Annotated in this window: 37 protein-coding genes and 2 pseudogenes (2 of these 39 cut by a window edge); 11 read left to right on the forward strand and 28 right to left on the reverse strand. The window is 70.2% G+C overall.

All coding sequences use genetic code 11. The annotated features are described in order from the left end of the window. Together ON38_RS03445 and ON38_RS38140 are read right to left on the reverse strand one after the other, a co-directional pair. Window positions 1-55 carry the 5' portion of a metal-sensitive transcriptional regulator gene (locus tag ON38_RS03445; protein WP_039822268.1) on the reverse strand. Its footprint begins 212 nt before the window's first position, so the window shows 55 of its 267 coding nt (coding positions 1-55); it begins with the start codon at window positions 53-55; its stop codon lies off the left edge, out of view. Window positions 56-84: 29 nt separating this feature from the next. Continuing rightward, window positions 85-471: a hypothetical protein gene (locus ON38_RS38140; protein ID WP_039822269.1), complete on the reverse strand. Its 387-nt coding sequence runs from the start codon at window positions 469-471 to the stop codon at window positions 85-87. 111 nt (window positions 472-582) lie between these two features. Between ON38_RS38140 and ON38_RS03455 the strand changes: the two genes are divergently transcribed. Continuing rightward, window positions 583-1,185, forward strand: a complete 603-nt coding sequence (locus tag ON38_RS03455) for a mycothiol-dependent nitroreductase Rv2466c family protein (protein WP_039822270.1) — start codon at window positions 583-585, stop codon at window positions 1,183-1,185. On the opposite strand, the gene ON38_RS03460 is transcribed toward ON38_RS03455, so the two are convergent. Genes ON38_RS03460 through ON38_RS03485 form a run of 6 tightly spaced genes read right to left on the reverse strand, consistent with a single transcriptional unit; the run spans window position 1,182 to window position 6,181 of the window. Then, window positions 1,182-1,670: a hydrogenase maturation protease gene (locus tag ON38_RS03460; RefSeq protein ID WP_039822272.1), complete on the reverse strand. Its 489-nt coding sequence runs from the start codon at window positions 1,668-1,670 to the stop codon at window positions 1,182-1,184. The genes ON38_RS03455 and ON38_RS03460 overlap by 4 nt on opposite strands. Then, a complete protein-coding gene (locus ON38_RS03465) occupies window positions 1,667-2,959 on the reverse strand; it encodes a Ni/Fe hydrogenase subunit alpha (RefSeq protein ID WP_039822378.1) in 1,293 nt (430 codons plus the stop codon). Before ON38_RS03465 ends, ON38_RS03460 begins: the two co-directional genes overlap by 4 nt. Further along, window positions 2,943-3,716: an NADH-quinone oxidoreductase subunit B family protein gene (locus ON38_RS03470; protein WP_039822273.1), complete on the reverse strand. Its 774-nt coding sequence runs from the start codon at window positions 3,714-3,716 to the stop codon at window positions 2,943-2,945. Before ON38_RS03470 ends, ON38_RS03465 begins: the two co-directional genes overlap by 17 nt. Further along, window positions 3,713-4,558: an FAD/NAD(P)-binding protein gene (locus tag ON38_RS03475; protein ID WP_039822380.1), complete on the reverse strand. Its 846-nt coding sequence runs from the start codon at window positions 4,556-4,558 to the stop codon at window positions 3,713-3,715. The genes ON38_RS03470 and ON38_RS03475 overlap by 4 nt, the downstream gene beginning before the upstream one ends. An 8-nt stretch (window positions 4,559-4,566) precedes the next feature. After that, window positions 4,567-5,058, reverse strand: coding sequence for a cyclic nucleotide-binding domain-containing protein (locus ON38_RS03480; RefSeq protein ID WP_083872197.1), 492 nt, complete (start codon window positions 5,056-5,058; stop codon window positions 4,567-4,569). Next, window positions 5,045-6,181 (reverse strand): 4Fe-4S dicluster domain-containing protein, encoded by a 1,137-nt coding sequence (locus ON38_RS03485; protein WP_373281188.1) that lies wholly within the window; start codon window positions 6,179-6,181, stop codon window positions 5,045-5,047. The genes ON38_RS03480 and ON38_RS03485 overlap by 14 nt, the downstream gene beginning before the upstream one ends. 674 nt (window positions 6,182-6,855) lie before the next feature. Between ON38_RS03485 and ON38_RS03495 the strand changes: the two genes are divergently transcribed. Next, window positions 6,856-7,728, forward strand: a complete 873-nt coding sequence (locus ON38_RS03495) for a universal stress protein (RefSeq protein ID WP_039822277.1) — start codon at window positions 6,856-6,858, stop codon at window positions 7,726-7,728. Window positions 7,729-7,893: 165 nt separating this feature from the next. Here the strand turns inward: ON38_RS03495 and ON38_RS03500 are convergent, their stop codons facing one another. The 4 genes from ON38_RS03500 to ON38_RS03520 form a co-directional block, all read right to left on the reverse strand. After that, on the reverse strand, window positions 7,894-8,799 hold the full coding sequence (locus tag ON38_RS03500) for a universal stress protein (RefSeq protein ID WP_039822279.1): 906 nt from the start codon (window positions 8,797-8,799) through the stop codon (window positions 7,894-7,896). Next, on the reverse strand, window positions 8,796-9,191 hold the full coding sequence (locus ON38_RS03505) for a hypothetical protein (protein WP_157181645.1): 396 nt from the start codon (window positions 9,189-9,191) through the stop codon (window positions 8,796-8,798). The genes ON38_RS03500 and ON38_RS03505 overlap by 4 nt, the downstream gene beginning before the upstream one ends. Before the next feature lie 438 nt (window positions 9,192-9,629). Further along, window positions 9,630-11,993, reverse strand: coding sequence for a heavy metal translocating P-type ATPase (locus ON38_RS03515; protein ID WP_085995334.1), 2,364 nt, complete (start codon window positions 11,991-11,993; stop codon window positions 9,630-9,632). Window positions 11,994-12,045: 52 nt separating this feature from the next. Then, window positions 12,046-12,276: an SHOCT domain-containing protein gene (locus ON38_RS03520; protein WP_245563894.1), complete on the reverse strand. Its 231-nt coding sequence runs from the start codon at window positions 12,274-12,276 to the stop codon at window positions 12,046-12,048. 446 nt (window positions 12,277-12,722) lie between these two features. Between ON38_RS03520 and ON38_RS03525 the strand changes: the two genes are divergently transcribed. Continuing rightward, the gene (locus ON38_RS03525) at window positions 12,723-13,307 is read left to right on the forward strand and encodes a GNAT family N-acetyltransferase (RefSeq protein ID WP_039822285.1); all 585 of its coding nucleotides are present in this window, start codon (window positions 12,723-12,725) and stop codon (window positions 13,305-13,307) included. An 81-nt stretch (window positions 13,308-13,388) separates the two neighbouring features. Here ON38_RS03525 and ON38_RS03530 read toward each other — a convergent pair. Beyond that, window positions 13,389-13,805, reverse strand: a pseudogene (locus ON38_RS03530) (DUF7144 family membrane protein). Window positions 13,806-14,078: 273 nt separating this feature from the next. On the opposite strand from ON38_RS03530, the gene ON38_RS03535 reads away from it, so the two are divergent. The 4 genes from ON38_RS03535 (at window position 14,079) to poxB (ending at window position 18,263) form a co-directional block, all read left to right on the forward strand. Then, complete coding sequence (locus ON38_RS03535) at window positions 14,079-14,756, forward strand: class I SAM-dependent methyltransferase (RefSeq protein ID WP_245563895.1); 678 nt, start codon at window positions 14,079-14,081, stop codon at window positions 14,754-14,756. A gap of 620 nt (window positions 14,757-15,376) precedes the next feature. Further along, window positions 15,377-15,715: a glycine zipper domain-containing protein gene (locus ON38_RS03545; RefSeq protein WP_039822288.1), complete on the forward strand. Its 339-nt coding sequence runs from the start codon at window positions 15,377-15,379 to the stop codon at window positions 15,713-15,715. 86 nt (window positions 15,716-15,801) lie between these two features. Next, the gene (locus ON38_RS03550; protein ID WP_083872199.1) at window positions 15,802-16,344 is read left to right on the forward strand and encodes a DUF4232 domain-containing protein; all 543 of its coding nucleotides are present in this window, start codon (window positions 15,802-15,804) and stop codon (window positions 16,342-16,344) included. A gap of 182 nt (window positions 16,345-16,526) precedes the next feature. Continuing rightward, entirely contained in the window at window positions 16,527-18,263 is a 1,737-nt protein-coding gene (gene poxB, locus ON38_RS03555) for a ubiquinone-dependent pyruvate dehydrogenase (protein ID WP_039822293.1), read from the forward strand. A 60-nt stretch (window positions 18,264-18,323) separates the two neighbouring features. Here the strand turns inward: poxB and ON38_RS03560 are convergent, their stop codons facing one another. From ON38_RS03560 to ON38_RS03570, 3 genes are all read right to left on the reverse strand, one after another. Then, a complete protein-coding gene (locus tag ON38_RS03560) occupies window positions 18,324-19,997 on the reverse strand; it encodes a bifunctional 3'-5' exonuclease/DNA polymerase (RefSeq protein ID WP_039822296.1) in 1,674 nt (557 codons plus the stop codon). Window positions 19,998-20,121: 124 nt separating this feature from the next. Continuing rightward, the gene (locus ON38_RS33905) at window positions 20,122-20,670 is read right to left on the reverse strand and encodes a hypothetical protein (RefSeq protein ID WP_157181647.1); all 549 of its coding nucleotides are present in this window, start codon (window positions 20,668-20,670) and stop codon (window positions 20,122-20,124) included. A 107-nt stretch (window positions 20,671-20,777) separates the two neighbouring features. Continuing rightward, a complete protein-coding gene (locus ON38_RS03570) occupies window positions 20,778-21,218 on the reverse strand; it encodes an SPW repeat domain-containing protein (RefSeq protein ID WP_083872202.1) in 441 nt (146 codons plus the stop codon). A gap of 99 nt (window positions 21,219-21,317) precedes the next feature. Between ON38_RS03570 and ON38_RS03575 the strand changes: the two genes are divergently transcribed. From ON38_RS03575 to ON38_RS03590, 3 genes are all read left to right on the forward strand, one after another. Next, window positions 21,318-21,881 (forward strand): TetR/AcrR family transcriptional regulator, encoded by a 564-nt coding sequence (locus ON38_RS03575; protein ID WP_051164326.1) that lies wholly within the window; start codon window positions 21,318-21,320, stop codon window positions 21,879-21,881. A gap of 818 nt (window positions 21,882-22,699) precedes the next feature. Further along, window positions 22,700-39,913 (forward strand): non-ribosomal peptide synthetase, encoded by a 17,214-nt coding sequence (locus ON38_RS03585; protein WP_051164327.1) that lies wholly within the window; start codon window positions 22,700-22,702, stop codon window positions 39,911-39,913. Next, window positions 39,903-40,625, forward strand: a complete 723-nt coding sequence (locus tag ON38_RS03590) for a DUF6875 domain-containing protein (RefSeq protein WP_157181648.1) — start codon at window positions 39,903-39,905, stop codon at window positions 40,623-40,625. The genes ON38_RS03585 and ON38_RS03590 overlap by 11 nt, the downstream gene beginning before the upstream one ends. 48 nt (window positions 40,626-40,673) lie before the next feature. Here ON38_RS03590 and ON38_RS03595 read toward each other — a convergent pair whose 3' ends face one another. The 11 genes and pseudogenes from ON38_RS03595 to ON38_RS03645 all read right to left on the reverse strand — a co-directional run bounded on the left by ON38_RS03595 (window position 40,674) and on the right by ON38_RS03645 (window position 54,982). Then, entirely contained in the window at window positions 40,674-41,570 is an 897-nt protein-coding gene (locus ON38_RS03595; protein WP_039822299.1) for an SAM-dependent methyltransferase, read from the reverse strand. A gap of 214 nt (window positions 41,571-41,784) precedes the next feature. Further along, a complete protein-coding gene (locus tag ON38_RS33910) occupies window positions 41,785-42,750 on the reverse strand; it encodes an AraC family transcriptional regulator (protein WP_051164329.1) in 966 nt (321 codons plus the stop codon). A gap of 52 nt (window positions 42,751-42,802) precedes the next feature. Then, the gene (locus ON38_RS03605; protein WP_051164330.1) at window positions 42,803-44,023 is read right to left on the reverse strand and encodes a cytochrome P450 family protein; all 1,221 of its coding nucleotides are present in this window, start codon (window positions 44,021-44,023) and stop codon (window positions 42,803-42,805) included. Between the two features lie 472 nt (window positions 44,024-44,495). After that, on the reverse strand, window positions 44,496-44,834 hold the full coding sequence (locus ON38_RS03610) for a hypothetical protein (RefSeq protein WP_157181649.1): 339 nt from the start codon (window positions 44,832-44,834) through the stop codon (window positions 44,496-44,498). Between the two features lie 52 nt (window positions 44,835-44,886). After that, complete coding sequence (locus ON38_RS03615; protein WP_039822301.1) at window positions 44,887-45,267, reverse strand: hypothetical protein; 381 nt, start codon at window positions 45,265-45,267, stop codon at window positions 44,887-44,889. Between the two features lie 83 nt (window positions 45,268-45,350). Then, window positions 45,351-50,065, reverse strand: a pseudogene (locus ON38_RS03620) (cation-translocating P-type ATPase). Window positions 50,066-50,243: 178 nt separating this feature from the next. Continuing rightward, window positions 50,244-51,518, reverse strand: a complete 1,275-nt coding sequence (locus ON38_RS03625; protein ID WP_039822303.1) for a cytochrome P450 — start codon at window positions 51,516-51,518, stop codon at window positions 50,244-50,246. Window positions 51,519-51,520: 2 nt separating this feature from the next. Then, window positions 51,521-52,924, reverse strand: coding sequence for an NAD(P)/FAD-dependent oxidoreductase (locus tag ON38_RS03630; RefSeq protein WP_039822306.1), 1,404 nt, complete (start codon window positions 52,922-52,924; stop codon window positions 51,521-51,523). After that, window positions 52,921-53,139 (reverse strand): ferredoxin, encoded by a 219-nt coding sequence (locus tag ON38_RS03635; RefSeq protein ID WP_039822399.1) that lies wholly within the window; start codon window positions 53,137-53,139, stop codon window positions 52,921-52,923. Before ON38_RS03635 ends, ON38_RS03630 begins: the two co-directional genes overlap by 4 nt. Before the next feature lie 741 nt (window positions 53,140-53,880). Then, complete coding sequence (locus ON38_RS03640; RefSeq protein ID WP_039822308.1) at window positions 53,881-54,327, reverse strand: DUF1579 family protein; 447 nt, start codon at window positions 54,325-54,327, stop codon at window positions 53,881-53,883. A 202-nt stretch (window positions 54,328-54,529) separates the two neighbouring features. After that, the gene (locus ON38_RS03645) at window positions 54,530-54,982 is read right to left on the reverse strand and encodes a hypothetical protein (protein ID WP_218000731.1); all 453 of its coding nucleotides are present in this window, start codon (window positions 54,980-54,982) and stop codon (window positions 54,530-54,532) included. Window positions 54,983-55,369: 387 nt separating this feature from the next. Here ON38_RS03645 and ON38_RS03650 point away from each other — a divergent pair, with 387 nt between their 5' ends. Beyond that, window positions 55,370-56,752, forward strand: a complete 1,383-nt coding sequence (locus tag ON38_RS03650; RefSeq protein ID WP_083872205.1) for a lipase family protein — start codon at window positions 55,370-55,372, stop codon at window positions 56,750-56,752. Window positions 56,753-57,006: 254 nt separating this feature from the next. On the opposite strand, the gene ON38_RS03655 is transcribed toward ON38_RS03650, so the two are convergent. Further along, window positions 57,007-57,671, reverse strand: partial view of a branched-chain amino acid ABC transporter permease gene (locus tag ON38_RS03655; RefSeq protein WP_039822309.1) — the 3' portion only. It continues 454 nt past the right edge of the window; 665 of the gene's 1,119 nt are visible here — the last part of the coding sequence; its start codon lies off the right edge, out of view — the gene reads right to left on this strand; it ends in the stop codon at window positions 57,007-57,009.

Here is a 57,671-nt window from a genome sequence, read left to right on the forward strand (position 1 = left end):
GGGCCCGCCGCAATCGGTTCAGTACTTCGTTTATCGCGGTCTCGTCGCCGACCATGTCACGCCTTCCTGTTCTTCCTTCGTCCATCATACCCCCTGGGGTATCCAAGGATGCTCGATCTCACCCATGGGAGAAACCGACGGCCCGGAGGATCCGGCCGGCGACCACCAGGCGAGATGCCCGGTCAGGCGCAAGGCGACCGGCAACAGGACCAGCCGGACCACCAGGGCGTCGAGCAGTACCGCGACGCCCAGGATGGGGCCCATCTCCTTCGGCGGCAGCGGTCGGGCCAGCGCGAACGTGAAGAACAGCGACCATGACCGCGGCGGTCGACAGCATGCCTGGTTCAACAGCACGAGCCCATCCGCCGACGCCACCAGGCCGGCGAGGGTCGGCAGCAGCGGGAGCGCTGCCGCGACCAGCGAGCCGAACGCCGGCACCATGATCGCCGAGGTCGCCGGCCAGGAGAACATCCCGGCCCAGGGATAATACCCCAGGGGGTATATTCCGAAGGAGGTGGGCGGGCTTGCGATCCCCGCCTCGGCGTACTGCCGTCGAGAACTACGACCGGAAGTGAGCAACCAATGGCCGAAATCGCTCTGTACGTGGACCCGGTGTGCCCCTTTGCATGGGTCACCGCACGATGGCTGCTGACCAGCGCCGGAGACCGGCACACCGTCACCCTCGAACAGCTCAGCCTGGCGGTGCTCAACCAGGAGAGCTCCCCGGACGACGCCGGTCAACGCGCGATGCTCACCCGGTCACGACGGATCGGGCGGGTCTTCGCCGCGGCTGTGCAGTCCGGCGGCCGCAGGTCGTTCACGCCGCTCTACCTCGCCCTGGGCACCCGGCTGCACCCGCGCGACCCGGGCCTCGACGACGAGACGGCCGTCACCGGCGCCCTCGCCGAGGCGGGCATGGACCGCGCTCTCGTCGGCGCCCTCGACGACCCCGCGTACGACGCCGATGTCGCCGCGGCGCACCGCGCGAGCCAAACGGCGCTCGGTGGGCCCGGGGGCAGTCCGATCATCACTGTCGACGGTCACGGATTCGCCGGTCCGGTGCTCACCGCCCCACCGGCCCCGCACCGGGCCACCCAACTACTGGACGCATTGGTCACCGTCGCGGCCGCCCCCGAATTCGCCGCCCTGCAACGCCCTTACGACGGACCACCGAAACTCGGTTAGGGACGGGCCGCACGCCGCCGGCCGCGCACGGACCGCTCGAGTTCGGCGCATATCATCGCGGTCAGCCGCGGTACCGCGGCCGCCACCGGCGCGGACAGGCCGATTCCGAGATCGTGTCGTTCGACGTCGACGGCGAAGATCACCAGGCGATCCGGCAGCCGGCCGAGTGCCCCGCCCAGTCGCACGGCCTCGGTCACGCCGAGCGAATGCGAACTCGTCACAGCTGACGGCCCGCGCAGGCATTGCCGGTCCACCCGCCGGACCCGCCCCGGCCGTGATGGAGTATCGACCACCGCATCCACCACGACCGCCAGGCCCATCCCCGTCCACAGATCCAGCAGGCCGGTGCATTCTCCGTCCGATATCGCCACCCGCACGCCCGGAATCCGCAGGACGGCGATCCGCGACGCGACCTCCGGGCCGACTCCGTCGTCCCGGCGACAGCCGGTTCCGATACCGATGACCACGGCGCGCGTGGCGTTCATCGGCCGGTCACGTGGAGGGTCAGGAAATGCGCCGAACAGGAGATGCACGGATCGTAATTGCGGATCGTTCGCTCACAGAGTTCGGTCAGCGCCGGGTCCGGCAGGTCGAGGTGGGCCCCCACCATCCGGCATAGGTTCTCCTCCATCACCGCCTGGTTCTGCGAGGTCGGCGGCACAATGGTGGCGGACCGTACGAGGGCGTCGGCACCGATGTCGTACCGGTGGTACAGCAGTCCCCGGGGCGCCTCGCTCACGCCGTAGCCGGTCCCCGCGCGCGGTCGCACGGGAACCGCCGGGCGAGGCGGGCGCCGGTAACCGGCGATGAGCGCCAGCGCCTCCTCCATCGCGTAGGCGACCTCCACCAGCCGGACCAGAATGCTGCGGAACGGATTCCGGCAGACGCTGCCGAGCCCGACCTCCGCCGCGAGCCGGCGAGCGATCGGCGACAGCCGATCGGAGTTCAGCGCGTACCGGGCCAGCGGACCGGTGAGATAGCGGCGGCCGTCGAATGTGGCGTACAGCGCCGTGGAGTGCCGCACTTGACGTTCGACCAAGTGAGCCGCGAAACCGTCGGCGGGAAAGCGCAGACCGCCGCTGGTCCGGACCTCGCCGGTTTCGATGGCGTAGTGCGCCGCGTCTGTCGCCGACACGAAGTCACAGTCCAGTTCGGCCTCGGGGAAATCGAAATCGGCCACCCGCCGGGCAATACTGACCGCACTGGCCAAACCCCGGCGCAACTGTTCGGCCACGGGGATGAATTCCCGTGGCTCGGGCGCCGAATAGAAGCCGCCGAGCCGGACGTTCACGGGATGGATCGCGCGGCCGCCGATGAGCTCGAGCAGCATATTGCCCGCTTTCTTCATCGCCAGCCCCTGCTCGACCAGCTCACGCTCCACTCGGGCCAGCGCCACCGCGTCGGGAAAGCCGAGGAAATCGGGGATGTGCAGCAGGAAGATGTGCAGACAGTGGCTGGCGATCCACTCTCCGCAATAGAGCAATCGGCGCAGCTCGCGCAACGGTGGATCCAGTTCCACCTCGCAGAGCTGTTCCAGGGCATTGCAGGCGCTCACCTGGTAGGCCACCGGGCAGATTCCGCAGATGCGGGAGGTGATATCGGGCGGCTCGGTGTAGGCCCGGCCGCGCAGCAATGCCTCGAAGAACCGCGGCGGCTCGTAGATCCGGAGTTCGGCGGCCTCGACGGCACCGTCGTGCACGACGATGTGCAGCGCCCCCTCGCCTTCCACCCGCGCCAGCGAATCGACGGTCAGTGTTCTACGCCGGGTCGTCACGAGGGTGCTCCGCGAATTCGGGTGCGCCACACGCGTAGGTCCGGAAGGCACGGTCGACCTCGTCGACCGACATCCCGTTGATCCGGAGAATCGGTAGCAGCGCGTGGATATTGGGCCGGGCCATCGGGCCGAAGCAGCCGAAACAGCCCCGGTGGTAGGCCGGGCACAGCGCCCCACACCCCGCCTGGGTGACCGGCCCCAGGCACGGAATCCCCTCGGCGACGGTCACACAGGTGGTGCCGCGGCGTTTGCATTCGGTGCAGACGCTGGTGTTCGGGATATCGGGTTCCCGCCCGGCCAGGAACGCGCACAGTGTGTCGAGCAGCTGCCGGCGATCGATCGGACAGCCGCGCAGCTCGAAATCGACCGGGACATGCTCGGAGATCGGGGTGGATGTGGACAGGGTCGCGATGTATTCGGGCCGCGCATAGACGACCGAGGTGAATTCCTCGATCTCGGCGAAATTACGCAGCGCCTGGATACCCCCGTGCGTGGCACAGGCTCCGATCGCCACCAGAATGCGTGACTGATCGCGGATCTCGGTGACCCGGCGGAGTTCCTCGGGGGTGCTCACCGAGCCTTCGACCAGGGAGACATCGTAGGGACCCGGCTCCACCGCGCTCGAGGCCTCCGTGAAATGCAGGATGCGGATCCGGCCCGCGAGCGCGAGCAAGTCGTCCTCACAGTCGAGCAGGGTGAGCTGGCATCCGTCGCAGGAGGTGAACTTCCAGACCGCGAGAGTCGGTGGCGCGCTCATAGTTCCCGCACCGCCAGCAGCGGCTCGGCCACCGCATAATCGACGATCGGGCCGTCCCGGCACAGCAGCAGGGGGCCGAGCTGACAGTGCCCGCACCGGGCGACACCGCATTTCATATTCCGCTCCAGCGATACCCGGATACGGTTGCCCGGCACCTTCTTGCCGAGCAGCGTCTGGGCGCAGAATCGCATCATCGGCTCGGGTCCGCACAGAAAACCTGTGGTCCGGGCCGGGTCGATATCCAGCTGCGCCAGCGGCTCGGTGACGAAACCGATCCGGCCCGTCCAGCCCGGGCAGGGATGGTCCACGGTCCGCAGCACTTCGACGGAACCGGTGCGCGCCCACCGATCCTGTTCCTGCCCGAACAGCACCTCCGCGGGTGACCGCGCGCCGGTGATCACCGTGACCCGCCGGTAGTCGGCACGGGCGGCCAGCACTGCGAGAACGAGCGGTCGCAGCGGCGCCAGCCCGAGACCGCCGCCAACGATCACGATATCGCCACCGGAGGCCGCTTCGACATCCCATCCGGTACCGAACGGCCCGCGTACCCCGATCAAGCCGCCCACAAAGGTATCGCTCAGTGCGCGACTCACCGCACCCACAGTCCGGATTGTGTGCTCGAGCCGCCCGTCCTCGGCGGTGGGGTCACCGCTGAGGGAGATCGCGACCTCCCCCACTCCGAAGCTGTAGAGCATCATGAACTGCCCGGCCCGAAAAGGTCCGGTCCGACGGTGTACCGGCCGAAGCAGCAGTGTGACCGTGTCCCGGGTCCGGAGGGTACGCCGTACGACCCGATACGGAAGCACCACGTCGTTCGTGGTGGACAGGTCGGACGGCACCATCGCGCCGGTCACGATCCACCACAGCTGGGGTGCCAGGGCTTGTCGGCCGGGTTGCGGTACAGGTCGATCAGGCGGGCCCGCGTGGCGTGTAACCGGACGACCAACACTTCCGTCAACGCGAGCAGCAGCGCCCGGCCGAACCGCGGATCGTCAGCGGAGAGCCGATTCAACGCGATGGCATCGAATTCGACCGCCTCCACCGGCTCGGTGGCCAGCGCACCGAAGTGCCAGCGGTACGGGGGCACCAGCCACGACCAGCCGAGCAGGTCACCACGGTGCAGGGTTTGCAGAGCGATCTCGGTGTGCCCGCCCACCCGCGTGTCGAGCCGTACCTGCCCCCCGCGGATCAGCCAGCACCGGTCCGCGGGCTGCCCTTCCTGGATCACCCGGTGACCGGCCGGAAACGCGACCTCGTGTCCCGCCCGCGCCAGTGTCCGCAGCTCCTCGCCGTCGAGGGCCGCCAGAATCGGAAACACCGACAGATCGTCAAGGACCGGCATCCGCGGTCTCCTCGCCCGCCGCGGCGAGGCTCGCCACCTCCGCCGTCAGGTCGATACCGGCCGGGCACCAGTCGATGCACCGTCCACAGCCCACACAGCCGGAGCTGCCGAACTGGTCGTACCAGGTGCCGAGTTTATGGCTCAGCCATTGCCGATAGCGGCTCTCGCCGCTCTGCCGCACATCGCCGCCGTGCACATAGGAGAAGTCCAGTTCGAAGCACGAGGCCCACCGCTCCCAGCGCTCGGCGTGGTCGCCGGTGAGGTCGGTGATGTCCTCGGTGGTCGTGCAGAAGCAGGTGGGGCAGACCATCGTGCAGTTTCCGCAGGTGAGGCAGCGTGACGCCACATCCTGCCAGTGCGGGGACTCCCGGGAGTCGCGCACCAGGCGTGGCAGATCGACATCCGGCATCGTCCGGCCCATCTTCCCGGCCGCCGCCGAGACCGCCTCGCGGGCCTGCGCGACCTCCGCTTCCCCCGCTTCGCGCGCGGACCCGAGTTCGGTGAGCACTTCCGCGCCGGCCTCGGAGCCCACGTCGACCACGAATCGGTGCTCGGGCTCGGTCTGTTCTGTGAGTGCGAGGTCGTATCCGGCCGTCACCCCCGGCCCGGTGCCCATGGACGCGCAGAAGCACACACCACCCGGTTCCGTGCAGTTGGCGGCGACCACGAACAGATCGCCGGTGCGCGCGGTGAACCCGGCATCCGGATGCGCGCCACCGCCCAGCACCCGGCGCAGTATGGCTATGGCGGCCAGATCGCAACCACGGACCCCGAGAAAAGCGGAGCGGGCGGGTACCCCCTCCGCCGGTTCCGGTCCCGGTTCGAGATCAGGGCCCATGGCCGAAATTTTGCGGCGAGGCGGATGCAGGAACTGTTTCCAGGAGCCCGGTCCGGCGGAATGGGCGAATACGGCATGGTCGGATCGCCGGCGGAGCCGGTAGTACCCCGGGGCGGTCTCCACTCCCCATCCATCGGGTAGCTCGGATCCCGATTCGAGTTCGTCGAGCACCACTGCCCCGTCACGGACCCGCGGTCCTATCACCCGATATCCGCGCGCACGCAACACCGCTACCAGCCGATCCAGGCCCGCACGGTCGATCATGGCCGTCTCACCCGGCATCATCACCACCTCCGATCGGTCCGGACACCTCGCCCGCTTACGAGTCTGGACTGGTCGGACAGCTCCGGCGAGAGAAGAAGGTCACCGATCGGCACCGCCGTACGCGTCGGGGTCGCCTCGGCGCGCCGGTGCGGACGCCCACCGCGCCACGAGCCGATCACGGGCCAGTTCGGCGACCCGCTTCCGAGGCACCCGGCTGTTTCCACAGCGGCCCCCCGCGCACTCGGTTTCGCGCCGCATGCCTTCGGGCAGTACGTGTCCCCGGGCCGGCTGGCCGCCGCACACCTGGCCGGCTCGCCGCTCGGTGCCGCCGGCCCGACACCGGCCGGGCTGGGTGTGGTCGAGGCTTACCTGGTCGCGGGTCTGGCCGTGGTCGGCGTGTGCCGACGGCCCCGCGGTGGCCGGGGTTCTCGCTTTCCGGCCGGCGACCTTCTGGTTGCCGGCGGCGCTCGGTTTCTTCTCGTATCGCGCACTGAAGCATCGCCACCGGTTGTGAGTCGCGGTTACCGGGCACCGAAAGTATTCCGTCCACGGCAACTGGTGACGAACGGCAGCAGACGCCGGCCGCCGGGTCGGATAGCGTCCGCCCTGACGACGCCGGGGCAACGAATACGCGGTGTTCGCCGGAACCGGTATCGGCCTACCGGTCCACACCGCCAGAGCGGAGGCTCGACGAAATGCCCACACACAGCGAACCCGCCGTTGTCGTCGGAATAGACGGATCGGCCGCGTCGTTCGGGGCTCTCTACTGGGCAGCTCAGGAAGCGGAACTACGGCGGTCACCGATGCGGGTCGTCTATGCTATCGGCGCGCCCGTGGCCACCGGCCCCGCCGTCAGCGTCGTCTTCGACAGAACGGCGATGCGCGCGAAAGGTGAAGCCATTCTGCGCACCGCCGAGAAAACCATCCGGGCGACCGTCGAGCGACCGGACGATCTCGCCGTCGAGACCACGATCGCCGGTCCGCCACCGGCGCTCGTCCTGGTCGATCACTCCGAAGGCGCCCGCATGATCGTCGTGGGCACCACCGGCTGCGCCGCCACCGGACGGACTCTGCTCGGCTCGGTGAGCGATTTCCTCGCCCACCACGCACACTGCCCGGTAGCAGTGGTCCCCCGATCGATCGAATTCGACCGGGGGCGCCCACCCGGCCCCGTCGTGGTGGGGGTCGACGGCTCCCCGGATTGTGCCCGAGCGATCGCGGCGGCCTTCGACGAAGCCGCCCGCCGCCGGACGAGCATCGTCGCCGTCACCGTGTGGTCGGCACTCTTCCAGTACGTCTCCCGCGACGAGATCGCGGCACGGGCACGGACTGTGCAGTCGGAATGCCTGGCAGGCTACTGCGAACAGTATCCGGATATCGAGGTCGTACGAATCGTCGACGAAGACCTCCCCGCACGACGGTTGCTGGAGGAAGCGGACAGGGGCCGGCTGCTGGTGGTGGGCGCCCACGGGAACGGAGGATTCGCCGGAACGGCACTCGGCTCGGTCGTCCGAGCCGTTCTGCACGGCGCCGCTACGCCGGTGATCGTCGCCCGCCTCCGCGCCTGACCCCACCGACCTACGGACCTTCGCGCGACCTCTGCGGCGGAGGACGCCGGTGGTACTCGGCCATCGATCCGAGTAGTGATTCCCAGAGCACTCCGCCGGGCACGCCCGCGTCACATCCGTCGCGGGGGACCACGGCGAGCGGACCGTGGCGCGGCGAGTACCGCGTCAGCGCCGGTCGCGCGCACGAACTATGACGATCGGAGTGTCCACGGCGTGCAGCAGCGCGTTGCTGGTGGATCCCAGCAGCATGCTCGTAAAACCGCCCCGGCCGTGGCTACCGACCACGACCAGCTGGGCATCCGCCGACGCGTCGAGCAGCGAACGCACCGGGCGGTCTGCCGTGACGCGGCGCTCGACCGGGACATCCGGGTAATTCTCCGCGTACCCGGCGAGGCTCTCGGCGAGCAGCGCGTCGGCCGAATCGCGTGCGCCGTCCCAATGCCGGAGCGGGATCTCGTACCCACTGGTATCGCTCCAGGCGTGCACGGCGATCAATCCGACTCGCCGGCGCGCCGCCTCGTCGAAGGCGAATTCGACGGCCGGGACGCTGTTACCGCTGCCATCGACTCCCACCAGCACCGGCCGGGTCGCCGCAGCCACGTCCAGGGGCGCGTCCCCGTGGATCACCGCGACCGGGCATCGAGCGTGCTGGGTCACCGCGGTGCTCACCGAGCCGATCAGCCCACGCTGGAAAGCTCCGAGTCCCCGGCTCCCGACGACCAGCATCCGCGCCGAATCCGACCGCTCGACAAGCGCGGGCACGACGAGCCGGTCGATCGCCTCGGTGGTGATCACCAGGCCGGGATCCGGCGCCGCGGTCCGGGCGACATGCTCGGCACCGGACAGCAGCCGGCCGGCCTCGTCGTGCGACGCCCGCAGGTCGTGCTCGGTCATGGTGGCTTCGGCACCGAACCCGACCGGCAATATCCACGAGTTGAGCAGGTGCAGACCGCACCCGTGGATACTCGCTTCGACGGCGGCCCAGGCCACCGCCCGATTCGAACCGGGCGAACCGTCCACCGCCGCGACCACCGGCGCGTGTTCTCCGGAGCCGGGAACCGAAGCGGTCATGGGCTGCCTTCCTGTGTGTCTCCGTGCCGGCTGTTCGGCGCCGCGCGGACGAATGAACGCCAGTGCCGGTCCCAATAGCGATCCCGTCGGCGGTCGGCCAGACGCGTACCGCCGAACACCAGACACCATGCGCTCAGCCGGCCCACGACGACGATCCCGAGGCCCGCACAGATTCCGGCCACCGCTGTCGCACCGTTCGCATAGACCACCGTGCCAACGGTCCCGGCGACCGGAACCACGACCGGTGCGAGCACCGCGGCCACCATCGACACGACGGATCCGATCCGGTCGACCGGGCGCAGCAGCGCATTCGGATTACTCGGCCGCAGGGCCCAGAGAAGCCGTAGAGTCATCTGATATCGCAACCACTGCGCCGCTACCTGCTCCGACATCCGCACCACCCTTTCGGGCCGGCCCCCTCCCTCGATGTTCCCGCCCACGCACCTCGCGGATCAGAGAAGAATGTCACCGGGTACATGGGCTCAATGCCCGGATCGACCGACCCGTGTCGACGGTGCCGGGCGTGCGCGGCACCGTCGGATCCGCGGGATGCTCAGCCCGCGTCGACGAGCTGCGGGGTGGTTCCGAAGTCCAGCGGCGCCGCCTCGACACGGCGCGGCGTCCCCGGGGTGTGGGGTCGAGCAGTTCTCCGTCGCGCACGACGACCGTGCCGTGTACGAGCACGGAGACGGGCTTGCCCCGCAGCCGTCGCCCTTCGTCCGGGGTGTAGTCGGTCGCCATGTGCAGCGCTTCTCCGACACCCGGTCCGGTCCCGATCTCTGTCGAGGACACGGCCGATTCCGCCCTCTGTACGAGCGGGTTCACGGTGATCATTGCTGTAGCGAAGGTGTGGCGGTGGGTGGGGGCGCGGAGTCGTCGGCGAGCGTGAAGTAATTCTCTTCTTCCTGCACGAAGTGCAATCGCAGCAGGGTGTGCAGGCCGTAGAGACAGGCGAGCAGATCGTCGACCTGGTCGGGGGGGATATCGCCGGTGGCACGTGCCAGTCGGAGATGGGTGCCGATACGGGTCGCCAATCGCTGGATCTCGGCATGGGTCCGGCTCATGGTGGCGGTGGCTTCGCTGCTCCCGAGCGGGCCGGCCAACGCCGGATACAGTTGGGTTTCCTCGGCTGTTTCGTGCGGTAACAGGCGATCGACGAGGAACCGGTGCGCGTCTTCCACTGCGGACAGCGCCGTCCGGTCGGGGCGTCGGGCAAGCCGGTCGGCGGCGGTACGGAGCAGGCCGAGAGTGTCGCGCAGTTCGTCGTGTTCGCCCGCGAAGCGGTACAGCAGCCGCCCGGTTTCGGCAGGCAGCTGTACGCGGGCAGCGGGACTACCCCGGAGCGCGCGCAAGGCGTTGAGGATGACCGCGACGTCTATGGCCTCTTGCAGCAGTGCGCCGGCCGCCGGCGGCAGCAGGCCCAGCGCCGCGATGATCATCGCTATCAGCGACAAGCTCATCCCGGCCACTGCGCTCTGGATCGCGATATGGCGCGACCAGCGCGCGGTGTCCATTGCATCGGCGAGACGGTCCAGGCGATCGGTGGCCAGCACGATGTCGGCGGCTTCGGACGAGGCCGTCGAGCCGCGCGCGCCCATGGCCACTCCGACCGTCGCCGCGGCGAGCGCCGGTGCGTCGTTGACTCCGTCGCCCACCATCACCGTGACCGCGGCCTCGCGTTCCCGCCGCACCGCGTGCACTTTGTCTGCGGGGCTCTGCCCGGCGTACACCTCGTCCAAGCCCAGGACGGTGGCGACCTCGCGGGCCGGTTCGGGCCGGTCACCGGTGAGCATGACCAGCCGGTCCAGCCCGGCTCGGCGTAGGCGACGCACCGTACGCGGGGCGTGGCGGCGGAGCGGGTCACGCAGCAGAATCGCGGCGGTCAGCCGGTCGTCGACGACGAGCCACGCGATAGCCGCCGAGTCCAGGGCCGCCCTGTTCAGCGCCGCCCGCGCCCAGTGTCCGCCGATCGCTGTATCCGGTAGCTTCCCGACCTCGACGCTGTGCCCGTCGACGACACCCCGCACTCCTCGTCCGGGTTGCTCGGTCACCTCCGACGGCAGCGCGAGCACCAGATCGCGAGCCAACGCTTCGGTGACGATCGCCTCGGCCAGTACATGCGGCGACAGTTGGTCGAGCGAGGCCGCCAGCCGAAGCGCCTCGGCCGGGTGGTCGCCGGGCGCGGCGATCACATCGGTGACCGCCGGTCGGCCGGCGGTGAGTGTGCCGGTCTTGTCCATGACCAAAGTCGTCGCGTGGCCGAGATTTTCCAGGGCCCCGCCGCTACGGATGATGACCCCCTGCCGGGAGGCGCGAGACAGACCCGACACGATCGCCACCGGCGCGGCCAACAGCAAGGGACATGGTGTCGCCACCACCAGCACCGCCACCGCACGCACCAGCGAGCCGCCGAACACCCACGCGCCCGCCGCGACCAGCAGGGTCAGTGGCAGAAATAAGGTCGCGTACCGGTCGGCCAGGCGCACTACCGGCGCGTTCTCGGCACCGGCCTGCTGTGCCAGTCGCACGATGCCGGCATAGGTGCTGGCCTGCGCGGTCGCGGTGGCGCGGATCTCGAAGGTCGCACCGGCATCGACGACCCCGGAGCGCACCGGCTCCCCGATATCGCGTTCGACCTGCAGCGGCTCACCGGTCAGGGCCGACTCGTCCAAGACCGCGGGCGGCCCGACGATCCGCCCGTCGACCGGGACCACCTCGCCGGCCGCGACCACCACGATGTCGCCGACGGCTATGTCGTCGAGCGCGACCGTGGTCACTTGACCGCCGCTGCGACGCCGCGCGGACCGGGGGACATGCTCGAGCAGCGCTCGCAGATCGTGCGCGGCCCGGCGCTGCGCGGCGGCGTCCAGCGTGCGACCGGTCGCCAGCATGACAGCGATCAACGCGCCGGCCAGATACTCCCCTACCACCAGCGTGCCGACCAGGGACAGTACCGCGATCACATCGACCCCCGCACGTCCTTTCGCGATGGTGGCCACCATCCACCACACGGCGGGCACCAACGCCACCACTGTCGCCGCGATCCAGCAGCCGTCGGCAACACCCGGCGAACCGCCCGCCCACGCGATCAGTCCACCGGCCAGCGCCGCAACCACCGACACCAGCAGTGCGGGTTCGATCCACCGCCGGACCTCACGGGCCCACCCGCCGAGCATCGAATGCTCCGACACCATCGACGCCGCCTTTCCCGGGCGGGTCGGCTCCGAACGCGTCGACTCCCGCTGTTCAGACATCGGGGTGTGAATCGAGCAGTTTCATACGCCGCACGTACTCGTCGTTGGTGACCTCGCCCCGGGCATACCGTTCGGCGAGCACCTGTCGCGGATTCGCCCACACCCTGGGTGGCGGTGGCGCGGACGAGACCATATACCGCACCAGCAGAACAGATCCCGAGATCACCAGCGCCCCGAACAGGATCGTGCCGACGACCATCAGCCCGATACCCCAACCGCTCATCCCGGTGCCGTACATCAACCCAGCCGTCCCCCACCGTCACCGGGCCATCGGTACACGACCGGGTTCCGCGTTCTCATGACATCCTCCTCCGCCGCACCGGATCGCCGCTTCCCACTCTCGCGGCCCATACCGGAATAGCGGCAGAGGACGAGGACCCCGCCAGCGGGTCCAACGTCACCGGAATCCGGCCCGGCCGTCAGGAGAGCCGTTCGGTCCGTCGGTGCCGGGAGAATGGACCGACGCCGGTCCGGCCGATGCGGTCACGGATCGGATACGCGCGGCCGACGACATCACCCGGATGCCGCCGCGCGAACCCACCGACTGCGCCCGGCCGTATTATCGGGGTTCCTGGCACGCCCATCGATTTCCGGCGCGATGAGCGGCGCGGTGCCACGTTCCGACGGGACCGAGAGCAGAGCCGGCGGACCGATCCACATAATCCGGTTATGGCCCAGCTCACGGATTTCTCTGTCAAACCGGTCCTCACCGGACGAAAAGTTCGCCTCCGGCCGTTCACTGACGCGGACCTCGACGCCATCCGTGCGGCGTTACGCGACCCGGAGGTCCGCCGGCTCACGGGTAGCGTCCACGACGAGGCCGAAGAGTTCGCGCCCGAGGATCCGGCCGAAGTCGCGAAATTACGCGACTGGTACGCGAGCCGGGCCGCTCAGCGGGACCGGCTCGACCTCGCGGTCATCGACAACATCGACGGCCGGTGCGTGGGAGAAGTGGTGCTGAACCAGTGGGATCCCGCCAACCGCAGCTGCAATTTCCGCATTCTGCTCGGCCCCGCCGGGCGGGGACGCGGGCTGGGCACCGAGGCCACGCGCCTGATCGTCGGCTACGGCTTCGAGCAGCTCGGCCTGCACCGGATCGCGCTCGAGGTCTACGCCTTCAACCGCCGCGCCCACCACGTCTACGAGAAGGTGGGCTTCCGCGCCGAAGGAGTCCTGCGCCAATCATTGCGCTATGGGAACGAGTGGATCGACGCCACCGTGATGTCGATGCTCGCGCACGAATGGGCCGGATAGCCATCGGCACATCGACGCGGAACCGAGACGGCCGGCGCACGACCTCGGGCGTGGCACGGAAGGTGGCCGCGACGGTCCGTCCTACATCTGTTCCGGCCGCCAAGTGGATACCGCCCAGATGACGACCAGATCGATCGCGATGACCACGATCGACCACCACGGGTAGTACGGGATCTACAGGAAATTCGCGATGATCGACAGCCCGGCCAGCACCACCGCCGTAATGCGCGCCCACAGCGCACCGGACATCAGGGCGAGGGCCGCGATCGCCAGCAGGATGCCCAGCACGAGGTGAATCCACCCCCAGGTCGTGGTGTCGAACTGGAAAACATAGTTCGGTCCGGCCACGAACAGCTCGTCGCCGGCGATCGCCGAGATCCCCGCCAGGATCGACAGCACACCCACCGCCAGCAACAGCACCGCGGCCGCGATCGAGGTCACTGCAGCCACGCCCTGCTTCACCGGAGCGCCTCCGGGTTCAGTCCTGTAGGTCGTCATAATCCAGCCTCCGAGAAGTGTTCGGATCTCACCCAAGTCCGCCCCACCGCCGCACACCTCACACCCGTTACGTATGAATCCGCTCTCTCCCATCCATGTAGTCGGCGCGCGGACCGTCGGTAAGTCAACTCATTATTAGATGTGCATATCTACGTATCGACAGTTCGGAAAGTTGCCGGCGGGAGCGGTGTCCGCCCCCGGCGCGATGGTTTCTTCGGAAGTTGACGGGCATTCCCCGTGCGCGAGAACAGGCCCCGGCGTACGGTCGAACCTGTGAGCAGCGGCGCCGTACCGGCGACAGCGGTGAAAGGCTCGGGCCCGTGGGCACGGGTGTTCGCGGCGCTGTACGATCCACTGCTCTGGTTGGGCGAGAGGTCGGGCATGGCCGATCGTCGGCGGGGTCTCCTCGGCCGCGCCCGCGGGCGGACCGTGGAACTCGGCAGCGGTACCGGCCTCAACCTGAAGTACTACCCCCACGACCTCGAAGAGCTGACCCTGACCGAACCGGAAGCCGCGATGCGTACCCGGTTGGCGCGGCGGCTGGGCCGCGGTCGAGAGTGTGCGCGCGTCGTCGACGCATCGGCGGAACGACTGCCGTTCGCGGACGGCACCGTGGACACCGTCGTCTCGACGCTCGTGTTGTGCACTGTGCCGGATCCCGACGCGGCGTTACGCGAGGTCGAGCGCGTACTACATCCCCGCGGCCGGCTGTTGTTCATCGAACACGTGCGTTCCGAATCGCCGCGAGTCGCCCGCTGGCAGGACCGCCTCGCCGGCCCGTGGCGCCGGTTCGCCGAGGGCTGCCACTGCAATCGTGCGACTCTCGAGCTGATCCGGGCTCGCGGGCTGGAACTGCACGATGTGCAGGAAACGTCGTGGCGGCGCATGCCCCCGATCGTCCGCCCCCTCGTCATGGGTGTGGCCACCAAAGCGGCAGCCGACCAGGGCTGACGCTCACTCTTTCATCGCACGGCCCGCTGTTCGCACTGACGAGCTTCATGGCGCAGCACGGCGGCGCGCCCTTCCGGGCCCGACCTCCCGGGCATGCGATCGCGCATCGGCCTCCCGGCCGGCTTGCTTCGCCCATTCGTAGGGATAGAGCGCGCGGCGTAGCCACTGCGAGGGGCTGTCGGCGACGGAACCGTTCGGGTGCGGATCATCCATGACGAGTGCTTCCATCGCGGCAGCGAATCCATCGGGATCCACAGTGACCTGTCGAGCGTCCATCGCCATCGACAGCCGCCGCCTCCGACCGATACGGCCAATCGTGGGCATGAATCGGTCGTCCGATGCCACGCGATGCGATATCCCCGCCCGGCGAGCCTCACGGGCAGAGCGTTGATATCGCGCGGGAAGGGGACCGGACGACGACCCACCCGATGATCCTGGTCGGCCTGCCTCAACGCAGCCCCCGGATCGTGCCGATCACCAATCCCACTGCAGCGCATTGTTATTGATAACATTCTTCGATCGCACCCCACACGGAGCTGCCTATGATTCAGGCGGCCGGAGTGCCGCCGGCCCATGTGAAACGCCCTCGACTGCTCCGAGGGTCGGAGAGGTGAACTGAAATGACGGGAAACAGCCTGGTCAAGGCAACGAGCATGGCAGTGTTCGGGGCACTGCCCATGGCCGCGACAATTGCGCTCGCGGGGCCGTCCGCGGCCGAGGTCGCAACGGATCACGCCACGGCCGTGGCCGGCATTCCGCTGCAGAAGAGTGAGGACATCGCCACCAACCCACACGCGCTGATTCCCGACCCCGTCTTGAACGGCTCCTCCGCGGGGGGCTCGGTCGGCTCCGCCGTGGGGTCGGCCACCGGATCCGGCGCCGGCTCACTCCTCGGCTCCGTGATCGGCGCCCTGGTGGGCTATTTCCGCCCCGACATCATCCCGCAGGTTCTGCCCTAACCGTGCTCCAGGGCGCACCCGGGCTCGCCCCGTGGGCGCCCGCGCTCCCCCGCACATGCGGGTGGGAGGTCTGGTCAAATGGCTTGATGGTGTATCGCATCTCGGAAGGAACCAGAACATCGACCAGGTGGCGCGCCGCGGGCGTGGCGGGGGCCGCGGCGGCGGCTCTGGCCGCGGTGACAATCCCGGCCGCGACCGGTACCGCCGCGCCCGCTCCATGCACCGCGCAGGCGCTCGACCTGAGCACCCGCGAGCGTCCGTCCGACTCGCCCGGTCAGGGCCGGCTCGAAGTCGTGCTGACCAACGCTTCCGCGCAGAGTTGCGCGCTGCAGGGATTCCCGGACGTGGACCTGGTGGGCCCGGAGGATCCGGCCTTCGGCCCCAGCTACCGGTTGCCCCGCCAGGCCGCGGATCCCGCCCCGCTGACCGTGGAGCCGGGCGCTGCGGTGAGCAGCCTGCTCACCTACCTGCCGGGCGGCCCGGACGGGTGGGTCCCGGTGACACTCATCGCCACCCCGCCGGATACCACTACACAGTTGCAGACGCCGTGGCCCGCCGGGGTGAGCATGCAACGCCAAGACGGCGCCACCCATCCGGGCACCTATATCGGCCCGCTGCAACCTGCCTGATCACCCGCTGAACCGCCGCGCCGGCGCCGGCCGGCGCGGCGGTTGCCGTCACGAGGAGCGAGGCCCGTCGACCTCCGACCGAGCAGGAGCCGGAAATTTCGGCAGCGGCTCCGAAAGCGCTCGGCCGCGACCCGCCCCGCATGTCCGGCTACTATTCCGCAATCGGCACGTAGGGTCGGGCCATGGCGACTGTCGCTCAGCACATGATCACTGCGTTGCAGGTCAGCGGTGTCAGCCGGGTCTATGGACTGCCCGGTGACAGTCTGAACGGGTTCACCGACGCGATCCGGCGATCCGACGGCGTCACCTGGGAGCATGTGCGGCACGAGGAGGCCGCAGCATTCGCGGCGACCGCGGAGGCGGCGCTCACGGGCCGGCTCGCCGTATGCGCCGGCAGCTGCGGACCGGGCAATCTGCACCTGATCAACGGACTCTACGACGCACAGCGCACCCGGGTTCCGGTGCTGGCCGTCGCCGCGCACATCCCGATCGGTGAGATCGGGTCGGGATACTTCCAGGAAACTCATCCCGAGGAACTGTTCCGCGAGTGCAGTGTGTACTGCGAACTCATCAGCAGCCCGCAGTCGGCGCCACGAGTCCTGGAGATGGCGATGCGGGCGGCGGTCGAGGAGAACGGTGTCGCCGTCGTGGTGGTACCCGGCGAGGTCTTCCAGAGCCGCGTGTCCGGTGAACGGTGGAGCGGCCGGCCGGTGTTGCCGTCCCGGTCGGTAGTGCGGCCGGACGACCTCACCCTGCGCCGGGCCGCGGACATCCTGAACACCGGATCGCGGGTGACGATTCTCGGTGGGGCCGGTACCGCCGGTGCGCACGCCCAGGTGATGACGTTGGCCGAGCGGTTGCATTCGCCGATCGTGCACGCGTTCCGCGGCAAGGAACACCTGGAATACGACAATCCGTTCGACGTAGGGATGACCGGGTTGCTCGGGTACGCCTCGGGATACAAGGCGATCAAAGAAGCCGATGTACTGCTGATGCTGGGCACCGACTTCCCGTACCCGCAGTTCTATCCCGAGGACGCCGCGGTGATCCAGGTCGATATCCGCGGCAGCCACCTCGGCCGGCGCACCCCTGTCGACCTGGGCATGGTCGGCAGTGTGCGGGACACCGTCGACGCGCTCCTGCCCCTGCTGGAGCAGAAGACCAACCGAACGCATCTGGACAGATCGCTGCGGCATTATCGGCGCACCCGCGAATCGCTGGACGCGCTGGCGGTCAACGACCGGGACCGCACTCCCATCCGGCCGGAATACGTGGCCGGAGTGGTGAATCGGCTGGCCGCCGACGACGCGGTATTCACCTTCGACGTCGGATCGCCGACGATCTGGGCGGCGCGCTATCTGACCATGAACGGCCGACGCCGGCTGACCGGCTCGTTCACCCACGGCACGATGGCCTGCGCCCTGCCGCACGCGATCGGCGCGCAGACGGCCCACCAGGGACGCCAGGTCATCGCCCTCGCCGGAGACGGCGGTCTGACCATGCTGTTCGGCGAGCTGATCACCTTGGTGCAGAACGGCCTTCCGGTCAAGGTGGTCGTCTTCAACAATTCGTCGCTGAACTTCGTGGAATTGGAGATGAAGGCGGCCGGAGTGGTGAACTTCGGCACCGATCTCTCGAACCCCGACTTCGGCGCCGCGGCCCGCGCGATGGGGATCTGGGGACGCCGGGTGGAAGCGCCCGGCGATCTGGAGCCGGCCATCGTGGAGGCCTTCGCGCACGAGGGGCCCGCGCTCGTCGACGTCGTCGTGGCACGGCAGGAATTGACGATCCCGCCGGCGATCTCGGCAGAGCAGGCCAAGGGGTTCACCATCTACGCGATCCGCACCATCCTCGCCGGTCGCGCCGATGAACTACTCGACCTGGTCACCACCAATGTCGCCCGGCGCATCCTGGACTAGCCGGGGCCGCGACGCCCCTGGGTACCGGCCGCGGGAGGATCCCACACCCTCGACGTCGGCCTATTTCGCGTCGCCGTAGCACTCCACCACCGCCGTGGTGAAGGGAAACCGGACAGGTGTCGGCCCGAACGCCAGCCGGCCCGCGGTATCGGCCGCGGTGGTGATCATGTCGGCGACCCGCGTCGCCTCCTCCGCCGGACAGTGCACGATCACCTCGTCGTGCTGGAAGAACACGAGCTCGGCACGGAGCCCGGCACGCCGGATCGCATGACGTAGACCCGCCAGGACCAGGAGTGCCCAGTCGGCTCCGCTGCCCTGCACCACGAAGTTACGCGTGAAGCGGCCCCGGGCACGTGCCGCGGAGGTGCTGCGGTACTCACCGGAGCTCTCCCGGGCCAGATCCTCCTGCTCCGGCGACGCGACCGACACCGGCGGGCACGTCCGCCCGAGCCAGGTGCGGACGAGGCGGCCCTCTTCGCCGGCCCGCGCCGCGTCGTCGACGTAGGCCACCGCGGCCGGATATCGCCGGCGCAGACCGGCCAGATGGGTCAGGGCGTCGCCGGAGGTCTGGCCGTAGATGGCGCCCAGCAGAGCGAGTTTGGCCTGCGCGCGATCACCGCCGAAGCCACGGGCCGCCAGATCCGCGTACAGGTCCGCGCCCCGGCCGGCCACCTCCATCAATCCGGGATCGCGTGAGACAGCGGCGAGTATCCGGGGCTCCATCTGGTCGGCGTCGGCGACCACCAGGGACCAGCCCGGATCGGCACGGATCGCCCGGCGGATCACTTTCGGGATCTGCAGGGCGCCTCCGCCATTGGTGGTCCAGCGGCCGGTCACCGTGCCGCCGGGTAGGTATTCGGGACGAAATCGGCCGCCGTACACCCATTGGTCGAGCCAGGACCAGCCGTGCGCGGTGTAGAGCCGGTACAGCGATTTGTAGGCCAGCAGTGGCGCCACCGCCGGATGATCGATGCGCTGGAGTTCCCATTTTCGCGTGGAGGACAGCAGAATTCCGGCGCGGGAGAACGCTCTGATGATGTCGTGCGGCAGATCCGGACGGACCCGCACGCCGTCCCCGAAGGCCCGCGACACCTCCTCGGCCAGCTCCGCCATCCGACGTGGTTCGGACCCACCCGCAAGGCGCTCCCCGAGCAGCGTGTCCAGCAACTCGCGGTGTACATCGGCGCGCCACGGGATCCCCGCCCGCGACATCTCCGCGGCGATCAGCATGCCCGCCGATTCGGCCGCGAGCAGCAACCGCATCCGTTCGGGATACTCGGCGGCCGCGGTCCGCGCGATCTGCCCGGCGTAGACCTCCAGCAGGGCGGTGAATTCGTCGGTGCCGGACGGCAGCGGCACCGGGCCCGACTCGAACAGCGACGGCTGGAGCTCGGCGGCCCGCGCGGGGGCATCGGGCGGAACGGGCAGATCGTGCAGACGAGCCCAGGCGGCCGCCAGCGACCGGGGCTGACCCGCTTGCCCTTCCTCGTAGCCGATCAGTAGCGCCTCCGCGGCCTCCACGTCGTAGCAGCGCTCGACCCGCACTCCGGCCGCCAGCAGAGGCCGGTAGATCTCGGCGGTGGACCGCCACACCCACCGCTCGACCTCGGGGCGTGAGCGCACCGCCTCGGCCAGCGAGGGCTCGTGGACCACCGCCGCGGCGGGCCGGCCGGCCGGATCGAGCGGACACAGGTACGCGCCCCCGTCACCTGCCTCCGCCACCGCCCACCGCACGTCCCCGAGTCTGGCACCAGGGTCCGACACCCACGGCAGCGGTTCGCCGCGACACCGGCCGATGCCTCCCCGCACAACCACCGACGGACGCGCCCGGCGGGCGGCCACCGGGGGGATCGCGACGTCAGCACTCTCCGGTCCGGGGTTCGCCGAACCGGTCTGCCCGAATGCCTCGCCACCCCAGCGGGAGTTCGACGCGACCGGACCGGATATCGGCAACCAGGTCGGCATAGCCTTCGCGGGCCTGGCCGAGGTGGAACCAGGCCGTACGCCGAAGACGCCGCCCCGCGCAGTGGCGAACAGCCCACCGTGCTTCCACGTACCGCGTCGCGACCTGGTCGATGACCTGTCCGAGCGAATGAGTATGGCTGCGCCCACCCGTGCGGTGCGGTAGGTGCCGCACCCGCCACGTGTCGATATCCGCCACCACGATGCCGATCCGCTGCCGTAGATCGTGCTCGCCGGACCACCCGCTGTGGTGGGCCGGTTCCATCAGGTGAGCCAGGAGCGCGGCACGCAGGCCACCCAGTTCGTGAGCGTAGCCGGCCAACACCGGGCCGCCGCCGGTATCGAGATGGCCCGAGATCGCGGCCAGCAACCGCTCGGGCGACGGCAATGCCGCGGCACTGTCACCGTGCGCTGCGTGCACCACCGCGCGCACTTCCGGAGCCACGTCCCGGACGTCGATATCTTCCCGCAGGAGTTCTCGGCTTCGCGAGGGGAATACCGACCCGGCGCGGTCCCGCGGCGTAGGCGCGGGGCGGCTCGGACCGCCGGCGTTCATGCCGCCCGACCGGATCCGTCGACACGATCGGCCATCTCACGCCGCCGGATCTGTTGCAGCCGGTAGGTCACCAATTCCTCGACCCGCGCGGTCTCGGCAATATTGCCGGCTTCGTCGCGCACATAGGCGGTGCCCGCCAGCAGGGCCAGGAGCAGTCCGGTCGTCCAGGCCACCCATCCCGCGCCCGCGGCGGCGAACCCGCCCACCCAGGGCGAGATGAAGAGCATCAACCCGATGACCGACAGGGCCCAGTGGTCCTTCGTCGGGTTTCGGGCGAGTAGCGACCACATCGCGTAGACGACGGTCAGCGCGCCGAGTCCGAGCGTGAGTCCGGCACCGGCCGCGGTCGTGTCGATCCACACGGGCGTCGCCGCGGTCGCGAGTCCCAGAGCCATCGCCGCCCAGCCCACGATCGAGTTCCTACTCGTGCTGTCCATGTCGTACCTCCTAATCGCTACGCTACACGTATCGTAGCGTAGATGGTTGGCATGATGGACACGGTTGTGAGCGACAGGACACACAGGCAAGGAGATCCGATGGCCGAGGCGCCGGCACCGCGTGACGAACGGATCACCGCCGCGACACTGGAACTGCTGCGCGCCAAAGGGCCGAAAGCGGTGACCGTCGAGGCCGTCGCCGCACTCTCGGGGGTGGCCAAGACGACGATCTACCGCCGATACAGCAACCGCGGCGACATGCTCACCTCGTCACTGAGTTCGATCGCCGAGCCGGAGCCGCCCCCGGAGAACGCGACCCTGCCGGCCGTCCTGCGGTGGGTTGTCGAACAATCCCTGCACGTCGCCGATACGAGTATCGGCGCCGGCGGCGTGGCCGCCCTGCTCACCGACGACGATCCCGAGTTCACCGCCCTGATCCGGGCGCTGCTCGTACAGCATCGTCACCACCTGACCGAAGCGCTGAGCGCGGCGTTCGCGGCGACGACACCGCGAGCGGAACTCGATGCCGACACCGTCCTGGACATGATCGTCGGCGCCTACCTCGCGGAAACCGCACGCAGCGGCGGAATCCGAGACGATTTCGATGAGCGGGTGCTCTCGGTCATCGGTTGCGCGATCACCGCCGGTACGCCGAATCGGTGATCCGCCGGCGGCCACCGCGTCTCACCGGTCGCGCCCGAGACCGGGTCAGGCGGGCGCTTCGCCTTCGAACCCGGAAGCCCAGAACCGGCCACGCAGCGAGAGGTCGCGGAGCATATTCGTGACCTCTTCCGGAGACATCCGCGGGGTGGCCGCCCGGCCGGCCGCCGACGCGGGCCCGGTCGGTCGAATCGGCGCCCGAACCGGACGCGGGAACTCGCCCGAGCCGCTGGACGACAGGGCCACCGGCCGACACGGAGTAGACGCGACCGCGCGCCGCACGGCCGGCGCAGCGCCGCGCGCGGAATCGGACAATAGCTACCAAGTACATATTTCGGGCGAAATATCGATCTCGCCCACAGTAACAGAATTACTTTCCGGAATTACCTCACCTTCCGCGGCACCGCACCCCGTCTCCCGCCGCCGGCGCCGATTCGAGGACGTCCCGACCGGCGGGGTGAAGAAACAATAATGCACGGTGCGGACCGGCCCCCGGGGTGACATCCGAGAGTTACGCGGTCGACCGGCCCGGAACCGGTTTACGCGCATTACCGCGCGGACGAGCGATAACCGGATTCCGGCGCGCAAAGCGTTGGCAAGGTGCAACGAATTCCTCGATGGTGTTTATCCGAACGTGACATCTGCCCCTATTACACGCGAAGCTCGACACGGTCGATACCCATAAGACTGGATCCGGTTACGGCACATCCTGCCGATTTCGGGATCCCGGCAAAGAATCTTGGTTCTGAAGCGAAATTTTGGTCTGTACTCGGGCAAAAATCTCTGCTTACACTGAGGGCGGCCGGTTGTGGAGGAGAGCTATGGACCGCTCGGACCCCTATTTCGAGCCAGGATCGGGAGGAAACGGACCGGCCCGGTCCGGGACCACGGTCGGAAATCTCGTTCCCCTGTCCGCCGGGCAGCGGGGACTGTGGCTCGCACAGCAGTTGCGCCCGGATATTCCGATATCCGAGGCGCAATACATCGAACTGCACGGTGATCTGGATATCGAGCTGCTACGCCGTTCTTCCATTCGCGCGGGCCACGAATTCCAGTCCGGATACCTACGGCTGGTCGAGAGCGACGGTGAGCCGCACCAGCTGTACGACCCGTATCTGGAGTCGGTAGGACCGGTCATCGATTTGCGGGGTGAACCGGATCCGATGGAGGCGGGTCTGCAGTGGATGCGCCGCGAATACACGACACCGCTCGATATGGTCCGCGACCGGCTGGTCGCCGGGGCGCTGTTGCAGATCGGTGAGCGGCATTACCTGTGGTACAACCGGATTCATCATGTCGCGCTGGACGGCTACGGCGCGATGACGATGGTGAACCGAGTCGCGGCGCTGTACACCGCGGCGGTGCGGGGCGGAACCGCCGAGCACGGTGACCCGCTGGAACCGAGCCGGGCGGCGGACCTGCGCACGCTGTACGAGGCCGACCGTAGCTACCGGGAGTCGAAAAGGTTCACCGACGATCGGGCGTACTGGGTGAACAGGCTCGCCGGCGTCGGGGAGGGATCGAGCCTCGCGACCGGTTACGCGCCCGCGTGCGCGGAAAGCGTGGCCGTGCTCGGCGAGCTGGACCCGGCGACGGTGGCGCGGATACACCGGTCCGCCGCCGCCCTGGCCGCGAGCCCGGCCGCCGTGGTGATCGCCGCGTTCGGCTGCTATCTGGCCCGGATGACCGGCCGCGACGATGTCATGGTCGATATCCCGGTGTCGGGGCGTACCACCGCCGTAGTACGGCGCTCGGGAGGCGTATTCGTCAATGTCGCACCGTTTCCGATCGAGCTCGGCGCCGGGGAAACCGTGGCGACGCTGGTGCGGCGGGTGCAGTCCGACCTGATCGGCGCCCTGCGGCATCAGCGCTGCGGCCTCTACGATATCCGCGCCGCCACCGGAGCCGACGGACAGCGGCAGTACGCCGGTCCGATGGTCAACGTCATGTTCTTTCCCCAGCAGATCCGGCTCGGGCCGGTCACCGGGGAATTCCACATCCTCAGTTCCGGGCCGGTCGAGGATCTGCTCGTCGATCTCTACCAGACCGGCGACCCACCGCGGACGATCCTGCATTTCCTGGCCAACCCCGACCTCTACACCCGGGACGAATTGGCAGCGCACCGGACCGGTTTCACGCGGTTCCTGGAAGCGTTCGCCGCCGCCGCGCCGGACACCGGCCTCGGACAGGTCCATCCCGACAGTGCCCGGGCCGGCGACCGGATCCGGCGCCGGCGGGAGACCCTCACATTCTGGCGGGAGACTCTCGCCGACCTGCCGGAGGAGCTGCCGCTACCGTTCGATCGGCCGCGTCCGGCGGTGGCGTCGGGCCGGCGCGGGAACCGCCGGTTCGGGTTGGATGCGGACCTGGCCGGCACGCTGGAAGAATTGGCGGCAGAGCGTGGCACGTCGCTGTTCACAGTGATCCATGCCGCGATGGCGGTCCTTCTCGCCCGGCTGAGCGGTTCCGGTGATATCGCTGTCGGCGCACCGGTGGGCCGGCACGGCGCCGGGGGGACGACCCCGGAGCTCGTCGACGCGGTGGTATTGCGGACCGAAACAGATCTCGGTGAATCGTTCACCGGGTTCCTCGACCGCGTGGCCCGGGTCGATTCGGCCGCCTTCGGCCATTCCGGCATCCCGTTCGCGCGACTGGTCGAAGAGCTGGGCCCACCGCGTTCGCCGGCGCGGCATCCGCTGTTCCAGACCATGGTGGCCTGCGGGACCCCGCCGCAGGCGGTGCCGGACCCTACCGATCCCGGGGCCGCGGTGACCGGCCTTCCCGATCCGGCCCGGCTCGATCTGCGGGTCACGGTATCCGACGACGAGGACGGATCGACTGTCGCGGTCGACTACTCGGCGGATCTGTTCGACGCGGACACCGTCGACTCGTTGATCCACCGATGGATACGGATCCTGGAATCGGTGGCCGCCGAACCGGGAGCCGCGGTGGGGTCGATAGACGTACTCGACCCGACCGAACGCGCGGGATTGCTGACCCGTTCCGGTCCACCCGCCGGCGCGCCCCGCACCTTCGCCGAGCTGCTGGCCGCGGCCGCCGCCCGGGACCCCGGCGCGCCGGCGATCCTGTGCGGCGATACCCGGATCGACTACCGGGAGCTGGACGAGCGCTCCGACCGATTGGCCAGGACGCTCATCGAGCGGGGCGCCGGACCCGAGGGCGTGGTCGCCGTGGCGATGCCGCGCTCTCCCGATTCCGTTCTCGCCCTCTGGGCAGTAGTGAAATCCGGCGCCGCCTTCCTGCCGATCGATCCGTCGTATCCGGCTGCCCGGATCGCCCATATGGTCACCGACTCCGGGGCCGCACTCGGCCTGACGATCGCCGCGCTGCGCGCCGAATTGCCCGCTACCGTCGAATGGCTGCTCCCCGGCGACCCCGGCCCGCCCGGCGGCGCCCGGCCGATCACCGACCGCGACCGGACCACCGTGCTGCGGCACACACACCCCGCCTACCTGATCTACACCTCGGGTTCCACGGGCACACCCAAAGGCGTGACCGTGACGCACTCCGGACTGGCCGCCCTCGCGGCCGAACAGCGCGAACGGTATGCGGTGACCGGGGCCGCGCGGACCCTGCATCTCGCCTCACCGAGCTTCGACGCCTCGGTCTGGGAACTACTGCTCGCGGTGGGTTCCGGCGCCACGATGGTGATCGCCGAGCCCGGCACCTACGGCGGCGCGGAACTCGCCGATCTGATCCGCCGCCACGGGGTGACGCACGCGGTGGCGACCCCGGCCGCCCTGGCCTCGGTGGATCCGGCCGGGCTGGACAGCCTGCGCGTGGTCGTCGCGGCCGGGGACGCCTGCCCGCCGGAGCTGGTGCGGCGCTGGGCCGTCGGCGGACGCGAGTTCTTCGACGCCTACGGTCCGACCGAGGTCACGATCATGGCGAATCACAGCGCCCCGCTGACGCCGGGAGAACCGGTCACCATCGGCGGCCCCGTCCGCGGTGCCACGGAGTGGGTGCTGGACCGGCGCCTGGAACCCGTCCCGGTGGGCGTGGCCGGTGAGTTGTACATCGCGGGTGCGCTGCTCGCCCGCGGCTACCATCACCGGCCGGGAGCCACCGCCGCGCGCTTCGTCGCCTGTCCCTGGAAATCCGGTCAGCGGATGTACCGCACCGGCGACATGGTCCGCTGGACCGCCGAGGAGACGATCCAGTATCTGGGCCGGTCGGACTTCCAGGTCGAGATCCGGGGCGTACGAGTCGAACTCGGCGAGATCGATGCCGCCCTGGCGGCCTGTGAGTCCGTCGGATTCGCCGTCACCGTCGGCCACCACACCGGTTCCGGGACCGCCGCGCTGGCCTCCTATGTCGTGCCCGCGCCCGGGCATTCGATCGATATCCCAGTGCTGACCGCACACCTGCGCGGCCTGCTGCCGTCCTACATGGTCCCGCCCTCGATCACGGTGCTCGAGCACATCCCGCTCACCCCGGCGGGCAAACTGGACCGCAAGGCGCTCCCGGACCCCGTCGTCACCACCACGATGCCGTTCCGGCCACCTGGGACACCGGTCGAACGCACCATCGCACGGGTTTTCGCCGAGGTGCTCGGCCACGACACCGTCGGTCTCGACGATTCGTTCTTCGCGCTCGGCGGTGACAGCCTGACCGCGACCCGGGTGGCTGCCCGGCTCGGGACGGCGCTGGGCGCCGAGGTCCCGGTGCGGTTGTTGTTCGAGGTGCCGCGGGTGTCGGAACTGGCCGCCCGGGTGGAGGGGCAGCTGCGAACGGGACGGCAACGCCCGCCGCTGGTCGCCGGACCCCGCCCCGACCTCGTGCCCTTGGCGCCGGCCCAGCAGCGGATGTGGTTCTTCAACCAGTACGACACCGCTTCCGGTGCCTACAACATGCCGATCGCGGTCCGGCTGCGGGGTGAACTCGATCTCGGCGCGCTGCGCGCGGCGATGACCGACGTCCTGGGCAGGCACGAGTCGCTGCGGACACGTTATCCGGAACAGAAGGGCACCCTGACCCAGGTGGTCGAGCCGGTCGACGCCGTCGATCGGGAGTTGAGCCCGATACCGGTGGGACCGGACCGGCTGGTCACCGCGATCACCGAATTCGTCCACGAGGGCTTCGATGTGAGCACCCGGGTCCCGGTGCGTACCCGGTTGTTCCGGGTCGCCGGCGGCGCGGAGACCGAATACGTGCTGGCCGTGGTGGTCCACCATATCGCCGCCGACGGCTTCTCGATGGCCCCGCTGGCCCGCGATGTGACGATCGCGTACGCCGCGCGGGCACGTGGTGCGGCCCCGGAGTGGCCGCCGCTGCCGGTCCAGTACGCCGATTACGCCCTGTGGCAGCGCACTGTCCTGGGCGACCCCGATGATCCCGACTCGTTGAGCGCCCGGCAGATCCGGTACTGGAAGGAAACATTGGCCGATCTGCCGGAGGAACTGGGCCTGCCCTTCGATCGACCACGACCGGCGGTGCGGTCGAACCGGGGGTCGAGTCACCGGTTCGGCCTGGGCTCGGATCTGGTGGGGAAACTGCGCGCGTTCGCCCGCGACCGCAGCTCGTCGTTGTTCATGGTGATCCACGGCGCGCTCGCGACACTGCTCGCCCGGTCGAGCGGTTCCGGTGATATCGCGATCGGCACGCCGGTGGCCGGGCGGGGCGCCGCCGTACTCGACGATGTGATCGGGATGTTCGTCAACACGGTGGTCCTGCGTACCGAGGTGGACCCCGGTGAGTCGTTCGACGCGTTCCTCGACCGGGTCGAACGCATCGATCTGGCCGCGTTCGGGAATGCCGATGTTCCCTTCGAGCAGCTGGTGGACGAGCTCGCCCCGCAGCGTTCGCAGTCCCGGCATCCGCTGTTCCAGGTACTGCTGGCCTTCCAGAACCTCGCCCGCCCCGATCTGGAACTGCCCGGCCTGCACGTCTCGGTGCTCGACCTGCCCGAGGATGTGTCCCGGTTCGATCTGCAGCTGATGCTGGCCGACGACGAGCGCGGCGGACTGGCGGTGACGGTCACCTATTCGACGGAGCTGTTCGACGCGGACACCATCGAATCCCTGGTGCGCCGCTGGATTCGGATTCTCGAAGCCGTGGCGGCCGATCCGGCGGTCCCCGTAGGAGCGATCGAGGTACTCGAATCCGCCGAACGCGCCGATCTGCTGACCCGTTCCGGTGCACCCGCCGGCGCGCCCCGCACGCTGGCCGAGCTGCTGGCCGCCGGCGCCGCCCGGAATCCCACGGCGACGGCGCTGGTTTCCGGCGATGCACGCATCGATTACCGGGAACTGGGTGAGCGCGCCGGCCGATTGGCCCGCACCCTCGTCGAGCGGGGGGCCGGGCCCGACGACATCGTCGCGGTCGCGATGCCCCGTTCGGCGGATTTCGTGCTCGCGGTCTGCGCGGTGGCCGCATCCGGTGCCGCGTTCCTGCCGATCGACCCGTCGTACCCGGCGGCCCGGATCATCCATATGACCACCGACTCCGGAGCCGTACTCGGTCTGACCACCACCGCGGTACGCGACCGGCTGCCCGACACCATCGAATGGCTGACCCCGGACACCGCCGGCTCATCGGAGCGGGCCGGCGACGGCGGGCCGATCTCCGACGCCGACCGGGTGCGCCCGTTGCGTGCCGACCATCTCGCCTATGTCATCTACACCTCCGGGTCGACCGGCCTTCCCAAAGCTGTCGCGGTAGCACACCGTGGGCTGGCGGCGTGCGCGAGCGAGCACCACGAGGGCCTGCACATCGGGCCGGGTGCGCGCGTCCTGGGCCTGGCCTCTCCGAGCTTCGACGTCTCGGTCCTGGAACTGCTGTCGGCGCTGGCCGCGGGCGCGACGATGGTCGTCGCCCCCGGTGATGTCAACGGCGGCGACGCACTCGCCGAACTGCTCGACCGCGAACGGGTCGGCCATGTGTTCATCACCCCCTCCGCACTGTCCACCGTCGACCCCGACCGATGGCCGCTACCGCATCTGCGCACGCTGACCGTCGGTGGAGAGGGTTACGGGACCGAACTGGTGCAGCGCTGGAGCCACGGCCACGAGATGTTCGACGAATACGGGCCCACCGAGGGCACGGTCACCACGACCCGCTCCGCCGCGCTGGTGCCGGGCGAACCCGTGACGATCGGTGGCCCGATCCGCGGTGTCACGGTGTGGATTCTGGACCAGCGGCTACAACCCGTCCCGGCCGGCGTGACGGGTGAACTGTACGTCGCGGGCGCGCTGCTGGCCCGCGGGTACCATCGCCGGCCGGGCATGACCGCCGGACATTTCGTCGCCTGTCCCTGGAGCCCCGGCCGGCGGATGTACCGCACCGGGGATATGGCCCGGTGGACTGCCAATGGAACCATCCAGTACCTGGGCCGGTCGGATTTCCAGGTCAAGATCCGCGGCCTGCGTATCGAACTCGGCGAGATCGACGCGGTGCTGGGCGCGCACGAGTCCGTCGGATTCGCCGCCACTGTCGGGCACCGAACCGGCACCGGGGCCACGACGCTGGCCGCGTATGTGGTGCCCGCACCGGGCCGATCGATCGATATCGCGCAGCTGATCGACCACCTCGGCAGCCGCCTGCCGTCCTATATGATCCCGCCTTCGATCACCGTCCTCGAACACATCCCGCTCACCCCGGCGGGCAAACTGGACCGCAGGGCGCTGCCGGAACCGGCCCGCGCCGACAGCACGCCCTTCCGAGCGCCGCGGACACCGCTCGAACACACCATCGCCGGGGCGTTCGCCGAGGTACTGGGTGTCGACACCGTCGGTCTCGACGATTCCTTCTTCGCCCTCGGCGGCGACAGCATCATGTCGATCATGCTGGTGAACCGGGCCCGGTCGGCGGGCGTCCTGTTCTCGGCACGTGAGGTGTTCGACCACCGGACGGTCGCCGGGCTGGCCGCGGTCGCCGTCCGTGACGACGATGCGGCGCACGCGTCCGGTTCGGTGGAACTGCCCGGCGCGGGTGTGGGGCCGATACCGCTGACGCCGATCATGCACTGGTTCACCGAGCACGCGCGCGGAACAGGCCGCCTCACCCAAGCCGTGCTGCTGGGCCTGCCCCCCGGAGTGTCGCGGCAGCGGCTGGCGGAGACCGTGCAGGCGGTACTCGACCGGCACGATATGCTGCGCTCCCGGTTGCGCCCGGACGGTGACGGGAACTGGATATGGGAGACATCGCCGGTGGGCGCGATCCGGTCCGACGACATCATCCACCGGGTGACCACGGACGCGACGCCGGGTGGCCCCGAGTTCCGCAGGGTGATCGCCGCGGAATCCGTGGCCGCGGCGAACCGGCTCGATCCGGCCGCGGGCATCGTGGTGCAGGCCGCCTGGTTCGATCCGGTGGACACCACCGTGCCGGGCCGGCTGCTGATCGTGGTGCACCATTCGGCGATCGACGGTGTCTCCTGGCGGGTGCTGGTGCCCGACCTCGCGATCGCATGGGCGCGGGCGGAGTCGGGCACCCCGCCGGATCTCCCCCCGGTGGGCACATCCGTACGCGGCTGGGCACACGGGCTGGTCCAGGCGGCCCAACGCCCGGAGCGGATCGCGGAACTCGGTCTGTGGCAGGCCCAGACCGCCGGACCCGACCCGATGATCGGCTCACGTCCCCTGGACCCCGCGGTCGATGTGGCCGACACCGTGCGCACGGTCGAGGTCGAACTCCCGGCCGAGGTCACCGCGGCACTGGCGACCGAGGTGCCCGCCGCGTTCCACGGCACGGTGGCCGACGGGCTGCTGGCCGCGCTGGCGCTGGCGACGACGAAGTGGCGCCGCGAGAGCGTACCCGCGGATACCGGCGGGCGGTACGCGCAGCCGGTGATCGGCCTCGAGGGGCACGGTCGCGAGGAGGATATCGTCCCCGGCGCGGACCTGACCCGGACGGTCGGCTGGTTCACCACGAGTTTCCCTGTGCGGCTGGATCTTTCGAATATCGATATCGACGACGCGTACGCGGGCGGACCGGCGCTCGGCGCCGCGGTGAAGGCCGTCAAAGAACAGCTGCGCGCCGTCCCCGACCACGGCATCGGCTACGGCTTACTGCGCTACCTGAACAAGGACACCGCGCCGGTACTGCGTGCGCTGCCGGCGCCGCAGATCGGGTTCAACCATCTCGGCCGCATCGTCACCGGGCCCCGCGGACAGGCGCAGGCCTGGCAGCCGGTGGACGACGGCGGCGACTTCGGCGCCGCCGAACTCGCCCGTGCCCTGAACCCGGATATGCCGGTGACCGCGGCGCTCGAGGTCACCTCCCGGATCGTCGACGACGGTGTCCGGCCGCGTTTGCGGGCCATCTGGTCGTATCCCGCCGGGGTGCTGGACGCCGCGGCGGTAGGCCGGGTCGCGCAGTTGTGGTCGGATGCGCTGACCACCTTGGCGGCGTACGCCCGGCGGCCCGGGACGGGGGGACGGACACCGTCGGACCTGGATCTGGTCCGGCTGCGGCAGGCCGAGATCGAGCGGCTGGAAGCCCGATATCCGGAGCTGCGCGATATCTGGCCGCTGACCCCGCTGCAGGAAGGACTGCTGTTCCACGCGCTGGCCGCCGAGGAATCGGCGGACGCGTACATAGTGCAGCTGGTCGTGGAGCTCCGGGGGCGCGTCGATCCGGCGCGGCTGCGGCGAGCCGGACAACTGCTGCTCGACCGGCACGCGAATCTGCGCGCCGCGTTCGTAACCGATATCGGGCCGGTGCAGGTGGTCGACAGCGGTGTGGCGGCACCCTGGTCGGAGGTCGACCTGTCCGGGCTCACCGACGACGCGCGGGCCCGCGAATGGGAGCGGCTGACGGCCGCGGACCGGGCGACCCGGTTCGACCCGGCGCGCCCGCCGCTGTTGCGCTGGATGCTCGTCACCACGGGGCCGGACAGCTACCGGCTGGTGCTGACCCAGCATCACCTGCTGCTCGACGGCTGGTCGACCCCCCTGCTGCTGCGCGAGTTGCTGGTGCTCTACGCCACCGACGGTGATATCGCGGCGCTGCCCCCGGTCCGGCCCTACCGGGACTTCCTGGCGTGGCTCGGCGCGCAGGACCGCGCCGCGGCGCTCGATGCCTGGGCCCACGTATTCGACGGCGCCGACGAACCGACCCTGTTGGCTCCGGTGGACCCCGGGCGCGGCTACACCGGATCCCGGGATGTGACCGGCGAATCGACCGAGGAGCAGACCGCGCGGCTGACCGGTCTCGCCCAGGCCCGGGGAGTCACCCTCAACACGGTGCTCCAGGGGGCGTGGGCGATCGTACTGGGCCTGTTGACATCCCGGCACGATGTGACATTCGGGTCGACGGTCTCGGGGCGGCCTCCGCAGATACCGGGTGTCGAATCGATGATCGGGCTGTTCGTCAACACCCTGCCGGTACGGGTCCGGCTCGACCCGGCCGAGAGTCCGGCCCAATTACTGGAGCGGATCCAGGCGGAGCAGGCCGCCCTGCTCGATCACCACCACGTGGGCCTGACCGATATCGAACACGCCGCCGGGCCGGGGGCGGTGTTCGACACGATGACGGTGTTCGAGTCCTATCCTGTCGACCGCGGCGGCGTGACCGCGGAGACCGATATCGCCGGCCTGCGGCTCGTCGACGTGACCGGTACCGACGCCGCCCACTATCCACTGGGCGTGGTCGCCCATATCGACACCCGGCTGCACCTGCGCATCAAGTATCGGCCCGAACTCTTCGAGCACAATGCGCCGGCCGCGATACTGCGCCGGATACTCCGTGTACTGGACCTGTTCGTCACCGACCCGGATCGGCCGCTGGGCCGGCTGGATCTGCTCTTCCCGGCGGAGTACCGGCAACTGCTCTCGATATCGGGTGATCCGGCGGCGCCCGAGCAGGTCCTGCCCGACCTGCTCACCGCGGGCCCGGACCCGGAGGCGATCGCGGTGGTGTGCGGAGAGCACCGGTGGACCTACCGCGAACTCGACGCGCAGTCGAATCGGCTGGCGCGGTGGCTGATCGCCCGGGGCGCCGGACCGGAGACCGGTGTGGCGGTGGGGTTGCCGCGGTCGGCCGAGTCGGTGCTGGCTATCTGGGCGGTGGCGAAATCGGGGGCGGCATTCGTCCCGGTCGACCCCGCCTTTCCCGCGGACCGGATCGACCATATGCTCACCGATTCCGGTGTGACCGTGGGGATCACCTCGGCGCGGTGGCGGGATCGGCTGCCCGGCCGGGTGTGCTGGCTGGTCCTCGACGAACCCGCGACGGCGGCCGAAGTCGCGGCCATGGCGGCGGCGCCGGTGACCGATGCGGAACGCATACTGCCGGTGCGTGCCGACCAGGTGGCGTATGTGATCTACACGTCCGGTTCGACCGGGGTGCCGAAGGGTGTGGTGGTATCGCACCGGGGTCTGGCCAATCTGGTCGCCGAGCAGCAGTCGCGGTTCGGCATCGGACCGGGCACCCGGGTCCTGCACGCCGCCTCGCCGAGTTTCGACGCGGCGATCCTGGAACAACTGTGCGCGTTCGCCTCGGGCGGACAGCTCGTGATAGCGCCCCCGGCAGCGTACGGCGGCGCCGAGCTGTCCCGGATCCTGCGGCGGGAGAGAGTGACCCATGCCGCACTCACCCCCACGGTGCTGGGAACGATCGACCCGGCCGGGCTGGAGTGCCTCGAAACGGTCGCGCTCGGGGGCGAAGTGCCCCCACCGGAACTGGTATCGCGATGGGCGCCGGGCCGGACCCTGGTCAACACCTACGGTCCCGCGGAGGCCACGGTCGAAACCGATGCCACCGAGCCGTTGGCGGCGAACGCCGCGGTGACGATCGGCAGGCCGATCCGCGGGGTCGGGCAGGTCGTCCTCGACACCTGGTTGCGCCCGGTGCCGGTCGGGGTGGTGGGCGAGTTGTACCTGGCCGGCCCGGGCCTGGCCCGCGGTTATCGCAACCGGACCGGTACGACCGCGGCGCGGTTCGTCGCCGATCCGTTCGCGGGCCCGGGACGGCGCATGTACCGGACCGGCGACCTGGTGCGATGGTCGCGGCAACCGGACGGGACCCCGGCACTCGAGTATGTGGGCCGGGCCGATTCCCAGGTGAAGGTCCGCGGGTTCCGCATCGAACTCGGCGAGGTCGAATCGGTACTGCGGACCTGTCCGGGTGTGGCCGATGCCGCGGCGGCCGTGCACCGGGACCCCGCCGCCGGCGATCGGTTGATCGGATACCTGGTCCCCGAACCCGGTGCCGCGGTCGACCCCGCCGCGACTCTGGCCCACGCCGGCGAACGGCTGGCCGCACATATGGTCCCCGCGCACGCGATGGTGCTCCACGCGCTCCCGCTGACCGCGACCGGCAAACTCGACCGCGCCGCGCTCCCCGCACCGGACTTCGCCGCGGCCCGGACCGTATCCCGGACCCCGGTCACCGGAGCGGAGAAGACGCTGGCGCGACTGTTCGCGGAGGTACTCGGAGTCGACGAGGTCGGTGCGGACGATTCGTTCTTCGCGCTCGGCGGGGACAGCATCATGGCCATCCAGCTGGTGACCCGGGCCCGGGCGGCCGGACTGGTGTTCTCCGCCGGCGCGGTGTTCGACCACCGCACGGTCGCCGCGCTGGCCCGGAACGCAGTGCGCGACAGCGGTTCCGCGGCGCCCGCCCGGCCGGCGGAACTGCCCGGCGGGGGCGTGGGGCCGGTGCCACTCACCCCGATCATGTGCTGGATGTTCGAACGCGGCAGCTTCGACCGGTTCTGCCAGTGGGTCGAGCTGGCCCTGCCCGCCGGTATCGACGCCGACGGGATCGCTGCCACCGTACAGGCGGTACTCGATCATCACGATATGCTGCGGGCCCGGCTGCACCCGGACCCGGCGCATCCGTCGGGCCGGGCGCTACGCGTGGAACCGGCCGCGGTCTCGGCCGCCGCCCTCCTGCGGCACGTGCCGGTCGACTCGGTACCCGGCAGCAGCGCGTTCACCGCCCGGGCCGAGGCCGAGGCGGACGCGGCGGCCGGACGTCTCGACCCCGCGGCGGGCGTGGTGCTGCAACTGGTCTGGCTGGATCCGGCCGATCGGCCCGGCCGGTTGCTCGTTGTCGCGCACCACCTGGTGATCGACGGTGTGTCGTGGCAGATCCTGGTCCCCGATCTCGCCGCGGCCTGGGCCCAGGTGCGCACCGGGCACCGGCCGCGCCTCGCGCCCGTCGGTACGTCCATGCGCCGGTGGGCGAATGCCCTGCAGACCGCCGCCGGCGACCACAGCGAACTCGACCGGTGGCGGGCCACCCTGGGCACCGGCGACCCGCCGCTCGGCCCGCGCCCGATCGACCCGGCCGTGGATGTACAGGCCACCGTCGCCACCGAACAGATCACGCTGTCCGCCGCGGTCACCCACGATGTGCTCACCACGCTGCCCCGGGCCTTCCGCGGCAATGTGGACGACGCGCTCGTGACCGGGCTCGCGCTGGCGCTGGCCCGGTGGCGCCGCCGCCGCGGTGCCACCGCCGCCGACACCCTGCTCACCCTGGAAAGCCACGGCCGCCACGACACCGTGCTCCCCGGGGCCGATCTCACCCGCACTGTCGGCTGGTTCACCACCACCTATCCCGTGCGAATCGACCTGTCCGATATCGATATCGACGACGCGTTCACCGCCGGTGCGGCCGCCGGAGCAGCGGTCAAATCGGTCAAGGAACAACTCCGGCAGGTGCCTCGCCACGGCACCGGCTTCGGATTGCTGCGCTACCTCGACAGCGATACCGGCCGCGTGCTTCGCGCACTGCCCACCCCGCAGGTGAGTTTCAACTATCTCGGCCGGTTCGACACCCTGCCCGCGGCAACGGAAGCCGCCGAGTGGATGCCGGCCGGACCCCGTGCCGCCGGCGGCGCGCAGAATCCGGACGCGCCCGTGGCCGCCCTGCTGGGTATCAACGCGGCGACCACCGACACACCCGGCGGGCCGGCGCTCACCGCTGCCTGGGAATACCCCACCGGCATTCTCGACGCCGGCGAGGTCGGCGAGCTCATGGAACTGTGGCGCGACGCGATGACCGCGCTCGCCACGCACGCGGCCCGGCCCGGCAGTGGCGGCCTCACCCCGTCCGATCTCGACCTGCTCGATCTGGACCAGGCCACGATCGACCGGCTCGAGGCGCGGCAGCCGGGACTGGACGACATCTGGCCGCTCACCCCGTTGCAGGCCGGGTTGCTGTTCCACGCCCAGCTCGCGGCCGGTGATCTCGACGCCTATGTGGTGCAGCTCTGCCTGGAACTCGGCGGGTCGATCGATGCGGACCGGCTCCGGCGCGCCGTGCGGGATCTCCTCGGACGACACCCGAATCTGCGGACCGCGTTCGACCGCGACAGCGCCGGGGAGCCGGTCCAGGTGGTGCACCGCCACGTCGACGTGCCGTTCACCCGCATCGGGCTGCCGGGGCGGGAGGAGGAGGCGGTCGAACTCGAACGGATCATGGCGGCCGACCGTCGCGCCGGCTTCGATCCGGCGGATCCGCCGCTGCTACGACTGACGCTGATCGACCTCGCCCCGCAGCGGTACCGGCTGCTGGTGAGCCTGCACCACATCCTCGTCGACGGATGGTCGACGCCCCTGCTGATCCGGGAACTGCTGCAGCTCTACCTCGGCGACGGCGACCCCGCCCTGCTGCCGCCCCCGGTCCGCCCCTACCGCGACTATCTGGCCTGGTTGCGAGCGCAGGACCGGGACGCGGCGGAGGAGGCGTGGGCCCGGGCCCTCGACGCCGCGACCGAGCCCACCCTGCTGGCTCCCGCCGATCGCGGCCGCCGGCAGACCGCGGCCGGGCGCGAGGTCCGCCGGCAGCTGAGCGAGGACCGCACCGCGGCACTGGCCGAGGTGGCCCAGCAGCAGGAGATCACGCTCAACACCATCGTCCAAGCCGCCTGGGCGATCGTCCTCGCGTCCGCGACCGGCCGCGAGGACGTGGTGTTCGGGTCCACCGTTTCCGGGCGCCCGCCACAGCTCGAAGGCATCGAGTCGATGGTCGGGCTGTTCGTCGACACGGTGCCCGTACGGGTGCGGCTCGCGCGCGACGACACCCTCGCCCGGCTGCTCCGGCGCATCCGGGTCGAACAGACCGCGCTGCTGGACCATCAGCACCTCGGGCTCGCCCGGATCCAGAACGTCGCAGGCCCCGGCGCGATCTTCGACACCGTGACCGTCTTCGAGTCCTACCCGATCGATCGGACCGGACTGGCCGAGGCCGCCGATATCGCGGGGCTGCGTGTCCTGGGCGTCCACGGACGCGACGCCGCGCACTATCCGCTCGGCCTGATCGTCGAACACGGCACCCGGCTGCGCCTCGGCTTCGAATACCTGCCCGATCTCTTCACCCCGGACCGGATCGAAGCACTCGCCGACCGGGTCCTGCGGGTGCTGGACGATATCGCCGACCACGTCGACCTTCCGCTCACCCGGCTCCGGCTGCTGTCGCCGGCCGAACACGAGGCACTGGTACCCGTCCGGGGCCGGGCGGGTACGGCGCCGACGGTGCTACCGCAGGTGCTGACCGCGGCGATGACACCCGATACCGCCGCGGTGATCGAAGACGGCGTGGGCCTGACCTACCGCGAACTCGACGAACGCTCCAACCGATGGGCGCGGATACTGCTGGACGCCGGAATCGGGCCGGAGTCGTTCGTGGCACTGGTACTGCCGCGTTCCGCCGACGCCCTCACCGCCGTCTGGGCGGTCGCGAAAACCGGCGGCGCGTTCGTGCAGCTCGACCCCGCGGATCCGGACGACCGGATCGCCCGCATCCTCGCCGACTCCGGCGCCGCCCTCGGGCTCGCCCCGGCCGACGTCCGGCACCGGCTACCGGACACGATCGAATGGCTCATCCCGGACAGCCCGTCCTTCGCGGCCGCGGCGGCCACGGCCGCACCCGACGCGATCACCGACTCCGCGCGCACGACCCCGCTCCGCCCGGAACACCCGGCCTACCTGGTCTACACCTCCGGCTCCACCGGCACACCGAAAGGTGTGGTGGTCACCCATACCGGAATCGCGAATCTGGCCGCCGAGGCGCGGGAGCGGTTCGGTCTCACCCCGGCCGCGCGGGTATTGGCCGCCGCCTCCCCCGGCTTCGATGTCTCCATCCTGGAATGGCTCGGCGCCGCGGCCGCCGGCGCCACCGTGGTGCTCGCCCCCGCGCGTGTGGTCGCGGGGGCCGAACTGGCCGCGACGATCGAGGCCGGGCACATCACCCATGCGGCGCTCACTCCGACCGTGCTCGCCTCGCTGGATCCCGGCGCGTTCGGCATGCCGGTCACCCTGGTGCTCGGCGGTGAAACGTGCCCACCCGAGCTGGCGGCCCGCTGGGCGGCGGACCATACGGTGATCAACACCTACGGGGCCACCGAGACCACCGTCATGAGCTGCGCCGCCGCGCCGTTGCGCACCGTCCCGGACGGTCCGCTCCCGATCGGCGGCCCGGTCCGGGGTTTCACCGCGGTGGTGCTCGATCACGGCCTGCGTCCCGTCCCGCCCGGAGTGGTCGGCGAGCTGTACCTGGCCGGACCGGGCCTCGCCCGGGGATATCACCGGCGTCCGGTCACCACTGCCGCGCGATTCGTGCCGGATCCGTACGGGCCGCCCGGTACCCGGATGTACCGGACCGGCGACCTGGTCGCCTGGAACGCCGACCGGTCCCTCCGGTACGTGGGCCGCAGCGATCGGCAGCTCGAGATCGCGGGCAATCGCGTCGAACCCGGCGAGGTCGAAGCCGCCTTGCGCGGCGGTGCGGATATCGATCAGGCCGCCGTCACGATCCACGACCGGGGCGAGGGCCCCGGCAGGCTCGTCGGATACGTCGTCCCCTCCCCCGGCACCACACCCGATCTCCCGGCACTGACCGCCCACCTGGCGACGCGGCTGCCCACCCATATGATTCCGGCCGCCGTGGTCACCCTCGACCGGCTCCCGCTCACCGCGACCGGCAAGCTGGACTACCGGGCGCTGCCCGTGCCCGACCGGCCGTCCGCGGTGTACCGGCCGCCGTCCACGCCGCTCGAGGCCACGGTGTGCGATGCCTTCGCCGCCATCCTCGAACTGGAGCGGGCCGGTGCCGACAACAACTTCTTCGACCTCGGCGGCAATTCGCTGGACGCGGCCCGGGCGGCGGCGCGGCTGGGTGAGACGACCGGTTCCGACGTACCGCTCCAATGGATGTTCACCGATCCGACTCCGCGGGCGCTGGCCCGCCGTATCGAGCTCCGCCGCCGCGGTGACGACGAGCCGGTCTCCGACGACGCCCTCGCGGTGCTGCTTCCGCTGCGCGCCACCGGGCACGACGCCCCGCTGTTCTGCGTCCACCCCGCCATCGGACTGGCCTGGGGATTCAGCGGCCTGGTGCAGTATCTCGATGCCGACCGCCCCGTCCACGGGCTGCAATCACCAGCGCTCACCGAACCCGATACGCGGTTCGCCACGCTGGACGATCTCGCGGCCCGCTATGTCCGAGAGATGAAGGCCGTGCAGCCGCACGGTCCGTACCACCTGCTGGGCTATTCGCTGGGCGGCACCATCGCCCACGCGATCGCCGTCCGGTTGCGCCGGGACGGCGAGTCCGTGGCGACACTGGCCATGATGGACACCCGGGTCGTCACCGCCGACAGCGTCCGCGCCCCCACACCCACCATCGCGGCGATGCTGGCCGAGGTCGGCGCCGCCGACCCGGACGCTGCCGAACTCACGATGGCGGCCGCGGCCGAATTGCTGCACCGGCAGGGCGGACTCGCCACCCTGCTGACTGCGGAGCACCTCGCGCGCCTGCACCGCGACTACGACCGGCTGGTCGACCTCACCTGGCAGCACCGGCCCGGCCTCTTCGACGGTGACCTGATCTATTTCGGCGCCGCACCGGAAGGTCCGGACGACGACGCCGCACCGGCCCGCGCCTGGGCCGACCACATCACCGGCCGGATCACCGAGCACCGGATCCCGATCCGGCACGAACAGATGACCGCTCCGCACGCACTCCGCGCCATCGGACTCGTCCTGACCCAGCACTTCCGGTCCACCTGGACCTCTTCGCCGCCAGCACCCGACTCCAGCAAGGACACCGATCATGACCACTGACCGAGCTGTAGGTAGACGCAGCGGAATCGAACCCGCCAGCCTGTTCGCGCCCGATCCGGTGAGCGCCGCCCTCGAGCACCCCCGCACCTCCGAACTCCGGCGGTGGACGCTCGAATACCTGTGCCGGCCCCATCCCGACCTCGGCCGCCACGGCCCCGTCTGCCCGTATATGAGCCATGCCGTCGAACGCCGGTTCCTGTGGGCGGCGTTCTTCGAGGGTCAGCGGATCGATATCGAGCGTATCGCCGCCATCGTCGACGATATGTACGAACTGTTCCCCGCCCTGCAGCCCACGAAAGACCCCGACGCCCGCTTCAAAGCTGTCCTCGTGGTCTTCCCCGATCTCACCGATTACACCGGTATCGAGACCGTCCAGCGCGATCAGAAGACCCGTTTCGTCCACGACGGCCTGATGCTCGGACAGTTCTATCCGGGCTGCACTGTCGCCGGCCTGCACAATCCGGCCTTCCCGGCGCTCGATTCCCCGCTGCCCCTACTCGCCGTTCGGCACATGGTCTCCACCGACTTCCTGTTCCTCGACACCCGCCAGGAGTGGATCGATATCTACCTCCGGATCTTCGCTCCGGCGATCCCCGAGTTCATCACCTCCGCCATGGCCGATCGGCTCGTGCACCCGCCCGCTGTCCAGGAGGCCGAGCCGCCCGCCGCCGAACCGGTGGGCGCGCGCGCCGGATCACCCCGGCCCCCGTGATCACCGGTCGGCGACGACCCGCGACCGGTATGCGTCCGGCGCCGCCGGTCAGCCGGAACTCCGCACCGCGGACAGGTACCGCGGTCGTTGCCAGTGCTGTTCGAGTTCGTCGGGGAGCTCAGGCAGCACCAAGCCGTAGGTGGCGGCCAGATCGGCGGGGGCGGCCGCCTGCACCGACCATCCGTGCCCGCTCAGCCACTGTTGCGGGTCGGCCCTGTCGTCGGAGTAGAACAGCTCGGCCGGGTCGATGTCGCCGAACGGATTCTTATCGAGATATTTCGTCTCGAGCCGGGCGAAATTGCTGTTCGCCGCATCGGCGGGGGTGCTCTCCACTGCGACGCGACTACCGGGCGGGCTCAATCCATCGATGTGGGCGAACAACGCGTCCTGAGCCGCCCCGGGCAGGTACGGCAACAGCCCCTCGGCCGACCATGCCGTGGCAGCCCCCGCATCCGCTCCGGCCGCGGCCAACGCGGACGGCCAGTCGGCGCGCAGGTCCACGGCCACCGTGCGGCGTTCGGCGCGCGGTCTCGCCCCGTGCTCGGCGAGCACCCGGTCCTTGAACTCGAGCACCTCGGGTCGGTCGATCTCGTAGACGACGGTCCCCGGGGGCCAATCGAGCCGGTACACCCGCGCGTCCAACCCGGCGGCAAGTATCACCACCTGCGTGGTTCCGGCCGCGGCGGCCGACAGGAAGAAATCGTCGAAGAATTTGGTCCGCAACCCCATGAATCCGGGTACCAGCGGGGTTCCGGACAGGGTCGGCGGATCCGCCAGTATGTCCAGAAAATGCGGTTCACCGGCGGCTCGGACGAACAGTTCGGCGTATTCGTCGCGGATGAGCGGGTCCGGCTGGGCGGATTCCAGCGCCCGGAAAGTCGCCACACCCAACGCGGTGAGTCCGACACCGGTGACGATATCCCAGGCATCTCCCTCGGTTCGCACGACGGAACCTCCCGATCGAATCGGTGGATACGAGCATGGCGATCACGTTCGAGAACGGCACATCATCTCCACCGCCCCGAACGCCGACCGCGGGCGGATGTGATCCCGATTCTACGTCCGGACAGCGGGGTATCGCCCCCGGCCAGGTGGTACTCCGGCATGGACCCGGGTCGTCGCGGCGAGAAACATCCCGCGTGTCTCGCCGAGATCCCGTCTACAGCCGGGCATCGAGGTCGCCGAGGGGCCGCGCGGCGAGCTCGCCGCGCCGGCGCTGCCGGTACTCGCGCGGCGTCTCCCCCGTCGCCGCCTTGAACGCGGTGGAGAACCATGAGGCGTTGAACCCGCAGCGGGCGGCCAGATCACCGATCGGCACCTCGGCGTAGGCGGGATCGGCGAGGAACGAGCACGCGGCGCGCAGGGCCTCTTCGCGCCGCAGATCGCGGAAGGTGAACCCCTCGCGATGCAGGATGGCGCGCACCTGACGGGGCGACCAGCCCAGCGCCGCGGCAACGGCGGGCAGGCGGACGTCCCGGTGGCCGATATGGGTGCGCACATATCGGCGCACCTGCTCGATCACCTCGCCGTGCCGGTCCCGCTGCGGGCTCACCTCCCCGGCCGACAGCATGCACAGCAGTTCCCCGATTCGACGGCAGACCGCGTCGAATTCCGCCGTCGACAGCGCCGCCTGCTCGGCGTGGGTGCTCCGGATGAGCGTCCGGGTGATCCGGCCGAGACCGGAGGACATATCGAGCTCCGCGGTGCGCGTCCCGAAAGAGCCGGTGCGGTCCTCTATTTCGTCGCGCGGCACCTGGAACGCGTAGGCCGACGACCGCGGGATGTGGAGATGACACACTGTATCGAGCACGGTGACGGCGCCCTGACCGGGACCGGCCGCGGTGACGCTGCCGTCGCGGTACCGGACCGTGTAGGTGCCCTGTTCGGGAAGCACGATCCAGTAGAAATCGTCGCCCGCGACCCGGCGGATATGCGGCCGGGTCCGCCTCGACGTCCGCGACCCGTGTTGATCCCAGCGCAACAGCCGGTAGCCGGCGCTCTCCTGCACCGACATCGTCGCGCCCCACCGGTCGGATTCGTGGTAGTCGTGATCCATGGGCATCAAACTGTCGGCGATGGTGGTCCACGATGCCGAACTCCGCGCGGTCACACTGTAGAAATCCACGGTCCTGTCCTCGGCGATGCTCCGGCGGGACCGGCCGGCCGGTGGGACGCGGTCACCGCGGCTCGCCGAGCGAGATCGGTATGGACAGCGGCCCGATGGTGAAGAACGAGGGCGTGTAGGGCACCTCGTCCGGATCGATGGCGAGTCGCAGGTCCGGCAGCCGTCGATACAGCGAGGCAAGCGCCAGCCGCCCCTCGAGCCGGGCGAGCCCGGCGCCGATGCAGTAGCGCGGGCCGTGCCCGAAGCCCAGATGCCCGGCCCGCTGTGCGCGGGTGATATCGAACTCTTCCGCGGTTTCGCCGTACTCCGCGGGATCGATTCCGCACGCCTGGTAGACCACGCCCACCGCATTGCCCTTCGGAATCGCCACACCCGCAATGGTCACATCTGTCAGGGTGAACCGCCAGCTGGTCATCATCACCGAATGGCGATAGCGCACTGTCTCTTCCACGACATCGGCCCACCGATCGCCGGCTATCGCCAGCCGGAGCTGCTCGGGATGCCGGGCCAGCGCCAGAATCGCATACCCCAGCATGTGGACGGTGGTCTCGTGACCGGCGACGAGCATGATCCACAGGACCGCCACCAGTTCCTCGGTGGTGAGCCTGTCGTCCCGCTCCCGCGCCTGCACCAGGCCCGAGGTGAGGTCGGTCCCCGGCTCCCGGCCCTTGCGGTCCACCAGGTCGCGCAGGTAGGCCTGCAGTCCGTTCTGCGCCGCGAAGGCCTGCTCCGGAGAACTGTTGTGCGCCAGCAGTGTTGCCGTCCAACCGCGCAAACGGCCGCGGTCCTGTTCGGGGATGCCGAACAGTTCGCAGATCACCGCCATCGGCAATGCCTCGGTGAAGGCGGGCACCAGATCGACCCCGTCGCCGGCGGCCACCACCTCGTCGAGGAGTTCGTCGATGATCGCCTGGATCCGCGGCTCCAGCGCCAGCACCCGGCCCGGTGTGAACGCCTTGCCGATCAGACCCCGCAGCCGGCGATGGTCGGCACCGTCCTTGGTCGACAGATGCTCGCCCTGGACCACCGCGCGCAACGGCCAGTCCTCGGGAATCTCTCCGTTGTGCAAAGCGGGCCAGTGCCGGGGATCCCGGGCGAAGGTGTTGTTGTCGCCGGCGAGGACCTCGCGGACGGCCTCGTAGGTCAGCGCCAGGTAGCCCGGGACGCCGCCGGGGAATTCCACCTCGACCACCGGCGCGGTCTCGCGCAGGCGGCGGCACGTGTCGAGCGGATTCTCGTTCGCAGCGGGGAAGGCGGGAAGTGTGGTCGACACGTGCGTTCCTTTCTCCGGGCCCGGCCGTCACCGGACGCTCGCCGAGGAGTATCGCGCTCCGGCACCGCGGCCGACGACCGCGCGACCCGACTGTGCCCCTAACCCGAAAAATGTGGGCGGGAACCCGAAATACGCAGCCGCCGAGCTGTTTACCGATCGATGGGAGGCGGTTGCCCACCGGGGCATGGATCGGGCCGGACACCGGCGATGCGAGCACGAGTTCTGCCGTCGCCGTCGGCGCCCCTCGTCCGCCGCGGGTTCGTCCCGGGTCGGTCGGATCATCGGTGGCCGGCGAGATCGCCACGGCCGGGAGGCAGTTTTCACCGCGTCGACCGACACCGTGATCGTCGAGGTCCTACCGTCTACTTCCTGGCCGGACCACCCTGTCTGCGGGCGGCGCTGTGCCGGCTCCTGCCCCATTCCCGCCACGGGCGATCCTGCCGGGCGATGAGACCTTCGCCGCGGTCGGCGCCTATGCCGCCGGCAACATACTGATCTCCGTGGTCGCGGGGGCGGCGACCTTTCTGTGGTCGATCGCATTCTCGGTGCCGTACGCGCTCCTGCCGGTCCGGTTCATCGCCGTGCTCGACGTGGTACCTGTGCTCGGGTCGACGATCGCGGACATGGTGGTGGCGGCATCGGCGAGTGGGAACGGATGCGCCGGCGTGTTCGGGTCGGCGTCGATCTCGCCCGCGCTGGGCAGCCCGGCGCCCGCGGACTCGGCACAGGCGCTGATGGAGGGCGCGCCCGCGCCGAGTGCCGCATCGCCCGGTACCGCCGCGCCGGTACCGATCACGGACCGGCGATTCATCGCCATGGTTTCCCGGGGCGATCACTCGACATGGTGGTCCATCCGGGCGCCGCTACGTCGCGGCCGCGTCGGCTGTCTCGGGCCGCGCGGCGGGTTTGCGCCGGCGCCCGACGATCCACCCGGTGGCCGCCAGCGCGCCGGCAATGGGCCATTCGACCGCGCCCGCGACAGTGAGCGCACCGAGCCCGCCGTAGTAGAGATAGCGGGTGGGCAGGGACAGCTCGAGCGGTCCGGCCTTCATCGTGATGCCCTGTCCGGGGATCGCGACCTCGGCGTCGAAGAAGGGCAGTGCCAGTCTGGCCGCGGGTGCGGCCGCGGCACCGGGTTGCCCGTCCGTTTTCTCCGGGGATCCGGAGGTCTGCTCGGGAGCCGCCTCGCCGGCATCGGCCGCGGCGGTCCGGCCGGTACTGTTCGCTTTGCTACGTGAAGGCACGGGACACGATCCTCTCGTCGTCGAGAACTACCGGTTCTGGCCTTCCCGGCGCGCACCGGAAAGGTGTGACAGCGAGCGTGAACTCATCGATGATCGCGCTCGGACATGGTGGCGGGCAACCGATCGACCCGATCGATCAGCTCCTCGGTACGCCGGGCGAACCAGGCCGGGGAGAGTACGACCATCGCGGTGGCGGCGGTGACCGCCGTGAGCACACCGGCCCATGCCACCGGCCCCAGCGGAGTGCATCCGAAGAAGTGGCTCACACCGGGTGTCTCGACGACGCCTACGAGCACCGCCGCACTCCCGACCGCGGTGGCCACCACGAGCGGATCGTCGTGCCGCAGTACCAGAGTCTGGGCGAGTTGGGCGCCGACGAGTGCCGTCAATCCCATGGTCGCGGAGCGGCGCCGGGTCCCCGGCGTCCACCGGCCGATCGCCCACGCGGTGGTCGCCGCGGCGGCGGTGGCCGCTCCGCGCCGGACGATCGCCTCGATCAGCGGGCGGCCGAGTGAGGGTGCGGGCGCGGACAGGACCGAATCCGGATATCCCGAACCGGTCGCGCTCGGCGCCGCCGTCGCCGCGGGACTCGGCGGCGACACCGCGATGGCGAGTGCCGGGAACATATCCGTGAGCAGGTTGACCAGCAGGAGCTGCCGGGTGCTCACCGGGGCGCCGCCGCGGCCGAGAGCGGTGCCGAGGATGGTGAACGCCACTTCGCCCGCATTACCACCGAGCAGCAGGGTCAGCGCATCGCGGACACCGATCCACATATTGCGGCCCTCGACGAGAGCGTCCAGCAGTGCGGTGAGGTTCTCGCCGGTCAAGACCAGATCGGCGGCCTCGCGCGCGGGTGAGGAACCGCGGCCGGTCACCCCGATGCCCGCATCGGCCATCCGGATCGCCGCGGCGTCGTTGGCGCCGTCACCGACCATGGCGACCACCCGGCCGCACTGCTGCAGGGCCGCGATCACCTGCACCTTCTGTTCGGGACCGACCCGCGCGAAAACCTGGGCCGAGGCCGCCAGTTCGGCGCGAGCGTTCTCGTCGGCGGCGGCCAGGTCGGCTCCGGTGACGACGCGGGCGTCGGCCGGGAAACCGAGTTGGCGCGCGATGGCACGGGCGGTGACGGGGTGATCGCCGGTGATCAGCGCGACGGCGCAGCGGGCGGTGACCAGCTGCTGCAGAAGCGGGCGCGCCGAATCACGGACGGTATCGGCCAGACCGACGTAACCGGTGATGGTCAGATCGGTTGCGAGTTCCTCGATCCGGTCCTGGTCGAAACGCTCTCCCGCGTCCACCGGGGGTAGTCGGCACTGGGCGACGGCGAGCACCCGCAGGCCCTGATCCGCCAGGTGATGGACGAGCGTATCCGCCGCGGCCCGTCCATCGGAGCCGCTGTCGAACCGGCAGCGCGGGACGATCACCTCCGGCGCCCCCTTGAGCACCAACCGTGCCGACGTGCCGGGTCCGCCGTCGCCGTCGACGATGACCGCCGCCGCGTACCCGCGGCAGGATTCGAAGGGCAGTTCGGCGAGCACGGTCGGGTCGGGGCCCGCACCCGGCAGGCGGGCGGCCGCGGTGAGGACGGCCTCGTCCGTGGCGTGAGTGTGCCCTTCACCCGTGTGCGGACGGGGGCATGCCCATCCCGCGGTCCGCACCACCGCGGCCGCCGCCGGGTCGGTGAGGGCCGGATAGTCGCCACTCGGTGGGAAATCCGGGGGCACCGCCGTCACCACGGCGAGCCGGTTCAGCGTCAAGGTGCCCGTCTTGTCGAAGCAGACGGTGTCGACGCGCCCGATCGCCTCCAGCGCCCGGGGCGCCCGGACCAGCACCCCCAGTTTCGACAGCCGTCGGGCGGCCGCCAGTTGCGCCATGGTCGCCACCAGCGGTAACCCCTCTGGGACGGCGGCCACGGCGATAGCGACCCCGTCGGCCACCGCCCGGCGCAGCGGTCCCCGGCGCACCAGCGACAATCCGGTGACCACCGCGCCACCGGCCAGCGTGAGCGGCAGCACCCGGCCGGTGAGATCGCGCAGTCTGCCCTGCACTCCGGTCGCGGGTGCCACACCGGACACCGTGGCGATCGCGCGATTCGCGACCGTGGCCGGCCCGGTGGCCACGACGATCGCCCGGGCCCGCCCGGCGACTATCGTGCTGCCCTGGAACAGCATGCTGGCGCGTTCCGCTGCGTGACCGGTCACCGGCTCGACATGTTTGAGTACCGGCACCGACTCACCGGTCATCGACGATTCGTCGACCTCCAGATCCTCGGCGACCAGCAACCGGGCATCGGCCGGTACCACCTCCGGGGCATGGAGTTCGAGGACATCGCCGGGCCGCAGCCGCGTCGCGGACACCACAGTGACACGACTCGAGGTTCGCGCCGCCTCCAGCCGGTTCTCCGTGGCCGCTGTCGGAACGATCACCCGGCGCACGGCCTGTTCCTGTTCGGCGAACAGGGCCGCCGCGGCATCCTCCGCGCGTAACCGTTGGATGCCGCTGACCAGCGCGTTGACACTCATCACCCCCGCGACCAGCAGCGCATCGATATTGCTGCCCAGAATCGCGGCGGCCGCGGCACCGATGGCGAGAACCGGCGTGAGCGGATCGCTCAGCTCGCGGCGCGCGGCCCCGGCCAGCCGGGCCAGCAGTGCCGTCGGGACGCGCAGTCGCTCACCCACCACGCTGCCGGACAGGGCGGCGACCAGCCGCCGCCGACCCGGCGCCGGGTTCGGGATCGGTGCCCGCCGGCCACGCAGGATCCGTGCGTACACGATCGCGGGATCGAGGGCGTGCCAGGCGGTGAGCGGTTGCGGCGGCGGATCCGGTGACCGCACCACCCGCTGCGCGGCCAGCCCGCACAGGATCCAGGCGGTCGCGCCCGCGGCATCGACGGGAGCGAGCCACCGTCCCAGGCCGAGCCGGCTTCGCCGGCCGGTTTCCCCGGTCACCACGAGCAGGCCCGCCAATGTGCTGCCGGCCTTCGCCAGGCGCACCGCGGTGTCGATCGCCGGGCGCGCGGCCACGACCGCCGCGAGCACCCGGACCGCGTCGGCGAGATCGGCACCGGTGACCAGGTCGGCGGTCCACGGCGCCGCGGCCGTGGGATCGTCGACGGCGACCCCGATATCGGCGAGCGCCAGCGCAGCCAAGGTATCGACCGCGTCGGTGTCCGGATGCAGCGCCGAGATCAACAGCACCGGGCCACGATCGGCGCGCAGTTCGCGGACGAGGTCGACCAGGCCGGTACCCGGGTCGTAGGCGGCGGTGACGGAGGCGCCGAGTTCCTCGGTGCCGCCCACATTGCGCAGCACCACCCGCGCCCCGGTACGCCGGGCGGTCTCGAGGAGCGGAATCGCGCAGGGGTCCAGTTCCCATCCGATCGTCACGGTGGCCACCACCGTCGCGTCCACGAGCAGATCGGCCCGGTCGGTCCCCGGCACCGCGGCTCCGAGACGGTCGTGCCACCGCAGGGCGGCGCCGGCGAAACCGACGTCGTCGGCGGACGCGGGGATCTGCTCGCCGTGCAGCAGGGCATCGGCGATTTCGAACACCCGCCCCCGGTCCCACCCCGGAACCGGCACCTCGACTTCCAATACGGCTCGGGTGTCGCCGCGCAGCGCCGCGCCGTCGACGACCACCACCCGGACCCGGTCGAGACGGCGCAACACCGCCGGGTCCAGCACCAATGAGCCCGCCTTCGCCAATCCGCGGCCGAGGACGAGTGCGTAGGCCTCCCGGCCCATATGCGCCGCCTTCGGTATCCCGGCCAGCAGCGTATCGGCGATATCGTCGGCGGTGCCGCCGCCGAGCAGCGTGCCCGCGGCCGCCACGAGCGATCCGTTGGCGGCTTGTTCGGCGTACTCCTCGACCGGCCCGCCCGCCGGGGTGGCGGCCGTATCCGCGGGCACCGGCCGGGGTTCGGCCCCGAGGCGCGCCGCCGCGAAGATCGCCGCGGGAGCCGGGCAACGGGGCCGCGTCGCCGCCGCGAGCCCGGGTTCACGCGCACCCCAGGTCTGCCGGCGTGCCAGTGCCTCGGAGATCTGGGCGGTTCGCGCGACGAGATCCAGCAGCGGCGCGGCGGGTGCCCGGCCGAGTCCGTGCGCGGCGGCGGAGAACATGGTGGTCAGCAGATCGGTCCCGGCGCGTCCGAGCTTCGACTCCAGCAGCGCGACGATCCGCGGCTGATGATTGATCACCGCCGCGGCGGCCCGGGCGGCCCGCGGGCCCGGGGAAACCGGCCCAGCCACCCGATCACCGACGCGCCGATCGCCAGGGCATCGGCCACCGCGGCCGCCGCCGGTACCGCGACCGCCAGCGGGTCTCCGGGATCGGTGACGAGCCCGCGTTGCCGCGTTCCCGGTTCCGGACCGGTGCCCGGCAGGTCGGCGCCGGTGCGGATCGCGCGGCGGATCTCGTCCGGATCCGCCGCCTCCGCCAGTTCGATCACCAGTCGCCCGAGTATGTCCTCGATATGCGCGGAGACGACACCGGACCCGGCGGCGACCAGCTCTTCGAGCTGCGTGCGCCCTTCGGCACCGTTCGTCCACAGCGGGATCCGGTCGAGATCGACGTGTAGCCTGCGTCCGGACGCCCACACCGGCGGAACGCCCTCTTCGTCCGTGCCGCCGCGCGGCGGACCGCCGAGCACGACGCGGGCCCACTCCCGAACCGGCCCGACCGCCGGCCCGACGAGCGCCGGCGCGACCAGCGCGGTAGCGGATCCGATGCGCACGGTCGACGCCATCGCCCCGGTCACGAGCCGCGCCAACCCAGCGATATCGATACCCCGCATGCGCTCAGGCTTCCCGAGTGATCGGTCGCTGCATTCGGGCGAGTGTAGGCGCGGGAAAAGGGAGCCCGGGAGGCGCGCGCCACCCGTTGCGGTATCGGAATCCAACTGTGCACAGGGTGCGTCGACACGGTCGGCCCCGATGTTCCACCCCCTTCCCGGTCGCGGCCGGGAAGCGGGGTCACTCGCTGATGTGATCGAACCGGACGGGCAGGTGCCGAGGTCCGCGGAAGATCTGGCTGCGCCGGTAGGGCGGCGGGTCGACGATCAGACCGGGAGCGGCGACGCGGCGTACGAAGGTTTCCAGTGCGAGGTTGACCTCCAGCCGGGCGAGCGGGCCACCGATACAGGTGTGGATACCGCTGCCCCAGCCGAAGTGCTCGTTGTCGGGACGTCGCATATCGAAGCGGTCGGGGTCGGGGAATCGGGCGGGGTCTCGGTTCGCGGCGGCGTAGACCAGGTGGACCGCGGCGCCTTCCGGGATGGTGGTGCCGCCGATATCGATATCGGCTGTGGCGCTGCGGCTGGGGAAGAACTGCACTGCCGCCTGGAGCCGCTGGACCTCTTCGATCGCGCGCGGAATGAGCTCGGGGCGGCTGCGTACCCGCTCATAGGCCCCCGGATTGCGCAGCAGCGTCAGAACACAGTTGGAAATTGTGTTGACCGTCGAGTCGTGACCGGCGACGAGCAGCAACCTTGCGTTGGACAACACATACTCGAGTGGCATCGGACCGTCGGGGCCGTCGTCGTGGATCATCGCGGACACCAGTCCGGGCCGGGGCTCGCGCCGCACGCGTTCGATCAGATCGGTCAGGTATCGCGTGAGCGCGGCACGGCCGGCGCGGGCCTTCTCGGCGCGCTCTCGCCCCGCCGCGGTGGCTGCGTCCGGACCCACATCCGTACCGGTCAGCATGTCGTGGATCCAGACATGGAAGGTGGGCTCGTCGGCGATCGGGATCCCGAGGATCTCGCAGATCACGGTCACCGGCACCGGGTAGGCGTAGTCGTCGACCACGTCCAGCCGGGTCCGGCCGTCGGCGGCGATACGGTCGAGCAGCCGGTTGCACAGTGCGACGATGCCGGGCTCGGCGCCCGGGATGACATCGGGGGCGTGCGGTGGGCCGAAGTGGCGGGTCACCTGGCGGCGGGCCCGATCGTGCTCGGGGGGATCGGTCACGATGAGGCTGGGTACCCGGCCGTAGACCGGCAGGTCCGGGGTGCCGGCCTCCGGGTCGGCGCCTGCTGCCGCGAGGGCGGCGCCCACGGGGCTGCGGGCGATATCGGAGCTGACCCTGGGGTCGTGCGCCAGGGCGAGCACTTCCCAGTAGCCGGTCACCACGTACAGGTTGTCGGCGACTCGCGCGACCGGGGTCCGGCGCAGCCGGTCGAAGAACGGGTACGGGTCGGCGCGGTGTTCGTACTTCATCGCCTCGGCCCAGGCGGTTGCGGCGGTCATGCCTACTCCCTCGGTCGCTGGAACTCGGCGCACCGCGAAGTGGGGTCGTGGCCGGTCAGCACCACATCGGGGATTCCGGTCGGCACCCGCGGATCGGGGAAACGGGCCGGCACCGGGCCCGGGTCGGCGGCCCGGTCATAGCCCGGCGGTGGTGGTGGGAAGGGCGCGGAGCGTTCGATCATGGCCGCGTAGTACTGCAACCACTTGCCGTGATCGAAGGTCACCGCCCCGACGGTCCGGCCCCGATGGCCGTAGGCCGCGGCGAAGCGATAGTCACCGGGGCAGCCCTGTGTGACCGCGATTTCGTCGGCGAAGGAACACACCCCGATCCCCTTGATGTTCACCCCGAACTGGGCCGACCAGTATGCGGGCAGCGGCAGATGCGGTCGCCGTTCGGTCTCCAGGCCGAGCATGTTGTTCGCGGCGACCTGGGCCCCGCAGACGGCGTTGTCCCAGTGTTCCATCGAGATGAACTGGTACTCGTACAGCACATGCGGCTGGCGCGCGACGTCTCCGGCCACGAAGATGTTGTCGGTCACCACCCCGTTGATATCGAACGCGCGACAGCCCGCGTCGCAGCCGACGCCCCAGAAGCCGGCGGCCAGCCCGGCGCCGGCCAGCCACTCGACATTGCGGATCGACCCCAGCGACGCCACCACCACGTCGGCGTCCACCGTGGTCCCGTCCGACAGCCGGGCGCGACGGACCCGGCCGCTCGCGTCGCCGTCGAGTGCGCGGACCGACACTCCGGTCCGCAGGTCGACGCCCGCGTCACGCTGCAGCCGAGCGGTGATCTCGGCGATTACCCCGCCCAGCGGTCCGACCAGTGGTCCCTCGCCGCGCTCGGTCACGGTCACCGGCAGTCCCAGCGTGCGGCATGCCGAGGCGATCTCCGAGCCGACGAACCCCGAGCCGACGACAAGCACCCGCTGCGGGCCCTCGCGTAATGCCGCCTGTAGCCGGGCCGCGTCATCGCAGGTGCGCAAGGTGAACACTCCCTGCAGGGCGCCCTCGGCCGGATCGGGCCACGGCCGTGCCCGGACACCGGTGGCGATCAGCAGCCGGTCGTAGGGCACCGTGTCCCCGGTGGCCAGCAGAACCTGCCGGTTCACCCGGTCCAGCCCGGTCGCGGCCACACCCAGCCGCCAGTCGGCCTCGACGGCGCGCAGACGCGGTAGCGCGGTGTGATCGGCGCGCACCCGGCCCCCGAGGACTTGTTTGGACAGCGGCGGCCGGTCGTAGGGCCGGTGTGGTTCGTCACCGATGAGGGTCAACGGTCCGCGGAAACCGCGCTCCCGCAATGCCTCCGCGGCCCGCAGTCCCGCCAGTGAGGCACCCACGATCACAATGCGACCCTCGGCCCGGAACGTCCTGACCAGATCACCGACCAGCGACGCGGTGCTCATATCGCCGGGCCCTCCGCTTCGGGATCGCAGGTCTCCACCAGGATCGCCTGTACCGGGCACGCCGCCGCGGCCCGTAACACCCGCCGGCGCTGTGTGTCGTCGGGCTCGGGGTCGTACACCAACGCCTCTTCGCCCAGCAGCTCGAGCACATCAGGTGCCAGCGGGACGCACTGCGCATACCCCTGGCACCGATTCAGGTCGACGACGATACGCATGATCGGAACTTTCATCCGAGCCGTGTCCTGGTCCCCGACGAGACCGCCGGGGGCGGAGAAACTGCACGCGCCCACCAGGGCCGACGTGAACATCCGGGAGACGATCACGCCCGAATATCGACCGGGTGGACACCGCACCGGAGACCCGCTGCCGAGGTCTCGTCGATCCGACCGACAACCACCCGCGGTCTCCAGTCTCCCACACACCACCGCTCGAAGGCGCCTGTTCGTCCCCTCCTCGCCCGGACCGGTGTCCTCGAGCAGATAGCCGCCGGCGCCCGCCCGGATCGCCGCGACGATATCGTCGTCCTCGTCGAACGTCGCCGACACCACCATCCGCACCCCGCGCAGGGCGGTGTCGGGTCGGCGACGATCTGCCGGGATGCGTCCGAGAAAGCCGCCAACTCGCTGCGCCGAGCCACTTCGGTCCTGCCACGCTTCATGATCAACACTTCGCCCAAGCGCGTCGGCCACCACAGCGCAGCACCGGCAGAGCCCCGAGGGCTCCGAGCGCAGCGCGGTCCCTCCGACCGCTCTGTCCCGGACAACCGTCGCCGATACCGCCCTGATGCGGGACGGCCGGGACCGGGTCCGGGCCTCGGCCATATGCTCGACCCGCGACGCCGAACCGCCGTCGTACCCCCGCCCTGCCCGACGGCTACGAGCCGATCGCCGCGAGCAAACGCGCGGGCCGGACGATCTCGTGCCTCCCACCCGGGCCGGTGACGCTCCCTGGGCGAATCATCCGATGGCGGCGAAGTTCATGCGCATCCATGGGATCCACGTGCCGGTGCCGGGGTCACGTTCCCACAGCGCGGACATCGACGATCGGTCTTCGGACGGCCGGAGAGTACTGCGTATTCCTTCGCCGTCGAAGAGCCAGGACCCATCGGCGTTCGGGCGTGCCGTCATGGTGCTGTACTGACCGGATGCGTCGAAGGCCCGCATCGCGTAGGTACCTGCCTGCGGGTCGTGGTCGCCGATCAGTTCGAGAGCCCGAGTGCGCTCGCCGCCCATCATCACGTCGACGCGGTGCAGGATCCAGCCGCGTCCGGTCATCCACTCGTATTCGTCTGTGCCCTCGATTTTCATCGTCTTCCGGCCTTGCTCGTCGAGGACGACACCGGATGTCTGCCACCGACCGATGATCGTTTCGAACCGGAGCATCGCGTGGACGGGTGTGGCCATAGGAGATTCTCACTTCGCTCGGACGCCGGACACGCTCGGCCCCGAGCACGGCATTACACCGACGCTCGGGCGGTGCGCTCGTGGAGTAGACGAGCTGGACCGAGCGAAATCATCGGCGCTTCCGATTTTCGGTGAACATGTGAGTCCTCATCCGGCCAACAGGGACTCGACGGCACTTTGCGCCGGGTTCGTACTCAGCAGGTCACGGCTCGTATTCGGGCACGAGAGTGGTCACAGCCGATTGCCACGGGACAGCCGAGGCCCAGCCGACAAGGGGCATGGTCTCGTCGTAGTGCGGAGCGAACTGCGCGACGTCGACCGTGGGCATCTGGTGGTTCAGACCGCGGACGTGGTCGAGGAACGTCTCGGGCAGCGAGACATGGTGGGTTTCCAGGTAGTGCGAAAAGTCCAGACGCCACAACCAGGTGCCGTCGGTCACCAGGGACGAGCATCCGGGAGAGTTCCGGTGGTAGCTGCCGGTGATGACGTCACGCCCGGATTCCATGACGTCCAACACAACGTAGCCGGCGTCCAGGTAGGCGACCAGTTCCGCCTCGTCCGGCTCACCGACGGGCAGGACGGCGTCGCGAATCGACCCATTCGTCCGGCTGCACTGGCTGTCCAGTTCGTCGTAGAAACCCAGCAAACCCAGCACCGCAACTCCTTCGACGAGCCGTTCCGCCCTGCTGAAATGGGGTGCGGCCGTATGTCAGGTGCGTGATGACAAACGATCATGCGGTGGCCGCAGGATACAGCGTAGACGGGCTGGTCGGCACCGTCCCGCGCACCGCGCGATGAAGAAACGCGCGAAACGTGGCGTTTGTGGCGGATTCACACGGCAGCACGAGACCGTGGTGAAAAGTCCGAACCCGACGCTCGGTGGCCGGGCAGCCCGCCGGAACATATATCCTCGAGTCACCCGGCCAGCGTGCATGCCAACGCATTTCGCCGAGAACGAGAACGGCGGGCGCGCGGCGGGTTTCTGCGTGTCTTCGACGGCGATGACCCGAAGGCATATTCACCGATCTCGAGAGGTAGCTCTATGAATTGGGTCCGTGCGCGAAGAGGTCTCGCGCGGGCGTTGACAGGTGTGACCACGGCATGCTGCCTGGTCCTGGTGGGACAACCTTCGGCGGTCGCCGAGGAGGTACCGCAGCCGCCGGCCCCCTCCGGCCTGCAGCGCGGTATCGACGACGCCCTCCCCGCGCCGCCACTGCCGGCCGCACCCACACCGCCCATCGGCGATCTGCCACCGCAACTGGCAGCACTGTGGCACGCGGTGCAGTCCCCGCCGACGGGGGACCCGGTCTTCGATACGTGGCCGGCCGGACTGGACCGGATGGCCGCCGGCGCGGTCATCGAACAACGTGACATCACCGCGATCGCCGCACCGCGGATCGACGCGCCGATCGGCCGGGCCGTACTGCTGAAGTTCCGCTCGACGACCGCGGCGGGGGCGCCCTCCTTCGGCACGGCCACGCTGGTGGTTCCGGCGGCGGCGTGGACCGGCCCCGGCGGCCGGCCGGTCCTGGTGGACAACAAGCCGATCAACTCCCTCGGCCTGCGATGTACGCCCGGCTATGCGATGGCGCACGGAGAGGACGGCACCAGCAGCAGTGCCATCGACGCCTTGACGCCGACGACCGCGTCGGCGGTGAACCGTGGGTACGCCGTACTGATTCCCGATCACGAGGGCCCGTTCATGGCCTATGCGGAACCGAATGTCGCCGCACACGTCGTTCTCGACAGCATCCGCGCGGTGCGCTCGCTGCCCGGCTCCGAGTTCACCACCGGCCGTTTCGCGCTGACCGGATACTCCGGGGGCGCGATCGCCTCGTACGCGGCGGCCATGCTGCTCGGCGACTACGCGCCCGAACTGGCCGATGTGGTGGTGGGCGCGTCGATGGGTGGACTGGTCACCGACAACAGGGTCGTCGCCAACAGCTTCGACGGTAGGTTCGCCTCCGGCGTGCTGCTGGCGGTCGTACTCGCCTACGCCCGCGAACACCCCGAAATCCTCGACAACATGAACCATCTCGCCCAGTGGGTGGCGACCTCGCCGATCAACAATGTCTGCGGCGAGGCGCTCGGCCCCCTGGGTGTGGTCGGGATACCGCTCGAAATCGCCGCGAATATTCCGCACCCCCTCGACAGCGCCGTTGCCGACGAGATCTTCGCGCGCACCGATCTCAGTGATCGGACCTCGGCGGTGCCGCTGTACATCTACCACGCCGCCCACGATCTCTGGATTCCGCTCGCGGGGGCACAGCAGCTGTATCGCACCCAGTGCGCCCGCGGTGTCGCCGCGGTCTTCCGCAGCGAACCGGGTGAGCACGTGAGTGGTCTGACCACCGGATTCCCCGGGGCCTTCGACTGGCTCGACGCGCGGCTACGCGGCGAGCCCGCGCCCAGCGAGTGCTCCTAGGCAGGCGAACCACAGCGACGTTCGCGGCCCGCACACAGCCGGGTCACCGCTCCCGCACCGTCGCGGGGCGGGCCCGGCGCCTCGGTTGTGCGGACGGGCCGGCGCCGGAGAACAGCCGTGCACGACCGTGTCGGGTGGTACGGCGCCGATCTCGGGGTGCGGCTGCCGGCCGTAGCCGTACCTGAGCCTGCGCGGCCCGGTAACGCTCGCTCGGAACCCGGACGTGACGGCGGCCGCCGGCCGAGCGAACACGCTCACGAGGTGCGCAGGTCGGTGGCGACGGGTTCGCCGGGCGGGAGTTTCCCCTCCATCCGGGTCGGCTCTCCGGCAGGGGCGGTCCCGCCGTGCTTCGCCGCGGCGGGACCGCCGGGCCGGCCGCCGGGGACGCGGGCGATCACCGGCCCGAGGGCCCGCCGCACGAGGCTGATCACCCCGTAGGGCAGGACGAAGATGAACAGGATCAACGCCACACCGTAGGTGATACCGGCCGCCGACTGGTTGATGTCGGCGGTCCACTGCGGGACGTACACGACGAAGAAGGCGCCGAACACCACTCCGGGCACGGTGCCGAGCCCTCCGACGACGATCATCGTGATGAACGCGATCGCGAGCGGCAGCCCGAAGGCCTCCGGGCCCACGTACTGGACCACGAAACTGTAGAGCACACCGCCGACCCCGGCGAGCGCGGCACTGAACGCGAAGACCGTAGTCTTGGTCCGGGTGGTGGATACGCCCAGGGTGGTGGCGACCGCTTCGTAGTCGCGGATACCGATGAGCGAGCGCCCGATCCGGCCGGTGGCGAGTCTGCGCACCACCAGGTACGCGACGAGCGCCACGACCAGGCACAGATAGTAGACCCACTGGTCCCGGGCCAGTCCGGTGAACTCGGGAGCCTCGGCGCCGAAGATATTGATCCCCG

The sequence above is a fragment of the Nocardia testacea NBRC 100365 genome (assembly GCF_000308775.1).
GTDB classification, from domain to species: Bacteria; Actinomycetota; Actinomycetes; order Mycobacteriales; family Mycobacteriaceae; genus Nocardia; species Nocardia testacea.

Coding starts and splice junctions, on each gene's coding strand:
- ON38_RS38140 (WP_039822269.1), bottom strand. CDS start 471: ATGTTCTCCTGGCCGGCGACCTCGGCGATCATGGTGCCGGCGTTCGGC.
- ON38_RS03455 (WP_039822270.1), top strand. CDS start 583: ATGGCCGAAATCGCTCTGTACGTGGACCCGGTGTGCCCCTTTGCATGG.
- ON38_RS03460 (WP_039822272.1), bottom strand. CDS start 1,670: ATGAACGCCACGCGCGCCGTGGTCATCGGTATCGGAACCGGCTGTCGC.
- ON38_RS03470 (WP_039822273.1), bottom strand. CDS start 3,716: ATGAGCGCGCCACCGACTCTCGCGGTCTGGAAGTTCACCTCCTGCGAC.
- ON38_RS03475 (WP_039822380.1), bottom strand. CDS start 4,558: ATGGTGCCGTCCGACCTGTCCACCACGAACGACGTGGTGCTTCCGTAT.
- ON38_RS03480 (WP_083872197.1), bottom strand. CDS start 5,058: ATGCCGGTCCTTGACGATCTGTCGGTGTTTCCGATTCTGGCGGCCCTC.
- ON38_RS03485 (WP_373281188.1), bottom strand. CDS start 6,181: ATGATGCCGGGTGAGACGGCCATGATCGACCGTGCGGGCCTGGATCGG.
- ON38_RS03495 (WP_039822277.1), top strand. CDS start 6,856: ATGCCCACACACAGCGAACCCGCCGTTGTCGTCGGAATAGACGGATCG.
- ON38_RS03500 (WP_039822279.1), bottom strand. CDS start 8,799: ATGACCGCTTCGGTTCCCGGCTCCGGAGAACACGCGCCGGTGGTCGCG.
- ON38_RS03505 (WP_157181645.1), bottom strand. CDS start 9,191: ATGTCGGAGCAGGTAGCGGCGCAGTGGTTGCGATATCAGATGACTCTA.
- ON38_RS03515 (WP_085995334.1), bottom strand. CDS start 11,993: ATGGTGTCGGAGCATTCGATGCTCGGCGGGTGGGCCCGTGAGGTCCGG.
- ON38_RS03520 (WP_245563894.1), bottom strand. CDS start 12,276: ATGAGCGGTTGGGGTATCGGGCTGATGGTCGTCGGCACGATCCTGTTC.
- ON38_RS03525 (WP_039822285.1), top strand. CDS start 12,723: ATGGCCCAGCTCACGGATTTCTCTGTCAAACCGGTCCTCACCGGACGA.
- ON38_RS03545 (WP_039822288.1), top strand. CDS start 15,377: ATGACGGGAAACAGCCTGGTCAAGGCAACGAGCATGGCAGTGTTCGGG.
- ON38_RS03550 (WP_083872199.1), top strand. CDS start 15,802: ATGGTGTATCGCATCTCGGAAGGAACCAGAACATCGACCAGGTGGCGC.
- poxB (WP_039822293.1), top strand. CDS start 16,527: ATGGCGACTGTCGCTCAGCACATGATCACTGCGTTGCAGGTCAGCGGT.
- ON38_RS03570 (WP_083872202.1), bottom strand. CDS start 21,218: ATGGACAGCACGAGTAGGAACTCGATCGTGGGCTGGGCGGCGATGGCT.
- ON38_RS03575 (WP_051164326.1), top strand. CDS start 21,318: ATGGCCGAGGCGCCGGCACCGCGTGACGAACGGATCACCGCCGCGACA.
- ON38_RS03585 (WP_051164327.1), top strand. CDS start 22,700: ATGGACCGCTCGGACCCCTATTTCGAGCCAGGATCGGGAGGAAACGGA.
- ON38_RS03590 (WP_157181648.1), top strand. CDS start 39,903: ATGACCACTGACCGAGCTGTAGGTAGACGCAGCGGAATCGAACCCGCC.
- ON38_RS03610 (WP_157181649.1), bottom strand. CDS start 44,834: ATGAATCGCCGGTCCGTGATCGGTACCGGCGCGGCGGTACCGGGCGAT.
- ON38_RS03625 (WP_039822303.1), bottom strand. CDS start 51,518: ATGACCGCCGCAACCGCCTGGGCCGAGGCGATGAAGTACGAACACCGC.
- ON38_RS03630 (WP_039822306.1), bottom strand. CDS start 52,924: ATGAGCACCGCGTCGCTGGTCGGTGATCTGGTCAGGACGTTCCGGGCC.
- ON38_RS03635 (WP_039822399.1), bottom strand. CDS start 53,139: ATGCGTATCGTCGTCGACCTGAATCGGTGCCAGGGGTATGCGCAGTGC.
- ON38_RS03640 (WP_039822308.1), bottom strand. CDS start 54,327: ATGGCCACACCCGTCCACGCGATGCTCCGGTTCGAAACGATCATCGGT.
- ON38_RS03650 (WP_083872205.1), top strand. CDS start 55,370: ATGAATTGGGTCCGTGCGCGAAGAGGTCTCGCGCGGGCGTTGACAGGT.